Raw genomic sequence first — 56,780 nt, forward strand, 5'->3', positions numbered from 1 at the left:
AGACCAAACACCGACTGCCAGAAATACTTCCAGCGGCTCGGCAGGCCACGGGAGTCCTTCTCGATCACTTTGCGGTAGTCGTCGACCCAGCCGATGGCGCCGAACAGCAGCGTGACGATCAGCACGGTCCATACATAGCGATTGCTCAGGTCAGCCCACAGCAGGGTGCTGACGGCGATGGCCGAGAGAATCAGCGCGCCACCCATGGTCGGCGTGCCCTTCTTGGACAGGTGCGACTGCGGGCCGTCATTGCGCACAGCCTGGCCGATCTGGCGGATCTGCAGGGTGCGAATCATCCACGGGCCGAGGAACAGCGCCAGCGCGAGCGCCGTCAGCACACCGAGAATCCCGCGCAGGGTCAGGTACTGAAAGACCGCGAAGCCCTTATGGAACTGTTGCAGATACTCTGCCAGCAGCAGCAGCATTTAGTGACTCTCCCCACTGTCGCCACACAGCGCCGCCACGACGTTTTCCATCGCGGCACTGCGTGAACCTTTAATTAGAATGGTGCTGTCGCCGGACTCACTGCGGACCTGTTCGATCAACGCAGCCTGGTCGGCGAAGTGCCGGCCTTCGGAACCGAAAGCCAGTACGGCATGTTTCATTTGCGGGCCGACGGCATACAGCACGTCGACCTTGCCGCGCGCATATTCGCCGACTTCACGGTGACCCTGCTCTGACCAGGCGCCCAGTTCACCGATATCGCCCAGCACCAGCACCTTGCGGCCGGAGAAACCGGTGAGGATGTCGATGGCCGCGCAGATCGAAGCGGGGTTGGCGTTGTAGGTATCGTCGATCACCCGGGCGCCGTTCTGAGCGAGCTGCGCAACCGCGCGGCCCTTGACCGGCAGCAGACTCTCCAGGCCGTTCTTGACCGCAACCAGCGGAACCGCCAGGGCATAGGCGGCGGCAGCGGCAGCCAGCGCGTTGGCGACATTGTGCTCGCCCAGCAAGTTAAGCTGCACGCGGGCCTGACCTTCGTGGCAGAACAGCGTGAAGGCCGGGCAACCACGTGGGTCACGGCTCAGCTCACGGGCGTGGAAATCGGCGCTGGCGTCGTTCAGGGCGAAGCTCAGCACCCGGCGACCGGCTGCACGCTTGACCCAGCGCTCGAACGCCACATCATCGCGGTTGAGCACGGCAACGCCGCTATCGCTCAGGCCTTCGATGATCTCGCCCTTGGCCAGCACGATGTTCTCCGGGCCGCCGAACTCGCCCACATGGGCGTTGCCGGCATTGGTGATGATCGCCACCTGCGGCTTGGTCAGGCCCACGGTGTAAGCAATTTCGCCGATGCCCGAAGCCCCAAGCTCGATGACCGCGCCGGTGTGTTCAGGCGCCAGCTCCAGCAGGGTCAGCGGGACACCCAGTTGATTGTTCAGGTTGCCACGGGTCGCCAATACAGCGCCGCCGTCCTGGGCGCACGAGGCGCGCAGGATCGCAGCGAGCATTTCCTTGACGGTGGTCTTGCCGCTGGAGCCAGTCACCGCAGCCAGCAGGCCGCCATAGGCCTGACGGTTAAGTGCACCGAGCTGCCCCAGGGCCAGGGTGGTATCGGCAACCACCAGTTGCGGCAGATCGACATCGGCAACTTCGCGCTCGACCAACGCGGCAACCGCGCCTTTGGCGGCAACTTGCGCAAGGTAATCATGGCCATCAAAGCGCGGGCCGGTGAGCGCAATGAACAGCTGGCCCGGCGCAATGCTACGGCTGTCGGTGCTGACGGCAGTGAATGCACAGTCGCCACCAACCAGACGGCCATTCAGCGCACCAGCCACTTCGCTCAAACGCAGTGATTTAAGCATGTGCCGCCTCCCATGCTGCCAGTGCACGACCGGCTTCCTGCAGATCGGAGAACGGCTGACGCACGCCGTCGATTTCCTGGTAGTCCTCATGGCCCTTGCCAGCCAGCACGACCACGTCGCCAACCTGTGCTTCGCCAATCAGCTGGGCAATGGCAAGGCCGCGACCATGTACGAAGCGCACCTGATCAGCGTTACGGAAGCCTTCGCGAATATCGTCGAAAATCTGCTGTGGCGCTTCGCTACGCGGGTTGTCGTCAGTGACCAACGCGGCATCGGCCAGGCGCTCGACCACTTCGGCCATCAGCGGGCGCTTGCCGCGATCGCGGTCGCCACCGCAGCCGAACAGACAGAGCAAGCGGCCAGTCACGTGCGGGCGCAATGCGCCGAGCACCTGCTCCAGCGCGTCCGGGGTGTGGGCGTAATCGACTACGACCAACGGTGCCTGTTGGCCACCCAGGCGCTGCATGCGGCCAATCGGCCCTTGCAGACGCGGTAGCGCTTTTAGAATTTCGTCGAGCGGGTAATCCATCGCCACAAGCGCACCGACCACAGCCAGCAGGTTGCTCAGGTTGAAGCGGCCCAACAGCGAGCTGCGCAGGCTGCCTTCGCCACGCGGGGTAACCAGTGTGGCGCGCACGCCTTGGTCATCGAAATGAATGTCGCGGCAGAACAGATAAGCGCTCTGGTCTTGCAGGCTGTAACCGATCAGACGCGAGTCACGCTCCTGCACAGCCAGTTGGCGGCCAGTCGCATCGTCCAGGTTGATGACACGAGCGCGCAGGCTCGGCCAGGCGAACAGCGCAGCCTTGGCTGCCTGATAGGCCTCCATCGAACCGTGATAATCGAGGTGATCGCGCGACAGGTTGGTGAACACCGCCACGTCGAAATCCAGGGCAGCCACGCGGCCCTGATGCAGGCCATGGGACGAAACCTCCATGGCGATGGCGCGGGCGCCCTCTTTTTTCAGGCCAGCCAGGGTCGCCTGTACACCAATAGGGTCGGGCGTCGTGTGCAGTCCTTGCGCCAGCGAGCCATAAAAGCCGTTGCCGAGGGTGCCGACGATGCCGCAACGCTCACCCAGCAGATCCAACGCCTGCGCCAATAACTGGCTGACGCTGGTTTTGCCGTTGGTGCCGGTGATGCCGACCATGTGCAGACCGCGGCTAGGCTCGCCATAGAAGCGACCAGCGATGGCCGACAGTTGGCCGGCCAGGCCTTTGATGGCGACCAGCTCGGCGCTTTCGGCAGTCATCGGCAGCGAGCCGTCGACTTCATAAGCAACCGCAGCAGCGCCACGGGAAATTGCATCTGCGATGTGAACGCGCCCGTCCTGGCGAGTACCAGGCACGGCGAGAAACAGGTCGCCCGGGCGCACCTGGCGGCTGTCGAGGGTCAATTCGCGAATCAGCACACCGCTGCTTGCCTGAGGCAGAAGCTGGTTCAATGGCATGGGCATCAGCCGCGCCCTCCATTGTTGTTTGCTACTGGCGCTTCGGCTTTCGCCGCCGCGGTCTCAGGCAGGTTGTCAGGGGTAATGTTCATCAGCCGCAGGCCGCCGGCCATCACGCGGCTGAATACTGGCGCAGAGACCAGACCGCCGTAATAGCCGCTTTTGCTCGGCTCGTCGATCACCACAGCCACCGCAATACGCGGATTGCTGGCTGGTGCGAAACCAGCGAACAGCGAACGATAGGCGTTGGCCTGATAACCCTTGGTGCCGGAAGCCGTCTTGCGTGCCGTGCCGCTCTTGCCGGCTACGTGATAACCCGGCACCTGGGCACGGAATACCCCGCCCGGAGCCTCGGTAACCTGCTGCAGCATGCCTTGCAGGGTGTGAGCCACGTCTTCCGGGATCACCTGCACACTGTCACGAACGCGATCAGTACGGGTCAGCGACATTGGTACGCTGCGGCCGCTGTTGCCAAGCACGGCATAAGCGTGGGCCAGCTGTACTGCAGTCACCGACAGGCCGTAGCCGTAGGACAGCGTGGCGGTTTCCGCCTTACGCCATTCACGGTGGTTCGGCAGGTTGCCGACGCGCTCGCCCGGGAAGCTCAGGCCAGTGTCCTGGCCGAGGCCCACTTGCTGCATGACGTCATAAATAGCTGCGCCGCCAATATCGAAGGCGACCTTGCTCATGCCGACGTTACTGGACTTGATAAGGATGCCGGTCAGGTCGAGAACACCTTCTGGAACGCGCGATACGTCCTTGATGGTGTAACGGCCGATCTGCAGCGTACCGCCCTGCACGTCGACCTTGTCGGTAGGTTTCCAACGGCCGGTTTCCAGGGCAGCGCTCATGGAGAACGGCTTCATGGTGGAGCCTGGCTCGAACACGTCGATCATCGCCCGGTTACGCATGGCAGCCGGTTGCAGGTTGCGACGGTTGTTCGGGTTGTAGGTCGGTTGATTGACCATGGCGAGAATTTCGCCGGTCTTCACGTCGAGCATGACCAGGCTGCCAGCCTTGGCGCCGAACTCAACCAGCGCATTGCGCAGTTCGCGGTGGGCCAGGTACTGCAGACGCAGATCGATCGATAGCGCCAGCGCCTTGCCAGCCTTGGCGTTCTGGGTAACCTGCACGTCGCGAATCAGACGACCACGACGATCCTTGAGCACCTGGCGCTTGCCTGGCACACCGGCCAGCCAATCCTCGAACGCCAACTCAACACCCTCGCGGCCGTGGTCGTCGATATCGGTAAAGCCGACCATGTGCGCAGTGACTTCACCGGCCGGATAGAAGCGGCGGAATTCTTCGATGGAATAAACGCCGGGCACCTTGAGGTCGATCACGCGCTGACCTTGTTCTGGGGTCAGGCCGCGCACCAGATACATGAACTCGCGCTCGGAGTTGGCCTGCAAGCGCTGAGCGAAGGCATTGGGTTCCTGCCCCAGAGCGGCTGCCAGCACTGGCCACTGCGCCTTGCCGGCCTGCAGTTCTTTGCCGTTAGCCCACAAGGTGGTAACCGGAGTACTGACGGCCAGCGGCTCGCCATTGCGGTCGGTGATCAGGCCGCGGTGCGCAGGAATCGGGATGTGCCGCACGCTGCGTGCATCACCATGAGCCTTGAGGAAGTCATGGTCGAACACGTGCAGTTCGAAAATGCGCGCAGCAATCGCCGCGACCATCACCGCCAACAGCAGCATGACCAGACGGAAGCGCCATGGGTACAGAGCCCCCTCGAGCTTCATCATGGCGCCACCATGCGCACTTCGGCGGCGTCAGGAATGCGCATCTTCAGCTGTTCGCTGGCCAAGGTTTCGATACGGTTGTGAGCGGTCCAGGTGCTTTGCTCGAGAATCAGCCGCCCCCACTCTGCCTGCGCCTTGTCGCGCACGCTGAGTTCGGAGTACAGGCCATTGAGCAACTGACGATTCCAGTGCGCGCTGTAGGAAACCGCCAGCGCGGAACCGAGCACAGCTATAAAGAGCACCAGCATCAGCAGGCTGCCCTTTGGGAAACGCTTGGCGAGTACGCCGCTCATCGCAACTTCTCCGCGACGCGCATGACGGCGCTACGCGAACGCGGATTGGCTTTCAATTCAGCATCAGAGGCGAACTGCGGCTTGCCGATCAGCTTGAGACGCGGCTCGAAAGCCTTAGGAATGATCGGCAGGTCACGCGGCAACTTGTCCATCTCGCCCTTGGCGTGCTTGCGCATGAACAGTTTGACGATGCGGTCTTCCAGGGAATGGAAGCTGATCACCACCAGGCGACCGCCGACTTCGAGATTCTCCAGCGCGGCATCCAGACCACGCTCCAGATCACCCAATTCGTTATTGACGTGAATGCGCAGCCCCTGGAACGCTCGAGTCGCTGGATTCTTGCCTTTCTCCCACGCGGGGTTGGCGACGGTCAGCACCTGCGCCAGATCGGCAGTACGCTCGAACGGCTGCTCGGCACGGCGCATTACAACGGCACGGGCCATACGTTTGGCGAAACGCTCTTCGCCGTATTCCTTGAAAACCCGGGCGATTTCTTCTTCCGCGGCAGTGGCGATGAACTGCGCAGCACTGACGCCGCGAGTCGGGTCCATGCGCATATCCAGCGGGCCGTCATTGAGAAAGCTGAAGCCGCGCTCGGCGTCGTCGAGCTGCGGCGATGAGACGCCCAGATCGAGCAGAACGCCGCTGACCTTGCCAGCGAGATGACGGACAGCAAGCTCATCGCCGAGTTCCGCAAAGCTTCTCTGCACAACGACAAAGCGGCCGTCTTCGGCCGCTAGCGTATTTCCAGTCGCGATTGCGAGTGGGTCCTTATCGAACCCCAGCAAGCGACCACCTGGCCCAAGCCGCTCGAGGATCAACCTGCTGTGACCACCACGCCCGAACGTACCGTCCACGTAGCAACCATCGGCCTGCAGCGACAGGCCGTCGACGGCCTCTTCGAGCAGTACGGTGATATGGCGGAAGGTAGGGGTCATGTTCACAGAATCAGATCACGCAAGTCATCGGAAAGAGCACCCGGTTGCTTGATGGCGGCCAGATCGGCATCAGCCACTGCATTCCAGGAATCCTCGTCCCACAGTTGAAATTTATTGAGCTGCCCCACCAACATTGCGCGCTTATCCAGCTTGGCGTACTCACGCAGACGCGGCGGAACCAGGAAACGACCACTACCGTCCAGCTCAAGATCGACGGCATTACCAATCAGCAAACGCTGCAGGCGACGGTTTTCTTCACGAAAGGACGCCAGCTCACGCAGCTTGTTTTCGATGATTTCCCATTCAGGCAGCGGGTAGACACAAAGGCATGGATCGATGGCATCAATGGTAACGATGAGCTGGCCAGCCGAACGCGAAACGAGCTCGTCCCGATACCGACTTGGCATCGCGAGCCGCCCCTTGGCGTCAAGACTTATGGCATTAGCTCCGCGAAACACTGTTGCGTTTCCCCTTAATTAGCCATCTGCATCCAAAAAAACCCACTTCATGCCACTTTTCACCACCGGAGCACACTATAGGAACGCGCATGCCCCACCGTCAAGGCGCGCCAGAACGGAAAATTCCTTATAGAACGGAGATTTAGCGAATAAATGAGAAGTGGAACGAGTGCCCAGAACGGGAAAGATGGCTAAAAAACAAACACCTACTGCAACCTACCCTCCAAACTTAAAGTAGTTTGTTAAGAGTAAGATTTTTTCGGTATTAGAAATCGAGGGATGAAGCAGAAAGGAGGTGGAGAGTCGATCTGTAAGCCGGGTTCTGTCGAGGACAGCCATTCCTCTACGACGTACATCACTGCACGCCTTTAGCAACCTACCCGGTTCCAGCGCGGGCCACGCCAATGGAACCCTATTTGGTCTTGCTCCGAGTGGGGTTTGCCTAGCCACGGACTGTTACCAGCCGCGCGGTGCGCTCTTACCGCACCTTTTCACCCTTACCGGCGCCGAAGCGCTTAGGCGGTTATTTTCTGTGGCACTTTCCGTAGGCTCGCGCCTCCCAGGCGTTACCTGGCACTCTGCCCTATGGAGCCCGGACTTTCCTCCCCCATACTTCGCGAACGAAGCACGGCAGCGACTGTCCGATCGACTCTCCGCCGACAAGGGTAACCGCTGCACCCCGCCGAGAACAAGGTCAACCGTCGTGCTGACGCTCTAACGCGGCCTGATAAAGCAGATTCTTGCGCACACCGGTGATCTGCGCCGCCAGCGCCGCCGCACGCTTGAGCGGCATTTCGGCGAGCAGCAGATCGAGCACACGCAGCGCCTCGACACTTACCGCCGCCTCGTCTTCAGGCGCCTGCCAGCCCGCCACCAACACCACGCACTCACCACGCTGCTGGTTGGCATCGGCCGCCACCCACTCGCACAACTGATCGAGCGGCAGCCCTTGTAGCGTCTCGAAGGTTTTGGTCAGCTCGCGCGCCAGCAGCGCCTGGCGATCACCACCAAAGACCTCGCGCATATCCTGCAAGCATTCGAGAATTCGATGCGGCGCCTCGTAAAAGATCAAGGTACGCGGCTCTTCGCGAACCAGTTCGAGACGCGCACGCCGACCGACCGTCTTGGTGGGCAGAAACCCTTCGAAGACGAAGCGATCGGACGGCAGCCCCGCCGCCGACAAGGCCGCGATCAGCGCGCAGGCGCCTGGCACCGGTACCACCCGCACACCCGCAGCACGCGCCTGGCGCACCAGGTGATAGCCAGGGTCGGAAATCAATGGTGTGCCTGCATCGGAAATCAGCGCCACATCATCACCAGCCAGCAGGCGCTCGATGAAGCGATTGCCCTCGTCACGCTCGTTATGCTCGTGGCAGGCCGCCAACGGGGTACCGATGCCGAAATGCTGCATCAGCCGCGCCGAATGCCGGGTGTCCTCGGCAGCGATCAGCGTGACGGCGCTCAGCACTCTCAATGCGCGAGCACTGAGGTCATCGAGATTGCCGATGGGCGTCGCCACCACGAACAGAGTGCCCGTGGTGGAACGGGGGGCTTCACTAGCAGTCACGGCAACGCCTCTTCTATGTAGAAAGCCGCCATTGTAACGCGAGCGACAGGCGAGGGAGGCATCGCCCATGCAAAGCGCACGGCTGCGCTGTCTGCGTACCGGTTAACACCTTCGAGATCGCGCCGGCGGCGTGCCTTGGGTACACTTGCGCGTTCATTTGCTCAAGAACCGGAATCGCTTACATGATTGCCTGCCTGCGTCCGCTCTCTGCACTCTGCCTAGCCGGCCTGCTCGTTGCCTGCAGCAGCTCGCCTTCCTCCAACCTTGGCGAACTGCCACGCACGCCCCAGGCCAGCGTGGAGCAGATGCTCCAGAAAGCCGGCACCAGCCAGAGTGAAGATGCCCAGCTTCTGCGCCTGTCAGCTGCCGACCTGGCCGCCAAGCAAGGCAACACCGAGCGTGCCGAAAGCATCCTCAAGCAGGTCGACCTGCAACTGCTCAAGCCGGCGCAGCAGATCTACGCCAGCACGCTCAAGGCAGAACTGGCCTTGGCGCGCAATGATGCCAAGGCGGCACTCCAAGCACTCGCTCATCCCAGCCTCGATCGCCTCGGCGAACTGCCGGTCGAGCAGCAAATCCGCACCCAACTGGCCCGCGCCAATGCTCTTGAGAAGGACGGCCAGCTACTTGCCGCTGCCCGCGAGCGCGTATTCATTGCCCCGCTACTGAGCGGCGACGAAGCGCAGCGTAACCAGGAACACATCTGGAGCCTGGTCTCCAACCTGCCCGCTGAACCCGCCCCGGTGGCCGACGATGCCGATCTTGCCGGCTGGCTGTCACTGGCTCAGGTCGCCAAGACCGTTGGCACCCTCAAGCAACAGCAGGACGCCATCGACAACTGGCTGGCCCAGCACCCTAATCACCCTGCTGCCCAACAGCTGCCCAAGGCGCTCGCCGACCTGCGCGCCCTGTCGAGCAAACCGCTGGAAAAGATCGCCCTGCTGCTACCTCAGGAAGGCCAGCTGGCTTCGGTATCGCGCGCGCTGCGCGATGGTTTCCTGGCGGCCCACTACCAGGCGCAGCAGGCTGGCGAGCAGCCGCCGCAGATCCAGCTCTACGACAGTGCTCGCCTTACCTCGCTGGATGACTTCTACCGCCAGGCAAAGGCCGACGGCGTCCAACTGGTAATTGGCCCGTTGGAAAAGAATCTGGTCACCCAACTGGGTAGCCGCGCGGAGCTGCCGATCACCACGCTGGCACTGAACTACGCCGACCCGAGCGCCAAAAGCCCGGCCCAACTGTTCCAGTTCGGCCTGGCAGCTGAAGACGAAGCCCGCGAAGTCGCACGTCGCGCCTGGGCCGATGGCAAGCGCAGCGCCGTGGCACTGGTGCCAAAAGGTGACTGGGGCGACCGCGTGCTCGACGCGTTCCGCCAGAGCTGGCAAGCCGCCGGCGGTAACTTCCTCGGCGCCGAACACATTGACCAGCCGGTGGACATGGCCGGCCAGGTCGCCCTACTGCTGCAGGTCAACGGCACCTCTCGCCGTCAGGACGTCGACTTCATCTTTCTTGCCGCCACACCGCAGCAGGCCCAGCAAATCAAACCGACCCTGGCCTACCAGTACGCTGGTGATGTGCCGGTGTACGCCACTTCGCACCTGTTCAGCGGCAGCATGAGTGCTGCCCAGTATCGCGATCTGGACGGCATCCGCTTCTGTGAAACGCCGTGGCTGCTGAACGCCGACGATCCACTGCGCCAGCAGGTCGACAGCCAGTGGCCGCAGGCTGGTGGCAGCATGGGTCGCCTGTACGCCATGGGCGTCGATGCGTTCCGCCTGGCACCACGCCTCGATCAACTCAAGACCCTGCCGGACAGCCGCGTTGAAGGTCTTTCCGGCAACCTGAGTCTGAATTCCGCGCAGCGCGTCGAGCGCCAACTGCCATGGGCGCAATTCAGCAACGGTCAGGTTCAGCGCCTGCCCGAGACCAACATTGAGTGACGATCCGCGGCACGTAAGTGGGCGAGAGGCCGAGGCCCTCGCCTGTGAACACCTGCAGAGCCACGGCTTGCGGCTTATCTGCCAGAACTGGCGCGGCCAGCGCGGCGAACTCGATCTGGTCATGCTAGATGGCGATACAGTAGTATTCGCCGAGGTGCGCTACCGCAAGCACAGCGCTTGGGGCGGCGCCATCGAAAGTGTCGACCGCCGCAAGCGCGACAAGCTGATAGCCACCGCTACGCAATTTCTGCAACAGGAGAAGCGCTGGGCCAAACATCCCTGCCGTTTCGATGTCATAGCCCTAGGCCATGGCAAACCCGCATCACTGGAATGGATCAGAAACGCCTTCGACAGTTGAAGCCAAGGCTCGCTGCCATAACCTGATTCACCGCCATTTCCAACGACAGCGCAACGAGCCTTCGTGGCCAGCGCCTCGTTACAGTCAAGGTCAAAGCTCTACATGGATATGCAAGCCCGTATTCGCCAGCTGTTCCAAGCCAGCATCGAAACCAAGCACCACGCGATGGAAGTGCTGCCCCCGTTCATTGAGCATGCCAGCCAAGTCATGGTCCAGGCGCTGCTCAGCGAAGGCAAGATTCTCTCCTGCGGCAACGGCGGCTCAGCGGGCGACGCTCAGCACTTCTCCTCGGAATTGCTGAATCGCTTCGAGCGCGAGCGCCCCAGCCTCCCGGCGATTGCGCTGACCACCGACAGCTCGACGATCACCTCGATCGCCAACGATTACAGCTACAACGAAGTTTTCTCCAAGCAGATTCGCGCGCTCGGCCAACCGGGCGACGTACTGCTGGCGATTTCCACCAGCGGCAATTCCGCCAACGTGATCCAGGCTATCCAGGCGGCTCACGACCGCGAGATGACCGTAGTCGCCCTGACCGGTCGTGACGGCGGCGGCATGGCCTCGCTGCTGCTGCCGGAAGACGTCGAAATTCGCGTGCCGTCAAAGGTCACGGCGCGCATCCAGGAAGTCCATTTACTGGCCATCCACTGCTTGTGCGACCTTATCGATAGTCAACTGTTTGGGAGTGAAGAATGACCCGTTCACCACTGATCTTCGCCGCATTGGCACTGAGCCTGCTCCTTGGCGGCTGCGGCAGCCGCAGTATCGGCAACAAGATCGACGACCAGTTCGTCGGCCCTGATGTCGCCAACGCCATCACCCGCGCCCACGCCGATCTGGCCAGCCCTACCTCGCACATCGTGGTGACCAGCTACAACGGCGTGATCCTGATCGCCGGGCAAACGCCACGCGCCGAACTGAAAAGCACCGCCGAACAGGCAGCGCGCCGCGTTCAAGGCGTGCGCAAGGTGCACAACGAGCTTCAGGTGCAACAGCCAAGCTCGCTGCTGGCACGCAGCAACGACTCGTTGCTGACCACCAAGATCAAAACCCAGATGCTCGCCGACAGCGGCGTGCCAGGCAGCCGCATCAAGGTGATTACCGAGAACGGTGTGGTTTATCTGCTTGGTGTGGTCAGCCGTCAGGAGGCCAATGCCGCGAGCAACGTGGTGCAGAGCACTTCGGGCGTACAGAAGATCATCAAACTGTTCCAGTACACCGACTGATCAGTAAATGCCGCAATGAAAAACGCCAGCAGGCCTACCCTGACTGGCGTTTTTTGTGCGTACAGCTTAAGCCGATAGGGCAATGTCGCTTCCCTGCCAGCCATCCGGCTGCCTGGAAACCACCAGCAGACGATTGCCCAGTCCTGCCGTCGAGGCGATGCAACGGCCCTGCTCATCCCACAACGCACTACGCCCTGCTGCAGCCCAGCCGCCCGTAGGGCCACCGTGATTAGCCATCAACACCGCCATGCCATGACGCTGTGCATGGCCCTGCAACAGCGAGCTGTCGTGGGGATAACCGCCCTCGCCGATCAGCACGCCCGACGCATACACTTCAGCACCACGCTCGGCAGCCTGGGCGGGATGCTCGGCATGAGCGAAATCAGCACACACCGACAAGGCCACTGACGTGCCAGCAATCAGCAGCAGCTCGCCACCTTGGCCAGGGCTGAAAAACTGCTCTTCGCCTGCGTGTAGATACTGCTTGGTGTAGATGGCGCGCGAGCCATCAGGATGCAGGATGAAGACGGCGATTTGCGGCTTGTCGTGCCCCGAGACACGTAACGGCAAGCCGACTACCGCCGTCACCCCTGACGCCATGCTCAGGCTGCACAACGGCTCGAGGATCGGACTGTCGGCAGGCTGTGCCAGTGCATCGGCCAGCGCCGGTTCATACCCAGTGAGCGACAGCTCGGGAAAGATGATCAGATCCGCGCCGAGCTCACCGGCACGGCGCATGAAATCCAGATGCAGAGACTGGTTGGCGGCGAGATCGCCAGCCTGCACCGCGCATTGAGCCGCTACCAGAATAGGTGATGCCATTAGCTTCTCCGCGAAAAGCTCCACGTTAACGCAGCGCCTGCAAATGCAAAAACGAGCAGCAATAAAAAAGCCAGTCAGGTCACCCTGACTGGCTTTCGTGTAGCAGCGGCGTTAGCCCGGATCAGACACCCGAAGCTTTGGCAGCGGCAACGTCCTTGATGGACAGCTTGATACGGCCGCGGTTGTCGACGTCCAGTACCAGCACTTCGACTTCCTCGCCTTCTTTCAAGATGTCGGTGACTTTCTCTACGCGCGCATCGCTGAGCATGGAGATGTGCACCAGACCGTCTTTGCCCGGCAGGATGTTGACGAATGCGCCGAAGTCGACGATGCGCTCAACCTTACCGACGTAGATCTTGCCGATCTCGGCTTCCGCGGTGATACCCAGAACGCGCTGACGCGCCGCTTCTGCAGCATCCTTGGTTTCGCCGAATATCTTGATCGAGCCGTCGTCTTCGATATCGATCGACGCTTTGGTCTCTTCACAGATAGCGCGAATGGTGGCTCCGCCTTTACCGATGACGTCGCGAATCTTGTCCTGATCGATCTTCATGGCGATCATGGTCGGAGCATTTTCCGACAGTTCGCTACGCGATTGAGCGATGACCTGATTCATCTGGCCGAGGATATTCAGGCGCGCTTCGAGGGCTTGGCCCAGAGCGATTTCCATGATTTCTTCGGTGATGCCCTGGATCTTGATGTCCATCTGCAGCGCAGTGACGCCATTGGCAGTACCAGCTACTTTGAAGTCCATGTCGCCCAGATGATCTTCGTCGCCGAGGATGTCGGTCAGAACGGCGAACTTCTCGCCTTCTTTAACCAGCCCCATGGCGATACCGGCAACCGGTGCCTTCATCGGTACACCAGCGTCCATCAGGGCCAGGGAAGCGCCGCAAACGGAAGCCATCGAAGACGAACCGTTGGACTCGGTGATTTCCGATACCACACGGATGGTGTACGGGAACACGTCAGCGGCCGGCAACATCGCCTGAACCGAACGACGCGCCAGACGGCCGTGACCGATTTCGCGACGGCCAGTGGCGCCCATGCGACCACACTCGCCGACCGAGTAAGGCGGGAAGTTGTAGTGCAGCATGAAGGGGTCTTTGCGCTCGCCTTCAAGGGTGTCGAGCAGCTGTGCGTCACGAGCGGTACCGAGGGTGGCAACAACCAGCGCCTGGGTTTCGCCACGGGTGAACAGCGCCGAACCGTGGGTCTTGTCCAGAACACCGACTTCGATGTTCAGGCCACGTACGGTACGGGTGTCACGGCCATCGATACGCGGTTTGCCGTTGACGATGTTCTCGCGCACGGTGCGGTATTCGATTTCGCCGAAGGCTTCTTTGACTTCACCAGCGGAAGGCTGACCTTCTTCACCGGAGAACTTGGCAACCACCTGATCTTTCAGCTCGCCAAGGCGCGCGTAACGATCCTGCTTGATGGTGATGGTGTAAGCCTGGGAGATCGCGTCGCCGAACTCGCTACGGATAGCCGACAGCAGAGCGGTATTTTCCGCTTTTGGCTGCCAGTCCCACGTCGGTTTGGCAGCTTCGGCTGCCAGCTCGGTAACAGCCTGGATAACGGCCTGGAATTCGTCATGAGCGAACAGTACGGCGCCCAGCATCTGGTCTTCGGTCAGCTCTTTGGCTTCCGATTCGACCATCAGTACGGCGTCTTTGGTACCGGCCACGACCATGTCCAGGCTGGAAGCTTTGAGCTGTTCGTAAGTCGGGTTCAGCAGGTAGCCGGTTTCCGGGTGGAAGGCTACGCGGGCGGCGCCGATCGGGCCGTTGAACGGGATGCCGGAGATAGCCAGAGCAGCCGAGGTACCGATCATCGCAGCGATGTCCGGATCAGTCTTCTTGCTGGTGGAAACCACGGTGCAGATGACCTGCACTTCGTTCTGGAAACCTTCCGGGAACAGCGGGCGGATCGGGCGATCGATCAGACGCGAGGTCAGGGTTTCTTTCTCGCTCGGGCGCGCTTCACGCTTGAAGAAGCCACCTGGGATCTTGCCCGCTGCGTAGGTTTTTTCCTGGTAGTGGACCGACAGGGGGAAGAAGCCCTTGCTCGGGTCGGCAGTCTTGGCGCCGGTAACGGCAACCAGCACGCTAACATCATTGTCGACGGTGACCAGCACGGCACCGGAGGCTTGACGGGCGATACGACCAGTCTCGAGGGTTACGGTCGACTGACCGAATTGAAATTTCTTGATTACCGGGTTCACGGTGTTTTCCTTCTCTCTGTTGCCTTAGGGGAAACGGTTTCTTGCGAATTCGTGGGCAGTGGCTTCGGGAGTCGGCCCGGCGCTGTCCAAGCGGGTGAAGCGTTAAAACGGGTGAAGCATAAACGCAAAAGCTGGAAGCAGGGCGAGCCCACTTCCAGCTTTTGCAGTCAACGGCGCATAAGCATTGCTTAGCGACGCAGACCCAGGCGACCGATCAGGGCGCTGTAACGGCTGGTGTCTTTACCCTTCAGGTAGTCCAGCAGCTTACGACGCTGGTTAACCATACGGATCAGGCCACGACGCGAGTGGTGGTCTTTGCCGTTGGCCTTGAAGTGGCCTTGCAGCTTGTTGATGTTAGCGGACAGCAGAGCAACCTGAACTTCCGGGCTACCGGTGTCGCCTTCGGCTTGCTTATAGTCGTTAACGATCTGAGCTTTTTCTTCAACGCTGAGTGCCATGTGGGCATCCTCTCATCTGGAGATTGTCGCGTGCGACAGTCTCAATAGGCCGGGAATCGCTTCCCGTGTTTTAAAAGGAGGTATGACCGTGCCTATTGACAGCCACCCTCGATACGAGCCGCCGGAGCGACTCGCCACGGTCATGCAGACCGAATAAGGCGACGCGGCGCAATGCGCCCGTCTTCGCTCACTTCACCGATACCGATGAAGCGACCGTTGTGATCTTGTACTCGCACCATGCCAAACTTCGGCGCATCCGCAGCGCGGACGGGCTGCCCTTGCAACCAATAGAACGAGCTGTGCTCCGAAAAGCTCAGCAGCGGCCAGTGTTCAAGCCCGCTATCTACCGGATGCAGGAAGCGATCTACCGCTTCGTTGCCGCCATCGGCGTGCACTTGCTCCAGCTCTTCCAGGGTAACGGTCTGCAGCAAGCCGAACGGTCCGGCCTTGACCCGACGCAGTTCGGCGACATGCGCGCCACAACCCAGAAGGTGACCAATATCCTCGACCAGCGTACGAATATAGGTGCCTTTGCTGCAATCTACCGCGAGGCTCGCCTTGTCGGCGGCGCAGCTCAGTAGTTCCAGGCGCGCAATAGTAACAGAACGCGCCTCGCGCTCCACTACTTCTCCTGCGCGCGCCAGCTTGTACAGCGGCTGACCGTCGCGTTTGAGAGCAGAGTACATGGGCGGAATCTGGCTGATGTCGCCACGAAAACGCGACAGCAGCGCTTCGATGTCACCAGCCGCAACGTTGACTTCACACCGCTCGAGCACTTCGCCCTCGGCATCGGCCGTGGTGGTGGTGACACCAAGCTGCATGACCGTCTCGTAACCTTTGTCAGCATCGAGCAGGTACTGGGAGAACTTGGTCGCCTCACCGAAGCACAGCGGCAACACGCCAGTTGCCAAGGGGTCGAGGCTGCCGGTGTGCCCAGCCTTTTCAGCATTGAGCAACCAGCGCACCTTCTGCAGTGCGGCGTTGGAGCTGAAGCCCTTGGGCTTATCGAGCAGGATGATGCCGTCGACCTTGCGACGAATACGCTTTACCTGAGCCACGTACTTACTCCTTGGCCTCGGTATCGCTCTCGCCGTGCTTGCTGTCCTCGGTTACCGCACGCTCGATGAGCGCCGACAGCTGAGCACCGCGAATCACGCTCTCATCGTAGTGAAAACGTAGGTTCGGCACGCTGCGCAGCTTCATCGCCTTGCCCAGCTGCATACGCAGAAAACCACTGGCATCGTTGAGCACCTTGAGGCTTTGCACGATAGGATCAACGCCCTCTTCCGGCTCGGCCCCCATGATGGTGACGAACACTTTGGCGTGGCTGGCGTCACGACTGACATCGACCGCCGTAACGGTCACCAGCCCACCCAGGCGCGGGTCTTTGACTTCGGTGCGAATCAGCTGAGCCAACTCGCGTTGAATCTGGTCGCCGATGCGCTGGGCACGGCTATAGTCTTTGGCCATCTTTGCTACCTTCCACTCGTCTCGATGCCAGCAAAAGCACCGGACTCAAAAGCGGCAAACGCCCGGCCGCGCAAAAGCGGGGCCGGGCGTTGCGTGTTGCGACTCGCGATTACAGGCTGCGAGCCACCTGGACTTTCTCGAACACTTCGATCTTGTCGCCGACCTTGACGTCGTTGTAGCTCTTCACCGCGATACCGCACTCCATGCCATTACGCACTTCGGCCATATCGTCCTTGAAGCGACGCAAAGACTCCAGCTCGCCTTCGAAGATCACCACGTCGTCGCGCAGTACGCGGATCGGACGGTTACGGTAAACAGTACCCTCGACCACCATACAACCGGCGACCGCGCCAAACTTCGGCGAACGGAACACGTCGCGGACTTCGGCGATACCAAGGATGTTCTCGCGAACATCGCTGCCGAGCATACCGGTGAGCGCCTTCTTGACGTCCTCGATGATGTCGTAGATGACGTTGTAGTAGCGCATGTCCAGGCCTTCGGCCTCGACGATCTTGCGCGCACCAGCATCGGCACGAACGTTGAAGCCGAACAGCACAGCATTGGAAGCCAGCGCCAGGTTGGCATCGGACTCGGTGATACCACCGACACCGCCACCGACGACGCGCACTTGCACTTCGTCGTTACCCAGGCCACCAAGCGAGCCTTGCAGTGCTTCCAGGGAACCACGGACGTCGGATTTGAGGACGATGTTGAGCGTCTTCTTCTCTTCCTGACCCATGTTCTCGAAGATGTTTTCCAGCTTGCCTGCGTGAGCACGCGCCAGCTTCACTTCGCGGAACTTGCCTTGACGGAACAGCGCAACTTCACGCGCTTTCTTCTCGTCGGCGACGACAGTCATGTCATCACCGGCTTCCGGTGTACCGTCGAGACCGAGGATCTCGACCGGGATCGCCGGACCAGCTTCCTTGATTGGCTTGCCGTTCTCGTCGAGCATGGCGCGGATGCGGCCATAGTTCGAACCGACCAGCACCATGTCGCCCTGACGCAACGTACCGTCCTGAACCAGCACGGTAGCGACCGGACCACGGCCCTTGTCCAGACGGGACTCGACCACCACACCACGGCCTGGGGCCGACGGGGTTGCCTTGAGTTCCAGAACTTCGGCCTGCAGCAGAACGGCTTCGAGCAATTCGTCAACACCGGTACCGACCTTGGCCGAAACAGGTACGAACGGCGTATCACCGCCCCACTCTTCCGACGTCACGCCATGCACCGACAGTTCGCTACGGATGCGATCAAGGTCAGCACCTGGCTTGTCGATCTTGTTCACTGCAACAACCAGCGCCACGCCAGCAGCAACAGCGTGCTGAACCGCTTCGATGGTCTGCGGCATCACGCCGTCGTCCGCCGCAACCACCAGGATCACGATGTCGGTGGCCTTGGCACCACGGGCACGCATAGCGGTAAACGCAGCGTGGCCCGGGGTGTCGAGGAAGGTCACCATGCCGCGTTCGGTTTCCACGTGGTACGCACCGATGTGCTGAGTGATACCACCCGCCTCACCGGAAGCAACCTTGGCACGACGAATGTAGTCGAGCAGCGAGGTCTTACCGTGGTCAACGTGGCCCATGACGGTCACGACCGGCGCACGGGAGAACTCTTCACCTTCGAACTTCAGCGACTCGGCCAGGGAATCTTCCAGGGCAGTGTCACTGACCAGGGTCACCTTGTGGCCCAGCTCTTCAGCGACCAGCTGGGCAGTTTCCTGATCCAGTACCTGGTTGATGGTGGCTGGAGTGCCCAGCTTGAACATGAACTTGATGATCTCAGCAGCCTTGACCGACATCTGCTGAGCGAGATCGCCAACAGTGATGGTCTCGCCGATTTTCACTTCGCGCACGATAGGGCCGGTTGGGCTCTGGAAACCGTGGGCGTTGCGCTTCTTCAGCTTGGCCTTGCCACGACCGCCACGACGGAAGCCATCGCTTTCTTCGTCGGTAGTACGCGGAGCAACACGCGGAGCAGGCGCCTTTTCCTTGACGGTCGGGCGATGCTGAGTCGTCTTGCGGTCACCACCACGGCGATCAGCGTCATCATTACGGGCTTTGTCTGGGCGACGCGGCTCGTCTTTCTTACGATCATCGGCGGCAGGTGCAGCAATAGGAATGCTGACCGGAGCAGGTGCGGCTTCAACCGGAGTAGCTGCAGCAGGCGAAGAAGTCTGGCGCTTGGCCTCTTCTTCGGCCTTACGCTTGGCTTCCTCTTCAGCCTTCAGACGAGCAGCATCCGCAGCGGCGCGCTGCTCTTCGAGCCCACGCTGCTTCTCGGCTTCAATCTCTTCATTGCTGCGCTCGACGAAGGTCTTCTTCTTGCGCACTTCAACGCTGATGGTCTTGCTTCCAGCGACCCGCAGGGTGCTGGTGGTCTTGCGCTGCAAGGTAATCTTGCGCGGCGCTTCGGCTTTCTTCTCGCCGTGGCTGCTTTTCAGATGAGCAAGCAGGGCCTGCTTCTCATTGTCGGTGACAACTTGCTCGGCACTGCTGTGCGGCAAACCCGCCTCTCGCATCTGCTGCAGCAGGCGCTCTACCGGTGTGTCGACCACTTGGGCCAGTTCTTTCACCGTGACTTGCGTCATGCACTTCTCTCCTCAGGCCGTAAAACTTACTCGAACCAATGGGCTCGGGCGGCCATGATCAGCTTGCCGGCACGCTCTTGGTCGATGCCGTCGATGTCGAGCAGGTCGTCAATCGACTGCTCGGCCAGGTCTTCGCGGGTAACCACACCGCGCACTGCCAGTTCCTGCGCCAGGCCTTTGTCCATACCCTCAACTTCGAGGAGGTCTTCGGCCGGCTGGGCGTCTGCCAGCTTTTCTTCTGTGGCGATGGCTTTAGTCAGCAAACGATCCTTCGCTCGCGAGCGCAGCTCATTGACGATTTCTTCGTCGAAACCATCAATGCTGAGCATCTCTTCCATCGGCACGTAAGCGATTTCTTCCAGGCTGGTAAAGCCCTCTTCAACCAGCACCTGCGCCAGCTCTTCGTCGACTTCCAGCTCGTCGATGAAGCCCTGCAGGATGTCGCCAGTCTCAGCTTGCTGCTTGGCCTGGATGTCCGCTTCGGTCATCACGTTCAGCGTCCAGCCAGTCAGCTGGCTCGCCAGGCGAACGTTCTGGCCGCCGCGACCGATCGCCTGGGCCAGGTTGTCCTCGCCAACGGCGATGTCCATGGCGTGGGCGTCTTCGTCAACGATGATCGCCGCGACTTCGGCCGGCGACATGGCGTTGATGACGAACTGGGCCGGGTTGTCGTCCCACAGCACGATGTCCACACGCTCGCCGACCAGTTCGCCGGAAACCGCCTGAACGCGCGAGCCACGCATACCGATGCAGGCACCCTGCGGGTCGATACGCTTGTCCTTGGAACGCACCGCGATCTTGGCCCGCGAGCCAGGATCACGAGAAGCTGCCTTGACCTCGATGAGGCCTTCGGCAATTTCCGGCACTTCGATGCGGAACAGCTCGATCAGCATTTCCGGCGCGGTACGCGACAGGATCAGCTGCGGGCCGCGGTTCTCGGTGCGGATTTCCTTGAGCAGTGCACGCAAGCGCACACCCACACGGAAAGTCTCACGCGGGATAATGTCTTCGCGAGCCAGCAACGCTTCAGCGTTGGCACCCAGATCGACGATTACATTGTCACGGGTAACCTTTTTCACGGTGCCGGCGATGATCTCGCCCAGACGCTCGCGGTAGGCTTCAACGACCTGGGCACGCTCGGCCTCGCGCACTTTCTGCACGATGACCTGCTTGGCGGTCTGCGCGGCGATACGGCCGAACTCGATGGACTCGACCTTTTCTTCGAGCACATCACCGACCTTGGCGTTCGCCTCGACAGCACGCGGCATGTCGGTCGTCACCTGGTGAGCCGGGTCATCGAAGTCTTCTTCTTCGACCACAGTCCAGCAACGGAAAGTCTCATAGCTGCCGGTCTGGCGATTGATCGCCACGCGCAGCTCGACTTCATCTTCAAAACGTTTCTTGGTCGCCGTGGCCAGAGCCAGTTCGAGCGCCTCGAAAATAACAGCGGCCGGCACACCCTTTTCATTGGATACCGACTCAACAACCAGCAGTACTTCTTTGCTCATCGTACGCCTCGCCTTTCGCAATCCATTGGGATCCACGCATTCCGCGAATCCCGCGGGATCCGTGTCTCAATCAAACCGGGGGATAATATTGGCCTTGTCGATCAGATCGATCGGCAAAAGGAACTCGTGGTCATCCACCTGCACCACCACGTCCTCCTCCTCCACACCGCGGAGCAGACCCTGGAAGTTGCGGCGCCCTTCGAACGGCGAGCGCAACTTGATTTTTACCTGCTCGCCGGCGTGACTGGCGAACTGCGTCAATGTGAACAGCGGCCGATCCATACCCGGCGACGACACCTCGAGGGTGTATTCCGCCGCGATGGGGTCCTCAACATCGAGAACACCACTGATCTGGCGGCTGACCTTTTCGCAATCATCGATGAGGATGCCATTGGCATGATCAATGTAGATACGCAGCAAGGAATGCCGCCCCTGAGACAGGAACTCGATACCCCAGCACTCGTAACCAAGCGCCTCGACGACCGGGGCCACCAAGGCCTGCAACTGTTCTAGCTTGCTCGACACCTGAACCCCTCGCGCATGCTGTGCAAATGAAAAATGGGCGAAACGCCCATCCATAAAACCGTCCGTGCGACGGCAAAACTGTCTTCCAGCTAGCAAAAAGCCCCTTGAAAGGGGCTCTATTGCTAACCGATCACGAGAACTGGAGCTAACCAAAAACACTTCGGGCCACAAGCCCGACGAGCTACCGGACTACCCAATCCCGCTTCAAAACTGGGAGCGGATTATACGGCCTAACCCGCTATCGGGTCAACCAACCCCCAGAAACAGAAAAGCTCGCATTCAGCGAGCTCTTCTGTTCAATTGGTACCGAGAAGGGGACTCGAACCCCTACAGCCTATGGCCACTACCACCTCAAGGTAGCGTGTCTACCAATTCCACCACCTCGGCAATTTGACGCTTACTTCTCTTCGGGCGCCTGAGGTACATCTTGCTCGCTCGAAGCTGGCGCTTGTTGTTGCTCAAGCACCGGTACATCTTCTGCAGGCTTGTTACCCTGCGGCACTTCCATTACTGCCGGATCTGGCAGACCAGCCTGACCAAGCTTATCAGACTTTTGATTAGCAAAGTAGCCTAACCCCAAGCTGGTAATGAAAAAAGCGGCAGCCAGTATAGCAGTAAGACGACTCAGAAAGGTAGTGGTTCCTTGACTACCAAAGACGGTATTCGAAGCACCAGCACCAAACGAAGCACCTGCATCGGCGCCTTTACCCTGCTGCAGCAGAACCAGCACAACCACACCGATCGCACCCAGCAGATGAAGAACTACAACGACTGTTTCCAGCATATTCTTAGTTTCCTGCAGCGCGACAAATCGCACCGAACTCATCCGCATTCAGAGAGGCTCCACCCACAAGCCCCCCATCGATATCAGGCATACCGAAAAGCTCGGCAGCATTGACGGCCTTGACGCTGCCGCCATAAAGAATTCTCAAAGCACCTGCTACATTTGCATCTTTGACAGCAACGCGTGCACGGATTGCCGCATGCACATCCTGAGCCTGCCCGGGAGTTGCAGTCAGCCCGGTACCAATGGCCCAGACCGGCTCATACGCCACCACAGCATCAGAAAGCGCCGCAACACCCAACGCCTCGATCACGCTATCAAGCTGACGCGCAACCACCGCAAGCGTCTCGCCCGCCTCCCGCTGCTCGAGGGTTTCCCCAACGCACAACACGGGAACCAGCCCTGCGACCTGAGCAGCCACAAACTTGCGCACGACTTGCTCTTCGCTATCACCCAGAATCAGGCGACGCTCGGAATGGCCAATCAACACAAGCTTGCAACCAACGTCGCGCAATTGCTCGCCCGACACTTCTCCGGTCAACGCACCCTGCCCCGGCTCGACCGCGCAATCTTGCGCACCTACCGAAACAACGCCACCACTCAGCCCTTCAACAACCTGACCGAGATGAACGCTAACAGGGAATACAGCAACATCGACCTCAGCAGGCAGCGCCTGCTGATTCAGACCACCGATCAGCTCTGCGACACTGGCGCGGGTACCGTGCATTTTCCAGTTACCAGCAACCATTGGGCGGCGCATGCTTTACCTCGTTGGTCAAAGAGGGCGCAGATGTTACCCAACAGCTGCTGGGCTGGCAAGCCGAATCAAGCACAGACGCGAGAGACAACTTCAGCCAATTCATTGGCATAAGCACGAACCTGCGCTTCGTCCTCACCTTCAACCATGACACGTACCAGCGGCTCGGTGCCGGACTTGCGCAATAGCACGCGCCCGCGGCCTGCCATACGCTCGGTCACACTATCGCTGGCTGCCTGAACATCTGGATGTTTGAGCGGGTCGACGCCACCAGCGAAGCGCACATTGACCAGCACTTGCGGACATTTGCGCAACCCCTGGCGTGCCTCGGCAAGGCTTTGCCCACGACGGCGAATGGCGAGCAGCACCTGCAACGCGGCAACAATGGCGTCGCCGGTGGTGACATGCTGGAAGCACACCAAATGCCCAGAGTTTTCGCCCCCCACCTGCCAGCCACGCTCAAGCAGCTCGGCAATCACATAGCGGTCACCGACATTGGCACGCACGAAAGGAATGTCCAGCTCCTTGAGGGCAAGCTCGAGACCCAGATTGCTCATCAGCGTGCCGACCACACCACCCTGCAGCTTGCCGCGGGCTTGCAGGTCCCGGGCAATAATGAACAGCAACTCATCACCATCCACTACTGCACCAGTATGGTCGACCATAAGCACCCGATCGGCATCGCCATCGAAGGCGATACCCAGATCGGCGTGGCGCGCCGCTACTTCGGCCTGCAGGTTCTCGATATGGGTCGAACCACAATCGGCATTAATGTTCAGTCCGTTGGGCTGGGCCGACAGCACAGACACCTCAGCACCCAGCTCCTGAAATACCGCCGGAGCGACCTTGTAGGCTGCACCGTGAGCACAGTCGAGCACGATCTTCAGGCCAGAGAAGTCGGTACTAGTCGGTACGCTGCTCTTGCAGAACTCGATATAGCGACCGGCTGCGTCGTTGATCCGAGAGACCTTGCCGAGCTGCTCGGACTCGACCACGGTCATCGGCGCATCAAGCAACTCTTCGATCATCAACTCGACTTCGTCTGGCAGCTTGGTGCCCTGCCCGGAGAAGAACTTAATGCCGTTGTCATGGTGCGGATTGTGTGAGGCACTGATAACAATGCCTGCCTCTGCATGAAAGGTGCGCGTCAGATAGGCGATCGCCGGCGTCGGCATCGGGCCGAGCAACATGACGTCAGCACCAGCAGCGGAAAGGCCAGCCTCCAATGCAGACTCAAACATATAGCCGGAGATGCGCGTGTCCTTGCCGATCAGAATTCGGCATTTACCCTGCTTGCGAAAGGCCATGCCAGCCGCCCAGCCGAGCTTGAGCATGAAATCAGGGGTGATCGGATAATGACCAACGCGCCCACGAATACCGTCGGTGCCAAAATACTTGCGACTCAAAACGACAACTCCCTTTTCTGATTTACTGCGCTGCTTCAACTGCGGCGACCATACGCACCACATCGACGGTTTCCGCCACATCGTGAACACGCAGAATATTCGCGCCTTTGGCGACCGCCAGAGCCGCCAAAGCCAGGCTGCCATACAGGCGCCCGTCGACTTCGCGACCCAACACGGCGCCAATCATACTCTTGCGCGAAACGCCGACCAGCAGCGGCAGACCGAAAGCCTGCAGCGCAGGCATGCGCCGGAACAGACTGAGGTTGTGCTCCAGGGTCTTGGCAAAACCAAAACCCGGATCGAGCACGATGCGCTCTGCAGGAATGCCCGCAGCGGCACAAACCGCCAGGCGCTCACGCAGAAAGTCAGCCACGGCATCGAGCACGTCATTGTATTGCGGGCTCCGCTGCATGGTCGTCGGCTCGCCACGCATATGCATCAGACACACCGGCAATCCGCTCTCTGCGGCTGCCTGAAGCGCACCTTCACGCTGCAGCGAGCGCACATCGTTGATCAGCCCGGCGCCCAGCCTGGCCGACTCGCGCATCACCTCGGGGGTCGAGGTATCCACCGAGATGATCACGTCCAGCTCGGCCGCGACCGCCTCTACCATGGGCGCAACGCGCTCCAGTTCCTGCTCGACAGAAACTGGCGCCGCCCCTGGCCGAGTCGACTCGCCGCCGATATCGATCAGCGTCGCCCCAACACACACCATGCCCTCGGCATGGCGCAGCGCCGCATCGCGCATTGCGAACCGGCCACCATCGGAAAAGGAGTCGGGGGTAACGTTAAGGATACCCATCACTTGCGGATGGCTTAAATCAAGAAACCGGCTGCCACAAGGCAGCCGGTTGTTTGTTTGCACTAGAGACATGTGACGGTTTTATACCTCGGCAGCAGGGCCGCCGATCGGTTTCTCGGGGCGATCTGCCTCATCGGACTTGGCAGACGGCGTGCCAGCATCATTGCCACCGCCAGTCCAGTCCTTCGGCTCACGCGCCGGAAGGCCACTCATGATGTCGTTAATCTGATCGAGATCGATGGTCTCGAACTTCATCAAGGCTTCAGCCATCGCATCGAGCTTGTCGCGGTTGTCGGTCAGAATCTGCTTGGCGGTGTTGTAACAGCCATCGATGATGGCGCGCACTTCGGAGTCGATCAGCTTGGCCGTCTCACCGGAAACGCTGGCACCAGAGGAGCCGCCACCGCCACGCAGGAACGGCTGATCATCATCCTCTGCGTATAGCAGCGGGCCCAGCTTCTCGGACAGGCCCCATTTGGTGACCATGTTACGAGCGATCTGGCTGGCTCGCATGATGTCGTTCGAAGCACCAGTGGTGACGCCATCGAAGCCAAGGGTCATTTCTTCGGCAATACGGCCGCCATACAGCGAGCAGATCTGACTGGTCAACGCACGCTTACTGAGGCTGTAGCGGTCTTCCTCGGGCAGGAACATGGTCACCCCTAGGGCGCGACCGCGCGGGATGATGGTGACCTTGTAAACCGGATCATGCTCGGGAACCAAGCGACCAACGATGGCATGGCCTGCTTCGTGATAAGCGGTGTTTAACTTTTCCTTGTCGGACATGACCATGGTCTTGCGCTCGGCGCCCATCATGATCTTGTCTTTGGCCAGCTCGAATTCCTTCATCTCCACCAGGCGCTTACCGGCACGAGCAGCGAACAGCGATGCTTCGTTGACCAGGTTGGCCAGGTCGGCACCGGAGAAGCCAGGTGTACCACGAGCGATCACCGACGCCTTGACGTCCTCGCCCATCGGAATCTTGCGCATATGCACATTGAGGATCTGCTCGCGACCGCGGATGTCCGGCAAACCAACGACTACCTGACGATCGAAACGGCCAGGACGCAGCAGCGCCTGATCGAGCACATCCGGGCGGTTGGTGGCAGCGATGACGATGATGCCATCGTTCATCTCGAAGCCATCCATCTCGACCAGCAACTGGTTGAGGGTCTGCTCACGCTCGTCATGACCGCCGCCCATGCCGGCACCACGGTGGCGGCCAACGGCGTCGATTTCATCGATGAAGATGATGCACGGTGCATGCTTCTTCGCCTGCTCGAACATGTCGCGCACACGGGAGGCACCGACACCGACGAACATTTCGACGAAGTCGGAACCGGAAATGGTGAAGAACGGCACCTTGGCTTCGCCGGCAACGGCTTTGGCGAGCAGGGTCTTACCGGTACCCGGAGAGCCGACCATCAGCACGCCGCGAGGAATACGGCCGCCGAGGCGCTGGAACTTGCCCGGGTCACGCAGAAACTCGACCAGCTCGCTGACTTCTTCTTTCGCTTCGTCGCAACCGGCAACATCAGCGAAGGTAGTCTTGACCTGATCTTCGGAGAGCAGCCGCGCCTTGGACTTGCCGAAACTCATCGGCCCGCCCTTGCCACCGGCGCCGCCTTGCATCTGCCGCATGAAGAACATGAAGACGGCGATGATCACCAGAATCGGGAAGCTGGCGACCAGCAACTGAGTCCAGATGCTCTGCTGCTCAGGCTGCTTGCCAACGATCTCGACATTGTTGTCCATCAGATCCTTGATCAGGCCGTTGTCCTGGATCGCCGGGCGCACGGTCTCGAACGACGTGCCGTCGGAGCGCAGGCCGCTGATGGTATAGCCATCGACGGTGACGCGTTTAACGCCGCCACTCTGAACCTGCTGGATGAACTCCGAGTAATTGAGCTTGTTGGTCTCACTCGGGCTGGAGAAGTTGTTCATCACCGTAACCAGGACGGCGGCGATGATCAGCCACAGGATCAGATTCTTTGCCATGTCGTTCAATTAGCTACCCTCTGAAGCAGGCCCCTTGCCGAAGCGTGCTTCGCATGACGACCAGTTATAAACCGATCTAACTTACTACAAACGCTCGCTCATGGCTGACACCGTCTGTAACCCTTTATGAGACATCTGCCCGTTACGATGCGCGTCTTGGCTTGGACTGACAACCACGCCATTGGTTTTATTCCACCCGCTGCCCTTTGAAACCTCGAGCCAGCAAATATTGCTCGCGAGAACGACCGCGAGACGACAACGGCTTGCGCATCTGTACCTTTTCGAACAGACCGCGAACCTGCTTGTGGTACTCGTCGAAGCCCTCGCCCTGGAAAATCTTGATCAGGAAATCACCACCCGGCCGCAATACCCGGGTCGCCAGATCCAGCGCCAACTCGCACAGGTACATGGCGCGCGGCTGATCAGACTCCCTGACCCCACTCATATTGGGGGCCATATCGGAAATCACAAGGTCGACCGGATGATTGTCGATGGCGTCGAGAATGCGCGCGAACACCTCATCATCGGTGAAATCGCCCTGAATGAAGGTGACGTCCGGAATACTGTCCATTTCCAGAATGTCCGAGGCGATCAAACGCCCCTTGTCGCCAATCACGCGGCTGGTGACCTGCGACCAGCCGCCGGGCGCAGCGCCCAGGTCGACCACGGTGATGCCGGGACGCAGGATGCGATCCTTTTCCTGCACCTCCAAAAGCTTGTAACTGGCACGTGAACGGTAGCCGTCCCGTTGCGCCATTTTGACGTACGGATCGTCGAAATGCTCTTTCAGCCAACGCTGGCTGGTCTTGGAACGGGCCACACAACACCTCAACAGAACAGAATGAATAACTGGGCGGGTTTCGGGCAGCTCGGTTAAAATAGCCCGCTTTCCCCAGATTAAGACGCAGGGTTCAGATTATGCCGCTCACTCAAGAGCAGAAGAAACAGTTCAAATCTATCGGCCACCACCTGAAACCGGTATTGATCGTTGCCGACAACGGTGTTACCGAGGGCGTACTGGCCGAGCTCGAACGCGCGCTGAACGACCACGAACTGATCAAGATTCAAGTTCGCATCACCGAACGTGAAGACCGCCTGGCGGTTATCGATGAACTGTGCAAGGCCAGCAATGCCGAACTGGCACAGATCATCGGCAAGATGGCGCTGCTGTACCGCAAGAACCCCAAGGCCAACCGCAACCTGTCCAACATCAGCCGCCACCAAGGCTGATTCAGGTGCTCAGCCGACCTGCGGGTCGGCTGCCACGCGCTTGCGAGGCACCGGCTGCAGTGCCAGCAAAAAGCCGAAGAACGCCAACAGCAAGTAGCTGAACAGCTGCCAACGCATTGCGTGCGGCCAAAGGGCGAGCGAAATCAAGAAGGCTAGCGAGACAGCCAGCACAGCGAGCAGCAATTGCCCACTGCGCCGCGTCCATAGCGCCGACCAGGCGCACTGCCTGACCAGCAAAAGGGCCTGCAATAAAGCGGCGACCAACGTCACGCCGACCATCTGCGGCACCAGCGTACGCGCAATCTCTTCTATCAAAAGCGACGCCAGCCCAACTTGCGACAGCCCCGGCAGCACAAGAAAGTGCAATACCCAGATGCCGCCCACCCAAAGGGTTTGCAGCAGCACCCAGGCATTCTCTACGCCATCACGCGTAGCAGCCGGCTCAGATGTGGCGAACTTCGACAATCTCGTACTCGATCAGACCGCTGGGGGTATTGACCGCCACCACGTCACCCTCTTCCTTGCCGATCAGGGCACGGGCGATGGGGGAACCGACGGAAATCTTGCCCTGCTTGATGTCTGCTTCGTCTTCACCAACGATCCGGTAGGAAACGCTTTCATCAGTCTCGACGTTGGCGATTTCTACCGTGGTGCCGAAAATCACCTTGCCGGTATGGGCGATAGTGGTGACATCGATGACCACCGCATTCTGCAGGCGCCCCTCGATATCACGAACACGCGCTTCCACCATACCCTGCTGCTCGCGGGCAGCATGGTATTCGGCGTTCTCTTTCAGGTCACCGAGCTCGCGCGCTTCGCCGATGTCCTGGCTGAGCTTGGGCCGAACCACCTTGGTCAGGTGGGCCAGCTCTTCTTCGAGGGCGCGCGCGCCCTCGACGGTCATGGGGTACTTGTTCATGCCTGAATTCCTGCATGCAGATCCTGCAGACGGCGCACGGTCTTCTCGGGACCAAACTTGAGCGCCTCACAGACCGCCTGCCCCGCCGCGATGGTGGTGGTGCAGTAGATCTTGTGCTGCAGAGCGTTACGACGAATGGAGTAAGAGTCAGCGATGGACTGACGGCCTTCAGTGGTGTTGATGATCAGCGTGACTTCGTCATTCTTGATCATGTCGACCACGTGCGGACGACCCTCGGTTACCTTGTTCACGCGGCGCACTGGCAGGCCAGCAGCCTCGATCACTTTGGCAGTGCCGGCAGTGGCAACCACTTCGAAGCCCAGCACGACCAGATCGCGAGCGACCTGGATGGCTTCCGGCTTGTCGTCTTCGCGCACACTGATGAAGGCAACGCCGGCGTTCGGCAGGATCTCGCTGGCCCCCATCTGCGCCTTGGCGAAGGCTTCGCCGAAAGTGTCGCCCACGCCCATCACTTCACCGGTGGACTTCATCTCTGGGCCGAGGATTGGGTCAACACCGGGGAACTTGTTGAACGGGAACACCGCTTCCTTGACGCTGAAGAACGGCGGAATGATTTCCTTGGTGAAGCCAAGCTCGGTCAACGTCTTGCCAGCCATCACGCGGGCAGCGACTTTGGCCAGCGACTCGCCGATGCACTTGGACACGAACGGCACGGTACGAGAGGCACGCGGGTTGACCTCGATGACGTAGATGTCCTCGCCCTGCACGGCCATCTGCACGTTCATCAGACCGACCACACCGAGCTCCAGAGCCATCTTCTTGACCTGGTCGCGGATCTCGTCCTGGATGTGCGCTGGCAGCGAGTACGGCGGCAGCGAACAGGCGGAGTCACCGGAGTGCACGCCAGCCTGTTCGATGTGCTGCATAATCGCGCCAATCACCACGACTTCGCCGTCGCTCACCGCATCGATATCGACTTCGATGGCGCAATTGAGGAAGCGGTCGAGCAGTACCGGGCTGTCGTTGGAGACCTTCACCGCTTCGCGCATGTAGCGCTTGAGCTCTTCTTCCTGGTAGACGATTTCCATCGCGCGGCCGCCCAGTACATAGGACGGGCGCACTACCATCGGATAACCGATGCTCTTCGATAATGTCAGCGCTTCTTCTTCGCTGCGCGCGGTGGCGTTGGCAGGCTGACGCAGGCCGAGGCGCTGCACCATCTGCTGGAAACGCTCACGGTCTTCGGCGCGATCAATGGCGTCCGGGCTGGTACCGATGATCGGCACGCCAGCCTCTTCCAGGGCGCGGCACAGCTTCAGCGGCGTCTGGCCACCGTACTGGACGATTACGCCCTTGGGCTGCTCGACGCGGACGATTTCCAGCACGTCCTCCAGGGTCACCGGTTCGAAGTACAGGCGATCGGAGGTATCGTAGTCGGTGGAGACGGTTTCCGGGTTGCAGTTGACCATGATGGTCTCGTACCCGTCTTCACGCATGGCCAGTGCGGCGTGTACGCAGCAGTAGTCGAACTCGATGCCCTGTCCGATGCGGTTCGGGCCACCACCAAGAATCATGATCTTGTCACGGCTGCTCGGATTGGCCTCGCACTCTTCCTCGTAGGTCGAGTACATGTAAGCGGTATCGGTGGCGAACTCGGCGGCGCAGGTGTCGACGCGCTTGTAGACTGGCAGCACCTTCAGCTTGTGGCGATGGCTGCGCAGGTTCTTCTCAGTGACACCCAGCAGTGTGGCCAGGCGTGCATCGGAGAAGCCTTTGCGCTTGAGGCTGAACATCAGGTCGCGGTCAATACTGGCAAGACCCAGGGTCTGGACGCGCTGCTCGTCCTTGATCAGATCTTCGATCTGCACCAAGAACCACTCATCAATGTTGGTAAGCGCGAACACTTCCTCGACCGTCTTACCGGCACGGAAAGCATCGCCCACGTACCAGATACGATCAGCGCCCGGCACGATCAGCTCGCGCTTGAGAGTGCTTTCCACTTCAGGGTCGGCCGGATCCAGCTTCGGATCGAAGCCAGCCACGCCAACTTCCAGACCGCGCAGGGCTTTCTGCAGGGATTCCTGAAATGTACGGCCGATGGCCATGACTTCACCGACGGACTTCATCTGGGTGGTCAGGCGAGCATCGGCCTTAGGGAATTTCTCGAAGGCGAAACGCGGGATCTTGGTCACCACGTAGTCGATCGCCGGCTCGAACGAGGCCGGGGTGCGACCACCGGTGATGTCGTTGCTCAGTTCGTCGAGGGTGTAACCAACGGCCAGCTTGGCGGCAATCTTGGCGATCGGGAAGCCGGTGGCTTTGGAAGCCAGCGCCGAGGAACGCGATACGCGCGGGTTCATCTCGATGACGACCATGCGACCGGTATTCGGGCAGATGCCGAACTGCACGTTAGAACCGCCGGTTTCCACGCCGATCTCACGCAGCACCGCCAGGGAGGCGTTACGCAGGATCTGGTATTCCTTGTCGGTCAGGGTCTGAGCCGGTGCGACGGTGATCGAGTCACCGGTGTGCACGCCCATCGGGTCGAAATTTTCGATGGCGCAAACGATGATGCAGTTGTCCTTCTTGTCGCGGACCACCTCCATCTCGTATTCCTTCCAGCCGATCAGCGATTCGTCGATCAGCAGCTCGCTGGTCGGCGACAAATCCAGACCACGGGTGCAGATTTCTTCGAACTCTTCACGGTTGTAGGCGATGCCACCACCGGTGCCACCCATAGTGAAGCTCGGACGGATGATGCACGGGAAGCCAACCTTCTCGAGCACGCCGTAGGCTTCTTCCATGCTGTGGGCGATACCCGATACCGGGCAGGCCAGGCCGATATCTTTCATCGCCTTGTCGAAGCGCGAGCGGTCTTCGGCCTTGTCGATGGTGTCGGCATTGGCACCGATCATTTCGACTCCGAATTTCTCCAGAATGCCGTGGCGCTCCAGATCCAGCGCACAGTTCAGCGCAGTCTGGCCACCCATGGTCGGCAGCAGCGCGTCCGGGCGCTCCTTCTCGATGATCTTGGCCACGGTGGCCCACTTGATCGGCTCGATGTAGGTAGCGTCGGCCATGGCCGGGTCGGTCATGATGGTCGCTGGGTTGGAGTTCACCAGGATGACGCGGAAACCTTCCTCACGCAGGGCCTTGCAGGCCTGGGCACCGGAATAGTCGAACTCGCACGCCTGGCCGATGACGATGGGGCCGGCGCCGAGGATCAGGATACTTTTGATGTCTGTACGTTTTGGCATTTTATCTCTCTCGAATCCGTAGGTCAGTCAGCGGGCTTAGCGGCGCTTGGCCATGGCTTCGATGAAGCGGTCGAACAGCGGGGCGACATCATTCGGGCCCGGGCTGGCTTCGGGGTGGCCCTGGAAGCTGAAGGCGTCCTTGTCGGTACGCTCGATGCCCTGCAGGGTGCCGTCGAACAGCGACTTGTGGATCGGCCGCAGATTGCTCGGCAGGCTGTTCTCGTCCACGGCAAAACCGTGGTTCTGGCTGGTGATCATCACCACGCCGGTATCCAGGTCCTGCACCGGGTGGTTGGCACCGTGGTGGCCATGGCCCATTTTCAGGGTCTTGGCGCCGGAGGCCAGAGCCAGCAGTTGGTGACCAAGGCAGATGCCAAATACCGGGATGTCGGTCTCCAGAACGTCCTTGATCGCGGCAATGGCGTAATCGCACGGTTCGGGGTCGCCAGGGCCGTTGGACAGGAACACGCCGTCGGGGTTGAGCGCCAGCACGTCGCTGGCCGGGGTTTGCGCCGGAACTACGGTCAGGCGGCAGCCACGCTCGACCAGCATGCGCAGGATGTTCAGCTTGACGCCATAGTCGTAGGCAACGACGTGATAAGGCAGCTCGCTAGCGGCGATTTCCGGGTGGCTGTCGTCTTTCAGATTCCACACACTGGAGCGCCACTCGTAAGGCTCGGAGCAGCTCACCACTTTGGCCAGATCCATGCCCTTCAGGCCTGGGAAGCCGCGCGCCAACTCGAGGGCTTTTTCCTCGGTGGCGTCGGCGCCAACCAGGATGCAGCCGTTCTGCGAGCCTTTCTCGCGCAGAATGCGCGTCAGGCGACGAGTATCGATACCGGCGATGGCGACGGTGCCGTTTTCCTTGAGGTAATCAGGCAGCGACTGCTTGTTACGCCAGTTGCTGGCAATCAGCGGCAGATCACGAATGATCAGGCCCGCAGCCCAAACGCGATCCGACTCGGCATCTTCCGGCGTGGTACCGGTGTTGCCGATATGTGGATAGGTCAGGGTAACGATCTGCTGGGCATAAGACGGATCGGTAAGAATTTCCTGATAGCCGGTCATGGCGGTGTTGAACACCACCTCCCCGACAGTTTGGCCGTCGGCCCCGATGGCCTCGCCGCGAAAAATGCTGCCGTCAGCAAGGGCGAGTATGGCTGGCTTACTCAAGAAGACCTCCCGTAGATCGTGGAGCAAACGCAGATTGTAAAAAAGCGGGATGACGTGTGAAGGTCATCCCGCTTTTTTGATTGATTCATTCTGCGCAACTTTTAGTGGACACACTAAAGCGAAAAGCTTACAGGAAAAGCCTGTTTTTCGAAAGGCATGTGAGGGCAAAAATCTGAAATTGAAGCGACATTGATCGATCAAAGCCCATCAGCGCGCCTTACAAGACAGCCCGACGCATCGAAAATAGCGCATGGAAGCAGTCAGGCACGTACCGAAAAATGCCGGGAGCGCCAGCGAACGCCCCGGCCTCAGCTTTACTTCAGACCCAACACATCCTGCATGTCATACAGACCGGCCGGGCGCTCGCGCAGCCAGGAAGCAGCCCGAACGGCGCCTTTGGCAAAGGTCATGCGGCTGGACGCCTTGTGGGTGATTTCCACGCGCTCACCATCGGCGGCGAACAGCACGGTGTGATCGCCTACAACATCGCCTGCGCGCACAGTGGCGAAGCCAATGGTTTCCCGAGCACGCGCACCGGTTTGGCCTTCGCGGCCGTAGACCGCGACCTTTTCCAGATCACGCCCCAGCGCATTGGCCACCACTTCGCCCATGCGTAGCGCAGTGCCCGACGGCGCATCGACCTTGTGCCGGTGATGAGCTTCGAGCACTTCGATATCCACATCGTCACCCAATACGCGCGCGGCGGTATCGAGCAGCTTCAAGCACAGATTGACACCCACACTGAAGTTGGCGGCGAAGACGATCGGAATTTCTTTGCCAGCCTCGACCAGCAGCTGCTTCTCGGCAGCACTGAAGCCGGTGGTGCCGATCACCATGGCCTTGCCGGCGCGACGGCATATCTGCAGGTTTTCGAGCGTCACCGATGGATGGGTGAAGTCGATCAGCACGTCGAATTGATCGAGCGCGCTTTCGATATTGCCGCCCAGCGCTACGCCCAGCTTGCCAACCCCAGCGAGCTCACCGGCGTCGGCGCCGATCAGCGTGCTTTCCGGGCGCGCCAGCGCGGCACCGAGAGTCGTGCCGTCAGCCTGATGAATCGCTTCGATCAGATTCTTGCCCATGCGCCCCGCGGCGCCCGTGACTGCAATACGCATATGCATAACTCCAAAGCAAAAACGGCAGGCAGCCGGCGGATGCCAGCTGCCTGCCGTGGATTATCGCGTTAAAGGTCGCCGAAGAAGCGCTTCACGCCCTCGAACCAGCCATTGGCCTTGGGCGAGTTGGAGCTGTTGCCCGCCAGGGACTGACGAAATTCCTCGAGCAGCTCGCGCTGACGACGATCCAGGTTGACCGGAGTTTCCACCGCCACCTTGCACATCAGGTCGCCCGCACCACCGCCACGCACAGGGGCAACGCCCTTGCCGCGCAGACGGAACAGCTTGCCGGTCTGGGTGCCCTCCGGAATCTTCAGTTTCACCCGACCGTCGAGGGTCGGCACTTCCAACTCGCCGCCCAGCGCTGCATCGGCGAAGCTGATCGGTACCTCGCAGTACAGATGCTTGCCATCGCGCTGGAAGATCGCGTGCTCACGCACATTGACCACCACATACAGATCGCCAGCCGGGCCGCCCATGGAGCCCGCCTCGCCTTCGCCGGACAGACGAATGCGGTCACCGGTGTCGACGCCAGCCGGCACTTTCACGGACAGCGTCTTGTGCTCTTCGACACGGCCGTGGCCGTGGCAGGAGCCGCAAGGGTCGGTGATCATCTTGCCGCTGCCGTGGCAGCGCGGGCAGGTCTGCTGCACCGAGAAGAAGCCCTGCTGCATGCGCACCTGACCGATACCACCACAGGTGGTACAGGTGACGGGGCTGGTACCTTTCTTGGCGCCGGAACCTTCGCAGGTCTTGCAGTTGACCAGAGTCGGTACGCGAATGGTCACCGTAGTGCCACGCACCGCCTCTTCGAGGTCCAGCTCGAGGGTGTAGCGCAGGTCGCTGCCGCGCTGTGCACCGCCGCGCTGGCCGCCACGTTGGCCACCGAAGAAATCGCTGAACACATCCCCAAAGATGTCGGAGAAGTTCGCACCGCCACCGCCAAAACCGCCACCGCCGCCCATTTGCGGGTCAACGCCGGCATGACCGTACTGATCGTAGGCGCTGCGCTTGCCCGCATCGGACAGCACTTCGTAGGCCTCGTTGGCTTCCTTGAAGGCGTCTTCAGCGGCTTTGTCGCCAGGATTGCGATCGGGGTGGTGCTTCATCGCCAGGCGACGATAAGCCTTTTTCAGCTCCGCCTCGCTGGCACCGCGCTCGACCCCGAGCACTTCGTAGTAGTCACGTTTAGACATGGGTTTCTAACACTCTCAAAATTCGTACCGTCCAGACACGCCAACGCGGGAGCAAGCCCCCGCGCGGCGGATCGCCCTATCGCACAGCAGTGCGGCAGGGCGTAAACACAGGCAAGCTGGGGCTTACTTGTTGTCCTTGACTTCCTCGAACTCGGCGTCGACCACATCGTCGGCAGAGCCCTTGGTATCGCCAGCATCCGCCGCACCAGCGCCAGCAGCACCTGGCTGCGGCTGTTCGGCGTACATTTTCTGCGCCAGCGGAGTGGTAGCCTCGGACAACGCATTCATCTTCGCTTCGATGGCAGCCTTGTCGTCGCCTTTAACAGCAACTTCCAGCTCGCCCAACGCAGCTTCGATGGCGGTTTTCTCTTCCGCGGTGGCCTTATCGCCAGCCTCGGTGAGCATCTTGCGAGTTGCGTGCACCAGTTGGTCACCCTGGTTGCGAGCAGTGGCGAGTTCTTCGAACTTGCGATCTTCCTCGGCGTTGGCCTCGGCATCACGCACCATGCGCTCGATTTCGTCATCGGACAGACCGGAGTTGGCCTTGATCACGATGGACTGAGTCTTACCGGTGGCTTTGTCTTTCGCACTGACGTGCAGGATGCCGTTGGCGTCGATATCGAAGGTCACTTCGATCTGCGGCACGCCACGCGGAGCCGGCGGAATCTCGGCCAGGTCGAACTTACCCAGAGACTTGTTCTGGCCTGCCTGCTTACGCTCACCCTGCAGCACGTGAATGGTCACCGCGCCCTGGTTGTCGTCCGCGGTCGAGAACACCTGCGACTTCTTGGTCGGGATGGTGGTGTTCTTCTCGATCAGCGGAGTCATCACGCCGCCCATGGTTTCAATACCCAGGGTCAGCGGAGAAACGTCGAGCAGCAGTACGTCCTTGACGTCGCCAGCCAGTACCGCGCCCTGAATGGCAGCGCCCATGGCAACGGCTTCGTCCGGGTTGACGTCTTTGCGAGCTTCTTTACCGAAGAACTCAGTAACCAGCTTCTGCACCAACGGCATACGAGTCTGACCACCGACCAGGATCACGTCGTTGATCGAACCGACGTCGATGCCGGCGTCTTTCAATGCGATGCGGCATGGCTCGATGGTGCGCTGAACCAGGTCTTCAACCAGCGATTCCAGCTTGGCGCGGGAGATCTTCACATTCAGGTGCTTAGGACCGGTGGCGTCTGCAGTGATGTACGGCAGGTTGACGTCGGTCTGCTGGCTCGAGGACAGCTCAATCTTGGCCTTCTCAGCAGCTTCCTTCAGGCGCTGCATGGCCAGCGGGTCACCCTTGAGGTTCATGCCGCTTTCTTTCTTGAATTCGTCGACGAGGTAGTCGATCAGACGGATGTCGAAGTCTTCACCACCGAGGAAGGTGTCGCCGTTGGTGGCCAGTACTTCGAACTGGTGCTCGCCGTCAACCTCGGCAATTTCGATTACCGAAACGTCGAAAGTACCGCCGCCCAGGTCATAAACGATCACGGTGTGATCGCCCTTGGCCTTGTCCATACCGTAAGCCAGTGCAGCTGCGGTCGGCTCGTTGATGATGCGCTTGACGTCCAGACCGGCGATGCGGCCGGCGTCTTTGGTGGCCTGACGCTGGCTGTCGTTGAAGTAGGCCGGCACGGTGATGACCGCTTCGGTAACCGCTTCGCCGAGGTAGTCTTCAGCGGTCTTCTTCATCTTCTTGAGGATTTCAGCCGAGATCTGCGGCGGTGCCATCTTTTGGCCGTTCACTTCAACCCAGGCGTCACCATTATCAGCCTTGGCGATTTTGTACGGGACCATCTGGATGTCTTTCTGCACGACTTCTTCGTCGAAACGACGGCCGATCAGACGCTTAACCGCGTACAGGGTGTTGTGCGGGTTGGTCACGGCCTGACGCTTGGCGGACTGGCCAACCAGAATCTCACCATCGTTGGCGTAAGCGATGATCGACGGTGTAGTACGCGCGCCTTCGGCGTTTTCGATGACTTTAACGTTGCCGTTTTCAAGAATGGAGACGCAGGAGTTGGTGGTCCCCAGGTCGATACCGATAATTTTGCCCATTTCACTCTCCCGAAACTTTGATGTATCCGCAGCGTTGTCGTGACCGCTGCGGTAGCACTAATACGCTTGACTTAATAAATGGGGGCTCGCCCGCCGATTTCAAGCCTGCTCGTCGATGGACGGCGGCGTTTCGGCTGGCGCCTTGCTGACCACGACCATAGCCGGGCGCAGCAGACGACCGTTGAGCATGTAGCCCTTCTGGAACACCTTGAGCACGCTGTTCGGCTCGACGTTGGTGCTCTCTTGTAGAGCCATGGCCTGATGGTGCTCAGGGTTGAACGGCGCACCATGCGGATCGATGGCTTCCAGCTGGTGGCGCTTGAGGGTGTCGAGCAGCAACTTGAGCGTCAGCTCCATACCCTCACGCACCGCCTTGATTGCGTCGTCATCAGCGCTCGACAGCTCGAGCCCACGCTCCAGGCTGTCGACCACTGGCAGCAGGTCGTTGGCAAACTTCTCGAGAGCGAACTTGTGCGCCTTCTCGACATCCTGCTCAGCGCGACGGCGCACGTTCTGCAGATCGGCAGCCATGCGCAGCGACTGATCCTGCGCAGCCGCCAGTTGCTCTTCCAGCGTTTGCACGCGAGCAGCCATGTCTTCGTTCAGCGCAGCATCGTTTTCTTGCGCGTCGGAAGTCTGCGGGTCCAGGTTCTGTTCGTCAGCCATGCATTTCTCCTCTAAATGAATCGACGAGCCTCAACTCGCGCGTCTGCCGGCTATATAAGGACGATTTGTAGGGTTTCAAGGGGCGAGCACACTTTCGCAGTCACTCGCGCAGCAGTATTGCCAGCGGAGCAAATACCACTGTATAAATAACCAGACAAACCTTGAGAGGCCTCGCCATGCTGGTGCACCTGTCCGTCCACAATTACGCCATCGTCGAACATCTGGATCTGGAACTGGATCGAGGCATGAGCGTTATCAGCGGCGAGACCGGCGCCGGCAAATCGATCATGCTCGACGCACTGGGCCTTACCTTGGGCGACCGAGCCGACAGCGGCGTGGTGCGCCCCGGCGCCGACAAGGCCGATATCCTTGCCAGCTTCGACCTGGGCGATATCCCGGAGGCCCACAACTGGCTCGCCGAGCGCGACCTGGATAACGACGGCCCTTGCATCTTGCGCCGCGTGATTACCGCTGAAGGTCGCTCGCGCGGCTACATCAATGGCACGCCCTGCCCGCTTGGCGACCTCAAGGCGCTGGGCGAGCTGCTGATCGACATTCACAGCCAGCATGAACACCAGTCGCTGCTCAAAACCGACACTCACCGCCGCCTGCTTGACGAATACGCAGGCGTTCAGGAACTGGCTCGTCAGGTACAACTGGCTGCGCAGCGCTGGAAACAGACCCGTAGCGAACTGGAGCGCGTGACCTCCCAGGGCGACGAGCAACGCGCCCGCCACCAGTTGCTTAGCTACCAGCTGGAAGAGCTCGAGAATCTCGGTCTGGGCGATAACGAGCTGGAGCAGCTGGAGCAGGACCACAAGGCCCTGACCAACGCCGAAAGCCTGGTGAGCGCCTGCCGCCAGGTGATCGACCAGTGCAGCGAAAGCGACGCTGGTAACGTGCTGTCGGTGCTGACTGCCAGCCTCAATCGCCTCAGCGCCCTGCAGGGCCAGCCCGGCGCACTCAACGAAGCGACCAACCTGCTGGCCAGCGCCCAGATTCAGATCGAAGAAGCGGTCGGCGAGCTCAATCGTTTTCTCGACCACTTCGATGCCGACCCGCAGCGCCAGCAACAACTCGAAGAGCGCCTCGACACCATCTACACCCTGGCGCGTAAACACCGCATCCATCCCAGCGAACTGCCCGCCATGCAGCAACAGCTGTTCGACGAACTCGAAAGCCTCAATGCTGATGACCAGGCCGCCGAACGCCTGGGCCAAGAGCTGGCCGCTTATGGTCGCCACTATCAGGAAAAAGCGACCGAGCTCAGCACCAAACGGCAGAAAGCCGCGGGCAAGCTGGGCAAGGCGGTAGAAAAGGAAATGCAGACGCTGGGCATGCCTGGCGGGCGTTTCAGCATTCAACTGCAGAACTACGAAGGCAGTGAGCCGAATACCACTGGCCTGGAGCAGGTCGAGTTTCTGGTCAGCGCCAACCCTGGTCAGCCAATCAAAGCGCTAGCCAAGGTCGCTTCGGGCGGCGAGCTGTCGCGTATCAGCCTGGCGATACAGGTCATCACCGCACAGACCTCACGCGTACCGACGCTGGTGTTCGACGAAGTGGATGTCGGCATTGGCGGCCCCACGGCGGAAGTGGTCGGCCAACTACTGCGCCGCCTTGGTGACCGTGGGCAGGTGCTTACTGTGACTCACCTACCCCAGGTTGCCGCACAAGGTCACCAGCACCTGTTCGTGCACAAGGTGCGCGGCAGCAACGCCACGCGTACAGCCGTCAGCAAGCTCGACGAAACGCAGCGCGTCGAGGAAGTGGCTCGCATGCTCGGCGGCATCGACTTGACCGACGAATCACTGGCTCACGCGCGCAAACTGGTCAGCAATGCGCAGAGCTGAGCAGACGAATCGAAGCCTGCAAAAACTGCAGGCATGAAAAAGGCGACCTAGGTCGCCTTTTTCAATCAAACGATGCGCTTATTGCTTGGCAGCATTGCGGCGCACGTAGAGCACCAGATTGTGATCCACCAGCTCGAAACCGTGCTCGCGAACGATTTCTTTCTGGCGCTTTTCAATTTCGGCGTCGAAGAATTCGATCACGTCGCCGGTGTCAACACACACCATATGATCGTGATGGCCACCGTCCGCCAATTCGAACACGGCATGGCCGCCATCGAAGTTGTGACGCACCACCAGGCCAGCCGCCTCGAACTGGGTAAGAACCCGGTAAACAGTGGCCAGACCGACATCTTCACCCGCATCCATCAGCGACTTGTAGACATCTTCTGCACTCATGTGACGCTGCTCGGCAGAGTCCAGCATCTGCAGGATTTTGACCCGTGGCAGGGTTACTTTCAGGCCAGCTTTTCGCAGTTCGCTATTTTCAACCATGGTCTGCTTTCTCGCGGAAGCGCTTCGCAGCTTCCCTTATTGCGGGTATGATCGGGGTTTACGTTGCCCAGCCAAGATAGTGGAAGACGCCCACCGATGCAAAAAACCAGACTCCTGCTGACCAGCCTCACCTTCATGGGGCTCATCGCACTCGCCGGTTGCTCATTCCCCGGGGTTTATAAAATCGACATCCAACAGGGCAATGTCGTCACGCAGGACATGATAGACCAGTTGAGGCCTGGAATGACCCGACGCCAAGTGCGGTTTATCATGGGCAACCCACTGCTGACCGACACCTTCCACGCCAATCGCTGGGATTACCTGTACAGCATGCAGGCTGGCGGCAGCCCGCGTCAGCAGGAGCGGGTCAGCCTGATCTTCAGCGGCGACGACCAACTCGTCAGCCTGTCTGGCGACTTCATGCCGGGCACCAGCCGTGATGATGCGATCCTAGGTCGTGACGGCGCCCCGCAAAGCGCTCCGAGCCAGAAACAGGAAGAGCCAGCCGCTCCAGGCTCGCTGCTTGAGCAGATCCAGCGCGACGTCGACAACGTCGAAGCCGTACCGGTACCGACTCCGGAACCGCTGGAAACCTCGCCTCAGTAATGAGTGAAGCGCAATAAAAAGCCCCGGCCAATGTCGGGGCTTTTTATTGCGTTTAATCCTAAACGATGTCCCCACTGACTAAGCGCCAGATAGCGCCGCCTTTCTCGCCCGCTCGGCTGCCTGCGCGGCACGCCGCTTGCGTACCTCCTTGGGGTCGGCGAGCAATGGCCGATAGATCTCCACACGATCACCATTCTCGAGCGCTTGCAGATCCGGCTCGGCCACGACCTTTCCAAACAATCCCAGCGGCGCGGCGGCCAGATCTAACCCGGCAAAATGCGCCTGCAACCCTGACTGCAGAGCAGCCTGACGCACTGTTGTTCCAGCGGGTAGTTGCAGCGTTACCAGCATCTGCCTGTCGGGCGCGGCAAACACCACCTCAACGGATAGCTCGTTATTGGCCATGGAGCTCTTTGGCCCGCTGGCAAAACGCATCGACCATGGTATTGGCCGCCTGATTGAACAGAGGACCCAGGGTCGCGCGCACGATCGACCCAGCGTAATCGAAGGTCAGATCCAGACTGATCTTGCAGGCCTTATCGCCTAGCGCCTTGAACGTCCATTGACCGTGCAGATGCTCGAACGGACCATCTTGCAGATTCAGCTCGATCGACTGCCCGGGCACCAGTCCATTGCGGGTGGTAAAGCGCTGGCTCAACCCGGCCTTGGCCACCTCCAGGCTGGCGATCATATGCGTGTTGCTGACCTCGAGGATCTCACTCGACGCACACCAGGGCAGAAACTCAGGGTAACGCTCAACGTCGTTGACCAGCTCGTAAAGAGCCTGCGCGGGGTACGGCAGCAAGGCCGAGCGTTGAATGTGAGTGCTCATAACGATTGGGTTTCCACGGTTGGCGACATCGCAGCAGCGCGATGTCACGGGGCGACGCCCTTTAACAACAGACATCAACCAGAAGACAGGTATCCCGATATTGTCAGGGATTCGACTTGAGGGCTCAAGCGCACCGCTGCCGCAGCGCTTTTAGCGTGCGCATGCATGGCGCACCGCCAACAGACTCCCTATAATGCCGCGCCTATGGCTAAACAAAAGAAACATCCGCAAGGCACCATCGCCCAGAACAAGAAGGCGATGCACGACTATTTCGTGGAGTCGCGCTTCGAGGCCGGCCTGGCCCTGGCCGGCTGGGAAGTGAAGAGTCTGCGCGCCGGCAAAGCCCAACTGGTCGACAGCTACGTTCTACTCAAGGACGACGAAGCCTGGTTGATGGGCTGCCACATCACGCCGCTGAAAACCGCCAGCACCCACGTCATCGCCGACCCGACGCGCACGCGCAAGCTGCTGCTCAACAAACGCGAGCTGGAAAAGCTGTTTGGTTCTGTACAACAGAAAGGCTATACCTGCGTGGCGCTTTCGCTGTACTGGAAGCAGCACCTGGTGAAGTGCGAAATCGCCCTGGCCAAGGGCAAGAAGGATTTCGACAAGCGCCATACCGAGAAAGAGCGCGACGCTGATCGCGAAGTGCAGCGCGCCATGCGCAGCAAGGGTAAGGACGAGTAACTGCAGTTCAATCTCGATCTGCAGTACCTCCGCCGCCCTTCCCCTCAGCAATTCCATCTGCAAGCACGCAAACCGGCAAAAGCTTATTTAAAGTCCTTGCCGACGCTGTGCCCGTTGTTCGCGCATTTCCTGCTGCACTACATCGGCCAAGACTTCCTGCACGTAGTCGATGTGCTGATTCGACAGCCTTCGCGCATCCTCGGCACGCCCCTCCATGATCGCCTCGAACAGCGCGCGATGCTGTGCATTGAGCATGCTGCGGGTTTCACCGCGCAGGGCGTACATGCCGCCGATATTGGTGACCACGTTGCGTTTGAGCAGGTCGAACAGCCCGCGAATGGTGTGCAGCAGCACCGCATTGTGGCTGGCCTCGGCAATAGCCAGGTGGAAGCTGGCGTCCGCAACGCCCTCTTCGGCTCGGGTCACCTCGGCGGCGCGCCCGTAACAATCCTGCAAACGCTCGAAAGCTTCGCTCAGGCGCTGCCGATCCACATCGGTTGCCCGCAACGCGGCGTAATAGGCGCAGGAGCCTTCCAGAGTATGGCGAAACTCAAGCAGGTCGCGCTGAGCGTCGGCGCTGCTTTCCAGCAACTGCATCAGCGGGTCGCTGAATGTCGACCCAAGGTTCTCACAGACATAAGTACCGCCGCCCTGGCGACTGCTCAGCAACCCCTTGGCAGCAAGCTTCTGGATGGCTTCACGCAGCGAAGGTCGCGAGACGCCGAACTGCTCGGCCAGCTGCCGCTCGGCAGGCAGCCGCTCACCCGCCTTCAGAGTGCCTTCGAGGATCATCGCCTCCAGGCGAGCGACGATATCGTCTGACAAGCGCCTTTGTCGCAGCGGACCAAAATTCATTACCTCAACACCCCAACTCACCACGAAAACGAGGCTGGATCGCCTGTTCGCCGCAAATCCGTGCAGCCTACCCAGTGACCTCTACCGCCACAAGCACGACGCAGCACAGAACAACGTGCGACCAAAGTCGCAACGGCACAAATTGACGCACCCACCGAAAAGAAATTATTCTTGCTCTCGCCACCTGTAAATTGGTCTTACCAATAATAACAACCCGTTCGCACATTGCTCCTGCCTTCGGTACAGCACCAGCAACTTGCGGTCAGGCGATACCAACAACAATCAGCGAGCCTCCCCCATGCAAACTTGGCAACAGCTCTACACACCGCTCGGCAGCCTCGGACTGTCCGCATTTGCAGCAGTGATTCCAATCGTCTTCTTCTTTCTCGCCCTGGCGGTGTTTCGCCTCAAGGGTCATGTCGCTGGCAGCATTACCCTGGCGCTGTCGGTGATCATCGCCATTGCCGCCTTCGGCATGCCGGTGGACATGGCGCTGGCTGCAGCCGGTTACGGCTTCGCCTATGGCCTGTGGCCGATTGCCTGGATCATCGTCGCGGCGGTGTTCCTGTACAAACTGACGGTCAAGAGCGGTCAGTTCGAAGTCATCCGCAGTTCGGTGCTGTCGATCACCGATGACCAGCGCCTGCAGGTACTGCTGATCGGCTTCTCGTTCGGCGCCTTTCTCGAAGGTGCCGCGGGCTTCGGCGCTCCAGTCGCCATCACCGCCGCGCTGCTGGTTGGGCTGGGTTTCAATCCGCTTTATGCCGCAGGCCTGTGCCTGATCGCCAACACCGCCCCCGTTGCCTTCGGCGCCCTGGGCATCCCAATCATCGTCGCAGGCCAGGTCACCGGCATCGACGCTTTCAAGATCGGCGCCATGACTGGCCGCCAACTGCCGCTGCTGTCGGTGATCGTGCCGTTCTGGCTGGTTGCGATGATGGACGGCTGGAGAGGCATCAAGGAAACCTGGCCGGCTGCCCTGGTCGCTGGCGTGAGCTTCGCCATAACCCAGTATTACACCTCCAACTACATCGGCCCGGAACTGCCGGACATCACCTCAGCCCTGGTCAGCCTGGTGTGCCTGACGCTGTTCCTCAAGGCCTGGCAGCCCAAGCGGGCCGCAGCAAGCCAGGTCGCGGGTGTTTCCGGCGGCACAGCGGTAGCCGGCAGCTTCGGCGGCGTACGCAGCACCACGCCTTCGCCTTACAGCCTCGGGCAGATCCTCAAGGCCTGGTCGCCGTTCCTGATTCTCACTGCCATGGTCACCATCTGGACGCTGAAACCCTTCAAGGCCCTGTTCGCGCAAGGCGGCGTGCTGGATAGCCTGGTGTTCATGCTGCCGATTCCGCATCTGGACCAATTGGTGGTAAAGGTCGCGCCCATCGTCGCCAACCCCACGCCGATTGCAGCGGTATTCAAACTCGACCCGATCTCGGCGACCGGTACCGCGATTTTCCTGTCGGCCGTCCTGTCGATGTTGGTATTGAAGATCAATTTCATAACTGGTCTTACCACTCTAAGAGAGACATTCTACGAATTGCGCTGGCCGATTCTGTCCATCGGCATGGTGCTGGCGTTCGCCTTCGTCACCAACTACTCGGGCATGTCGACCACCATGGCACTGGTACTGGCCGGCACTGGCGCAGCCTTCCCGTTCTTCTCGCCGTTCCTCGGCTGGCTGGGCGTGTTTCTGACTGGCTCGGATACCTCGTCCAACGCCCTGTTCGGCTCGCTGCAGGCGACCACGGCGCACCAGATCGGCGTCAGCGACACCCTGCTGGTAGCGGCCAACACTAGCGGCGGCGTGACCGGCAAGATGATCTCGCCGCAATCGATCGCTGTGGCGTGCGCCGCCACCGGCATGGTCGGCAAGGAGTCCGACCTGTTCCGCTTCACCCTCAAGCACAGCCTGATCTTCGCCACCTTCGTCGGTGTGATCACGCTGGTTCAAGCTTACTGGCTGACCGGCATGCTGGTGCATTAATTATCGAGCAGCTGCGCGTCGGCCCTGCCAGCTCGCAAGAACGCTGCAGGTTAATTGCGAACGCAGCGCCCTGACCCGAGGCGTGCTACACACCCAAAGCCCGCGACACTGTCCGGGCTTTGTCGCTGCCGCGCTGTGAAGCGCGTTAGACCAGACACGGAATAGAGCCCATGATCATTTCTGCCTCCACCGATTACCGCGCCGCCGCCCAGCGTCGCCTGCCGCCGTTCCTGTTTCACTACATCGATGGCGGCGCTTATGCCGAGTACACCCTCAAGCGCAACGTCGAAGACCTGGCCAGCATCGCCCTGCGCCAGCGCGTGCTGAAGAATATGGCCGAGCTGAGTCTGGAAACCCAGCTGTTCGGTGAAACCCTTTCGATGCCGGTGGCCTTGGCGCCGGTCGGCCTGACCGGCATGTACGCGCGCCGCGGCGAAGTGCAGGCGGCCAGGGCGGCGGCAGACAAGGGCATCCCCTTCACGCTGTCGACCGTTTCGGTCTGCCCGATCGAGGAGGTTGCGCCGGCGATCAGCCGCCCCATGTGGTTCCAGCTGTATGTACTCAAAGACCGCGGCTTCATGAAGAACGCTTTGGAGCGTGCCAAGGCTGCGGGGGTGACCACGCTAGTGTTCACCGTCGACATGCCGACACCCGGCGCCCGCTACCGTGACGCCCACTCCGGCATGAGTGGCCCCAACGCCGCTATGCGTCGCATGCTGCAGGCCTTTACGCATCCGGCATGGGCCTGGGACGTAGGCCTGATGGGCAAACCTCACGACCTAGGCAACATCTCCACTTACCGCGGTAATCCGACCGGGCTGGCTGACTACATCGGCTGGCTGGGCGCCAACTTCGACCCGTCGATTTCCTGGAAGGATCTGGAGTGGATTCGCGAATACTGGGACGGCCCGATGGTGATCAAGGGCATTCTCGACCCTGAGGACGCACGTGATGCGGTCAAGTTCGGTGCCGACGGTATCGTTGTCTCCAACCACGGCGGTCGTCAGCTCGACGGCGTGCTGTCCAGCGCCCGCGCGCTGCCGGCCATCGCTGATGCGGTAAAAGGCGACCTGAAGATTCTCGCCGACTCGGGCATCCGCAACGGACTCGACGTGGTACGCATGATAGCCCTGGGCGCCGACACGGTGATGCTCGGCCGCGCTTTCGTCTATGCCCTGGCCGCGGCCGGCGGCGCGGGCGTGAGCAATCTGCTGAGTCTGATCGAGAAGGAAATGCGCGTCGCCATGGTGCTTACCGGCGCCCGCTCCATCGCCGAGATCAGTACCGACTCACTCGTTCGGGAGCTCTGAGATGATCAGCCGCGACACCTTGCTCAAACAACTGCGCGATGCCGTGGGCCGTGACCATGTGCTCACCGACGGGCAAAGCACCCGGCGCTTTCGCAAGGGCCACCGCACCGGCGAAGGCAACGTGCTGGCCGTGGTACGCCCCGGCACGCTACTGGAACAATGGCGTGTGCTCGAAGCAGCCGTGGCCGCCGACCGCATCGTCATCATGCAGGCAGCCAACACCGGTCTGACCGGCGGCTCGACGCCGGACGGCAAAGACTACGACCGCGAGATCGTGCTGATCAACACCCTGCGCATCACCGGTGTGCAGCTGATCAACGATGGCGAACAAGTGGTCTGCCTGCCCGGCGCCACACTCGACCGCCTTGAGCAAGACCTGGCACCACTGGGCCGCGAGCCGCACTCGGTGATTGGCTCATCCTGCATCGGCGCCTCGGTGCTCGGTGGCGTGTGCAACAACTCCGGCGGATCGCTGGTACGCCGCGGGCCGGCTTACACCGAACTGGCACTCTACGCACAGGTAACGGAAGACGGCTCCCTGGAGCTAGTCAACCACCTGGGTATCGACCTGGGCAACAGCCCGGAAGAAATCCTCACCCGCCTGCAACGCGGCGACTACAGTCCGTACCAGGTCAGCAATGAGGCGGGCGGTAAGGCTTCGGACCAGCGCTATGGCGAGCACGTGCGTGATGTCGACGCAGACACCCCAGCGCGCTTCAACGCCGACCCATCCCGGCTGTTCGAAGCCTCCGGCTCGGCCGGCAAGCTGTGCCTGTTCGCCGTGCGCCTGGACACCTTCCCAAAGGAACCGAGTACCGTCTTCTACGTAGGTACCAACGCGGCCGACGACCTCACCGAAGTGCGCCGCCACCTGCTTAATCACCTGCCAAGCCTGCCGATTGCCGGTGAGTACATTCACCGCACCGCGTTCGATATCGGCGAGAAGTATGGCAAGGATACCTTTTTGCTGATCGACCGCTTCGGCACCGCGAGGGTGCCTGGCGCCTTCGCCATGAAGAGCCGTGTCGATGGCTTCTTCGAGCGTTTTGGCCTGCGCGGAATCAGCGATCGCATCATTCAGTTGGCCATGAACCTGCTGCCCAGCCACTTGCCGCCACGCATGCGCGAGTATCGCGAGCGCTTCGAACATCACCTGATGATTCGCGTGGCCAATGACAGCCTGGAAGAAACCCGGCGCTTTCTGAGTGAATACTTCGCGGCTGGTAGCGGTGGCGCGTTTTTCGAATGCGATGCCGACGAAGGTCGCAAGGCTTTCCTGCATCGCTTCGCCATTGCTGGTGCGGCGATTCGCTACCGCGAGGCGCACCGCAGCAGCGTGGAAGATATTCTTGCTCTGGATATCGCCCTGCGCCGCAACGACCGCGACTGGGTGGAAACGCTGCCGGCAGAAATGGAAGAGCAGATCATCCACAAGCTCTATTACGGGCACTTTTTCTGCCACGTATTCCACCAAGACTACATCGTCAAAAAGGGCACCGACCCCATCGCCATGGAACACGCCATGTGGAAGCTGCTCGACGAACGCCGCGCCGAGTACCCGGCTGAGCACAACGTCGGTCACCTTTATGTAGCCAAGCCGGCGCTGGCAGGCTTCTACCGCGAGCTGGACCCGACCAATGCCTTCAACCCGGGCATTGGCCACACCTCGAAGAAAAAACACTGGGAAGAGTGCTGCGGCGGGCACTGAGGTGTCGGCCATCATGCTGCGGCCGCATCGTGCTTTCTGCCACGCAAAGAAGAAAGGGGAAACCTCTCGGCCTCCCCTTTCGTAGATGTCCTGTGCTGGCAATTCTGTCGCCGCTTTCGTCGCCCGCCTGGTTGGGCAGTGCGGACCCGGGTGCCGTGACGACCTGGTAAGGTCGGTGGCGCCAGCTCTCCTGATTGGGCGAGCCGGGTGGACGTATCGTCCGGGCCGTGAAACTGAGGTAAAGATTACGCCCGCAGCCACGACAAAAGATTGCTAAGATTGCTAACCCACAACTCAATTGCGCAATTATTCATTAATAAATAAAAATTCACAGCAATCAGACAACCAAACCAATCAATCATGAACAAACTCGATCGCTATGACCTGAACATTCTCGCCGAATTACAGCGCGATGCGACCCTGTCCAATCAGGAGCTGGCAGAGCGCATCGGCCTGTCGCCCTCGCCCTGCTCGCGCCGCGTCAAGCAGCTCGAAGATGATGGCTATATCACCGGTCAGGTCGCGCTGCTCGACCGCCGCCAGCTCGGCCTCACCCTGACCGCCTATGTGCTGATCGGCATGGACCGACACACGCCAGAGCGCTTCGAGCATTTCCAGGAAGAGATTCGCAAATGCCCTGAGGTGCTGGAATGCTGCCTGGTCACCGGGATGGACGCCGATTACCAGCTCAAGGTCGTGGTGCCGGACATGGACCATTACCAGAAGCTGCTGCTCGGCACCCTGACCCGCATAGACGGCGTTTCCAGCGTGCGCTCGAGCTTCGTGCTGCAGCAGATTCTCTCCAGCACACAGCTGCCCTTGCAGCACCTGCGCGGCTGAAACCATACGACCATTAGGCGGCTACGCATGCCAGCCAACAAACCTGTAATATCCACACGTTTGCTGTGCCTTGCCGCCCTTATTTTCAGGCGGCAACTGATGGATCGCCGTTGAGGTCAGGATGGAACCTGAGGTTTTCGAAGAGCTGATGATGACCCTGCTGGTCGGCGGCCTAGTGCTGTTCATGGCCTTCATCGTCTGGGATCTGGCGAAAAAATCACGCGCCGGCCGTTTCGGCACCTTCATCCTGTTTTTCGCGCTGGGCCTCGGCGTACTCGGTTTCCTTATCAAGAGCCTGGTCATCGCCGGCCTCGAAGGCGCTTGAACTCAATAACTAGAATCGCGGCACCTGCCGTACTGCCCTGTCTGCTGCCCCATGGAGAAACACATGAACGCCACCGATCGCGTCATGCAGAGTTACGGACGCTGCTGTGCCAGCCCTGCCTTTTTCGATGATTTCTACCGGCATTTCCTCGCCAGCTCGCCGGCCGTGCGCGAGAAATTCGTCAATACCGATATGGCTGCGCAAAAGCTGCTGCTGCGCCAGGGCATTCTCAACCTGGTGATGCACGCACGCGGCATGCCGGACACCAAGCTACGTGCGTTGGGCTGTACCCATGCACGCACAGCCATGGACATCCGCCCCGAGCTGTATGACCTGTGGCTGGAAGCGCTGCTCAAGACCATCGTAGAGCACGACAAGCAGGCCGACGCAGCCACCCTGCAAGGCTGGCGCGAAGTACTGGTCAAGGGCATCAGCGTGATCAAGGCGGGCTACAACGCCTGAAACGGATGGGGCCAGGCCTGCTTACTTGAGGCTCGGCGGCAGGTCGCGCCACTCCCCCGGCTGCAAGCCATCCAGGGACCAAGGACCGATGCGCACCCGCACCAGACGCAGCGTCGGCAAGCCGACTGCCGCCGTCATGCGCCGCACCTGGCGGTTGCGGCCTTCGCGAATCACCAATTCCAGCCAACTGGTGGGCACGCTCTTGCGAAAGCGCACCGGCGGGTTGCGTGGCCACAGTTCGGGCTCGCTCAGTTGCCGCACCTCGGCGGGCAGCGTCGGCCCATCGTTGAGCTGCAAGCCATCACGCAGCTGCTGCAACTGCTCCGCACTCGGCTCCCCCTCCACCTGCACCCAATAGGTCTTGGCCAGCTTGTGCTTGGGGTCGGCGATCTTCGCCTGCAGTTGCCCGTCATTGGTGAGCAGCAGCAAGCCTTCGCTGTCGCGATCGAGGCGCCCGGCAGGATATACGCCTGGCACCGCGACGAAATCCTTGAGCGTGGCGCGACCCTGATCATCATTGAACTGGGTCAGCACATCGAACGGCTTGTTCAGCACGATCAGACGCGGCTCGGCAGGCGGAGCCTTGGCCACACGATAGGGATGCGGTGCGGGGCGTTTGGGTCGGGACATGCAGCGAGCGGCCATTGCAGAACGGCTGCGCAGTTTAGCGCAAAGCCGGCGGATCAGCGGCCGCTGCGGTCGATCATCGGCGCATGTACCGCCATCAACTCGACGATCCACTCGATGAACACCCGCAGCTTGGTACTAACGTGGCGGTTCGGCGGATAGGCGAGGTACATCGGCATCGACTCGAACTGCCAGTCCGCGAACACCGCGACCAGCTCGCCGCGCTGCACATGGGCATCGGCCATATAGGTGGGCAGCCAGAGCACTCCGAGCCCGGCCAGGCCGGCGGCCAGGTAGGCGTTGCCGTCATCCACTGCCACCACGTAGCGACCTTCGACCTCCAGGTGCTCGGCGCCGCGCCGCATGCGGTAGGAAAACAGCTTGCCGGACCGCGCCCGCTTGAAGCCGACGATGCGGTGATGACCATCGACCAGCTCCTGTGGGTGCAGCGGCGTGCCACAGCGTTGCAGGTAGGCTGGCGCCGCGTAGACACCGGAACGCAGGTCGCCGACGCGCCGTGCCATAAGCGACTGATCGGTGATCTCGCCGCCGCGGATCACGCAATCGACGTTCTCGCCAAGCAGGTCGACGAGCCGATCACTGGCGCCCAGGTCGAGCTGAATCTCCGGGTAGCGGGCATGAAAGGCCGGCAGTGACGGCACCAGTATCATCCGCGCGAACGGGCTGGGCACGTCGACGCGCAGGCGCCCGCGTGGCTGGCTGCTGGCATCGGACAGGCTGGTCTCGGCGTCATCCATATCAGCCAGCAAACGCACCACACGCTCGTAATAAGCCGCGCCATCGGCGGTCACCGCCACCTTGCGGGTGGTGCGGTTAAGCAGGCGCACGCGCAAACGCGCCTCGAGCTGCTGCACCAGTTGAGTCACGGTGGTCTTGCTCATGCGCAGCGTATCGGCGGCCTTGGTGAAGCTGCCGGTCTCCACCACCCGGGCGAAGGCGCGCATCGCGTCGAATCGGTCCATCTGCTCAAACCGTGATTGTTTGGGATTCGCAAACAGTGTTGATCGAAGTGGCCGGTTTATCCAGCCCGCCGACGTTCCTAAAGTGAACCCATCACTTGCACGGGTCGCGTGACCCAAAGGAGACGACATGACAACGCGTGACGTGGTTTTCCCCGCTGGCCGCCAGGCCCTTTATGAGCGCAACCGCTATTCACCGGCGGTACGCTCCAACGGCCTGCTGTTCGTATCCGGCCAGGTGGGCAGCCGGCCCGACGGCTCACCCGAACCGGACCTCAAGGCCCAGGTTCGCCTGGCCTTCGAGAACCTCAATGCGGTACTCAAGGCTGCCGACTGCACCTTCGACGACGTGGTCGACGTGACGGTGTTCATCGTCAACCCCGAAGAGCGCTTCGAGACCATCTGGGAGGTGGTGCCCGAGTACTGGGGCGAGGCGCCATTCCCGAACATCACCTGCGTCGGAGTGACCTGGCTGTATGGTTTCCAGTTCGAGATCAAGGTGATCGCCAAGCTGCCCACCAGCTGATCGGCGGCGCGCCAGGATGCGCACTGACAGGGCGGCAGGCTGGGCGTCTGCGATAAAGGGGTGTGATACACTTCGCGGCGGCCAAAAGCTGCCCACCCGCCACCGCAGCCCCTACCGGAGCCGAGATTTTCGATGTCCGATACTGCCCCGCCAAAACCCGTCGCCAGCGGTGAAAAATTCCGTACCGCACAGGGTATTACCGCCATCAAGGACGGCCAGAAACGCCGCGCCTCGACCGAAGCCAAGGTTTACGAGCCCAAGCCAAGCTGGTTGCGGGTCAAGGCACCGGGCGGCAGCCGTTTCGAAGCGGTCAAACGCAACGTCGGTGAACACCGCCTGAGCACCGTTTGCCAGGAATCCCACTGCCCGAACATGGGCGAATGCTGGTCCAACGGCACGGCCACCATCATGCTGATGGGCTCGGTGTGCACCCGTGCCTGCCGCTTCTGCGCGGTAGACACCGGCAACCCGAATGGCTGGCTGGACAAGGATGAGCCGCAGAACACCGCCAAGTCGGTGGAGCTGATGGCGCTGCGCTACATCGTGCTGACCTCGGTGGACCGCGATGACTTGCCAGACGGCGGCGCCGCGCATTACGCGGCCTGCGTCCAGGCGATCAAGGCCAATACCCCGCAGGTGGTGGTCGAAGCCCTGACCCCGGATTTCGACGGCGACTTGGCGTGCATCGAGCGCGTGGTGGATTCCGGCCTCGAAGTATTCGCCCAGAACGTCGAGACAGTTGATCGCCTGACCCGCAAAGTGCGCGACCCGCGTGCCGGCTACCGCAAAACTCTGGATGTACTGGCACACGCCAAACGCCATCGTCCGGACGTACTTACCAAGACCAGCCTGATGCTCGGCCTGGGCGAGACCGACGACGAAGTGTTCGAGGCTATGCAGGACATGCGCGCCGTGGGTGTTGATATTCTGACCCTCGGCCAGTACCTGCAGCCGACCCGCAACCACCTACCGGTCAAGCGCTGGGTCAGCCCGGACGAGTTCAACCGTTTCCGCGACATTGGCCTGCAGATGGGCTTCATGGAAGTGGCGGCTGGCCCGCTGGTACGCTCCAGCTACCGCGCTGACAAGGTGTTCGAGAAGAACAACCTGGGCCTTGCTGCACCGGTTCCGGTACCTGGCCAGCAAGTCGACAACAGCCTGATCCCGGCGTTGAACGTCAATTGAGGGCACCCTGGGTTACCCCAGACACATGTAAAAGGGACGCCTCGGCGTCCCTTTTACATTGCTCCACATACCCCCCAGCCCTAGGCGTAGCCCAATCGTTGGCGTAGCACCTGCTCCAGACCCCGGGCGACCTCGTCAAAGGCCGGCGGCGTGGCCACCAGATCCTTCAACTGAGTCATCTTCAAACCGGCATAGCCGCACGGATTGATGCGCCCAAAGGGCGTCATATCCATATCGACATTCAGCGCCAGACCGTGAAACGAACAGCCACGGCGCACCCGCAGGCCCAGCGAGGCAATCTTGTCGCCCTTGACGTAGACGCCCGGCGCATCGGCCTTTGGCGCAGCTTCGACCCCGTAGCTGGCGAGCACTTCGACCAGCGCCTGCTCCATGAGGGTGACCAGCTCGCGCACGCCGAGATCGAGGCGGCGCAGATCCAGCAGCAGGTACGCAACAAGCTGGCCAGGGCCGTGGTAGGTCACCTGACCGCCGCGCTCCACCTGCACCACGGGAATGTCACCGGGAGCCAGCAAGTGCTCGGGCTTACCCGCCTGGCCCTGGGTGAACACCTGCGGGTGCTGCAGCAGCCAGATCTCGTCAGGCGTGGTCTCGCCACGCTCGGCAGTCAGCGTGCGCATGGCTTCGAGGGTCGGCAGATAATCCACCACCCCTAGATGCCGCACGATCAGGTCAGCTGCGGCCACTACAGCACCATGTGCACGCGGCCAGTGGCACGCAGGTCGACATGAATGGCTTCCAGCTGCTCCACGCCGGTGGCAGTGATCAGCACCTGCACGGAGAGAAAGCGGCCCTTGCTGCTGTCGCGGGTCACCAGAGTGCCGGCGTCGAAGTCAGGCGCGTGGCGCTGCATCACTTCGATCACCATGTCAGCGAAGCCTTCACCGGCTTCACCGATCACCTTGATCGGATAATTCTTGCAGGGAAATTCGATTTTCGGAGCTTGTACGTCGGTATCGGTCATGATGTTCACTGATCCAAAATGAAACGCCCTCGGTTCGAGGGCGTTCATCACAACATGGGGGCGAGCTGTCAGTTAAACAACCCGTAGAAGAACAAGCGGATGCTATCCCACAGCTGACGGAAGAAACCACCCTCCTCAACCGCTTCCAGCGCAACCAGATCGGCGCTGTGCACCACCTGGTCACCCATCTTCACTTCTACCTTGCCGATCACGTCACCCTGGGCGATAGGTGCGGTGATCTGCTGGTTGAGGGTCATGCTCGCCTGCAGCTTCTCCAACTGGCCTTTCGGCAGCGTAAGAGTCAGGTCCTGAGCCAGGCCAGCCTTGACCTGGTTGGTCTGACCTTTCCAGACCGGTGCCTGAGCCAACTCGGTGCCCTTCTGATAGAAGGTGCGGGTTTCGAAGAAACGGAAGCCGTAGGTCAGCAGCTTCTGGGTTTCTGCAGCACGGGCGCTCTCGCTGTCGGTACCGAATACCGAGGTGATCATCCGCGCGCCGTCACGTACCGCCGAAGCCACCAGGCAGAAACCGGCTTCGTTGGTGTGGCCGGTTTTCAGGCCATCAACGGTACGGTCGCGCCACAGCAGCAGGTTGCGGTTGGGCTGCTTGATGTTGTTCCAGAGGAACTCTTTCTGCGAGTAGATGGCGTAGTGCTCGGCATCTTCATTGATGATCGCGCGGGCCAGAATCGCCATGTCGTGGGCACTGGAATAGTGCTCAGGATTCGGCAGACCAGTGGCGTTCATGAAGTGGCTGTTCTTCATGCCAAGACGCTGGGCAGTGGCGTTCATCATGTCGGCGAAGGCGTCTTCACTACCGGCGATGTGCTCGGCGATGGCGATGCTGGCGTCGTTGCCGGACTGGATGATCACACCGTGCAGCAGCTCGTCGACGGTCGCCTGGCTGTTCACCGGCAGGAACATGGTGGAACCGCCCGAAGCAGCGCCACCGGTACGCCAGGCATGCTCACTGATGGTGACCTTGTCCTGCTCACCGATCTTGCCGTTACGGATTTCCAGGGTGGCGATGTAGGCAGTCATCAGCTTGGTCAGGCTGGCGGGCGGCAGGCGCTCGTCACCATTGTTCTCGACCAGGATGTTGCCACTGGCGCCGTCCATCAGCACATAGGACTTGGCTGCCAATTGCGGCGGAGCCGGCAGCGGCGCCTGGTTTGCCCAGGCACTGGAAGCGCCGAGCAAAGTAAGTGACAGGAAGATGCGTTGCGCGAAGCTGGTGATTTTCATCCGTCTCTCTAGATCGCTGGAAGGTGGAACAGGCCCTTGCGGGCAAATGTGAAAACGTGGGCGCCGCACGCGACGATCCACTGCTTAGTCAGGCGGCGAGCCATTTAGTTGCTCGCTAGAAACTGGCCTAGAACCTTTTAACGATCTCGCGAGCTAGAGCTTGCTTTTAACGCAGTAGCGCCCACGCGCAGCAGATCGTGAACAGGTTCTTAGTCCGCCTTGACCAGGGTTGCCTGCCCGAGGTTGGCAACACGGATGCTGTCACGCACCCGGTCAGCCTCGCCCTGGCTGCTGATCGGGCCCAGGCGCACGCGGTGCAGTATCTGCTGGTTGCGCGCCACTGAGTTGATGAATACCGGAGCACTCACCGCCTGACTCAGCTTGTCCTTCAGGAGCTCCGCAGCGTCGGGATTGGCGAAGGCTCCAACTTGGAGATACAGGCCAGACGCTGCGGCTGAACCGTTTTTTTTTGAGTCGACCTGCACCGGTACCGTGGCGGCTGCATGCTGCTGCGGTGGCGGCGAGTACTGCTCGACCGGTGCACTGGCGGCTTGCAACTGTGCAAGCTGAGCCGGCTGAACCTTGGCCA

56 protein-coding genes, 1 tRNA gene and 1 other RNA gene (2 of these 58 only partly in view) are annotated in these 56,780 nt (G+C 60.7%); 16 read left to right on the forward strand and 42 right to left on the reverse strand.

From position 1 onward, the window contains the following. From mraY to rsmI, 9 genes are all read right to left on the reverse strand, one after another. On the reverse strand, positions 1–425 hold the start of the coding sequence (gene mraY, locus BUC40_RS01550; protein ID WP_073261945.1) for a phospho-N-acetylmuramoyl-pentapeptide-transferase. The gene continues 658 nt to the left of window position 1, outside the view; 425 of the gene's 1,083 nt are visible here — the first part of the coding sequence; the start codon lies at positions 423–425; its stop codon lies off the left edge, out of view. Further along, positions 426–1,805, reverse strand: a complete 1,380-nt coding sequence (locus BUC40_RS01555; protein WP_073261947.1) for a UDP-N-acetylmuramoyl-tripeptide--D-alanyl-D-alanine ligase — start codon at positions 1,803–1,805, stop codon at positions 426–428. Next, positions 1,798–3,261, reverse strand: coding sequence for a UDP-N-acetylmuramoyl-L-alanyl-D-glutamate--2,6-diaminopimelate ligase (locus tag BUC40_RS01560; protein ID WP_073261949.1), 1,464 nt, complete (start codon positions 3,259–3,261; stop codon positions 1,798–1,800). Before BUC40_RS01560 ends, BUC40_RS01555 begins: the two co-directional genes overlap by 8 nt. Continuing rightward, positions 3,261–5,000, reverse strand: coding sequence for a peptidoglycan D,D-transpeptidase FtsI family protein (locus BUC40_RS01565; RefSeq protein ID WP_073261951.1), 1,740 nt, complete (start codon positions 4,998–5,000; stop codon positions 3,261–3,263). Before BUC40_RS01565 ends, BUC40_RS01560 begins: the two co-directional genes overlap by 1 nt. After that, positions 4,997–5,290 (reverse strand): cell division protein FtsL, encoded by a 294-nt coding sequence (ftsL, locus tag BUC40_RS01570; RefSeq protein ID WP_073261953.1) that lies wholly within the window; start codon positions 5,288–5,290, stop codon positions 4,997–4,999. The genes BUC40_RS01565 and ftsL overlap by 4 nt, the downstream gene beginning before the upstream one ends. Next, complete coding sequence (gene rsmH / locus BUC40_RS01575) at positions 5,287–6,228, reverse strand: 16S rRNA (cytosine(1402)-N(4))-methyltransferase RsmH (RefSeq protein ID WP_139272096.1); 942 nt, start codon at positions 6,226–6,228, stop codon at positions 5,287–5,289. The genes ftsL and rsmH overlap by 4 nt, the downstream gene beginning before the upstream one ends. Positions 6,229–6,230: 2 nt before the next feature. After that, positions 6,231–6,686 carry a division/cell wall cluster transcriptional repressor MraZ gene (gene mraZ, locus BUC40_RS01580; protein WP_013792660.1) on the reverse strand — a complete coding sequence of 152 codons (456 nt, stop codon included), beginning with the start codon at positions 6,684–6,686 and terminating at the stop codon, positions 6,231–6,233. A 295-nt stretch (positions 6,687–6,981) separates the two neighbouring features. After that, an RNA gene (rnpB, locus tag BUC40_RS01585) (RNase P RNA component class A) lies at positions 6,982–7,339 on the reverse strand. A gap of 41 nt (positions 7,340–7,380) precedes the next feature. Then, positions 7,381–8,253, reverse strand: a complete 873-nt coding sequence (rsmI, locus tag BUC40_RS01590) for a 16S rRNA (cytidine(1402)-2'-O)-methyltransferase (RefSeq protein ID WP_073261957.1) — start codon at positions 8,251–8,253, stop codon at positions 7,381–7,383. 182 nt (positions 8,254–8,435) lie between these two features. Between rsmI and BUC40_RS01595 the strand changes: the two genes are divergently transcribed. From BUC40_RS01595 to BUC40_RS01610, 4 genes are all read left to right on the forward strand, one after another. Beyond that, positions 8,436–10,193 (forward strand): penicillin-binding protein activator, encoded by a 1,758-nt coding sequence (locus BUC40_RS01595; RefSeq protein WP_073261959.1) that lies wholly within the window; start codon positions 8,436–8,438, stop codon positions 10,191–10,193. After that, complete coding sequence (locus tag BUC40_RS01600; RefSeq protein WP_073261961.1) at positions 10,186–10,551, forward strand: YraN family protein; 366 nt, start codon at positions 10,186–10,188, stop codon at positions 10,549–10,551. The genes BUC40_RS01595 and BUC40_RS01600 overlap by 8 nt, the downstream gene beginning before the upstream one ends. A gap of 102 nt (positions 10,552–10,653) precedes the next feature. Further along, the gene (locus BUC40_RS01605) at positions 10,654–11,247 is read left to right on the forward strand and encodes a phosphoheptose isomerase (protein WP_013792664.1); all 594 of its coding nucleotides are present in this window, start codon (positions 10,654–10,656) and stop codon (positions 11,245–11,247) included. Beyond that, a complete protein-coding gene (locus BUC40_RS01610; protein ID WP_073261963.1) occupies positions 11,244–11,777 on the forward strand; it encodes a BON domain-containing protein in 534 nt (177 codons plus the stop codon). The genes BUC40_RS01605 and BUC40_RS01610 overlap by 4 nt, the downstream gene beginning before the upstream one ends. A gap of 66 nt (positions 11,778–11,843) precedes the next feature. Here BUC40_RS01610 and BUC40_RS01615 read toward each other — a convergent pair whose 3' ends face one another. The 15 genes from BUC40_RS01615 to rlmE all read right to left on the reverse strand — a co-directional run bounded on the left by BUC40_RS01615 (position 11,844) and on the right by rlmE (position 27,950). Then, positions 11,844–12,599: a carbon-nitrogen hydrolase family protein gene (locus BUC40_RS01615; protein ID WP_073261965.1), complete on the reverse strand. Its 756-nt coding sequence runs from the start codon at positions 12,597–12,599 to the stop codon at positions 11,844–11,846. Positions 12,600–12,720: 121 nt separating this feature from the next. Beyond that, entirely contained in the window at positions 12,721–14,826 is a 2,106-nt protein-coding gene (pnp, locus tag BUC40_RS01620; RefSeq protein ID WP_073261967.1) for a polyribonucleotide nucleotidyltransferase, read from the reverse strand. A gap of 188 nt (positions 14,827–15,014) precedes the next feature. Continuing rightward, complete coding sequence (rpsO, locus tag BUC40_RS01625) at positions 15,015–15,284, reverse strand: 30S ribosomal protein S15 (RefSeq protein WP_042554902.1); 270 nt, start codon at positions 15,282–15,284, stop codon at positions 15,015–15,017. 140 nt (positions 15,285–15,424) lie between these two features. Continuing rightward, the gene (truB, locus tag BUC40_RS01630; protein ID WP_073261969.1) at positions 15,425–16,342 is read right to left on the reverse strand and encodes a tRNA pseudouridine(55) synthase TruB; all 918 of its coding nucleotides are present in this window, start codon (positions 16,340–16,342) and stop codon (positions 15,425–15,427) included. Positions 16,343–16,346: 4 nt separating this feature from the next. Further along, positions 16,347–16,754: a 30S ribosome-binding factor RbfA gene (rbfA, locus tag BUC40_RS01635; RefSeq protein WP_073261971.1), complete on the reverse strand. Its 408-nt coding sequence runs from the start codon at positions 16,752–16,754 to the stop codon at positions 16,347–16,349. A gap of 109 nt (positions 16,755–16,863) precedes the next feature. Next, positions 16,864–19,350 carry a translation initiation factor IF-2 gene (gene infB, locus BUC40_RS01640; protein ID WP_073261973.1) on the reverse strand — a complete coding sequence of 829 codons (2,487 nt, stop codon included), beginning with the start codon at positions 19,348–19,350 and terminating at the stop codon, positions 16,864–16,866. 26 nt (positions 19,351–19,376) lie between these two features. Next, entirely contained in the window at positions 19,377–20,858 is a 1,482-nt protein-coding gene (gene nusA / locus BUC40_RS01645) for a transcription termination factor NusA (RefSeq protein ID WP_073261975.1), read from the reverse strand. Positions 20,859–20,924: 66 nt separating this feature from the next. Further along, positions 20,925–21,383 (reverse strand): ribosome maturation factor RimP, encoded by a 459-nt coding sequence (gene rimP / locus BUC40_RS01650; protein ID WP_073263824.1) that lies wholly within the window; start codon positions 21,381–21,383, stop codon positions 20,925–20,927. Between the two features lie 301 nt (positions 21,384–21,684). After that, a tRNA-Leu gene (locus tag BUC40_RS01655) sits at positions 21,685–21,770 on the reverse strand. Between the two features lie 10 nt (positions 21,771–21,780). Continuing rightward, entirely contained in the window at positions 21,781–22,209 is a 429-nt protein-coding gene (gene secG / locus BUC40_RS01660) for a preprotein translocase subunit SecG (protein ID WP_208605736.1), read from the reverse strand. Next, positions 22,172–22,927, reverse strand: coding sequence for a triose-phosphate isomerase (gene tpiA / locus BUC40_RS01665; protein ID WP_073261979.1), 756 nt, complete (start codon positions 22,925–22,927; stop codon positions 22,172–22,174). Before tpiA ends, secG begins: the two co-directional genes overlap by 38 nt. A 65-nt stretch (positions 22,928–22,992) precedes the next feature. Beyond that, positions 22,993–24,330: a phosphoglucosamine mutase gene (glmM, locus tag BUC40_RS01670; protein WP_073261981.1), complete on the reverse strand. Its 1,338-nt coding sequence runs from the start codon at positions 24,328–24,330 to the stop codon at positions 22,993–22,995. Between the two features lie 22 nt (positions 24,331–24,352). Further along, the gene (gene folP, locus BUC40_RS01675) at positions 24,353–25,204 is read right to left on the reverse strand and encodes a dihydropteroate synthase (protein ID WP_073261983.1); all 852 of its coding nucleotides are present in this window, start codon (positions 25,202–25,204) and stop codon (positions 24,353–24,355) included. 9 nt (positions 25,205–25,213) lie between these two features. Beyond that, positions 25,214–27,139 (reverse strand): ATP-dependent zinc metalloprotease FtsH, encoded by a 1,926-nt coding sequence (gene ftsH, locus BUC40_RS01680; protein ID WP_073261985.1) that lies wholly within the window; start codon positions 27,137–27,139, stop codon positions 25,214–25,216. A 178-nt stretch (positions 27,140–27,317) separates the two neighbouring features. Beyond that, the gene (rlmE, locus tag BUC40_RS01685) at positions 27,318–27,950 is read right to left on the reverse strand and encodes a 23S rRNA (uridine(2552)-2'-O)-methyltransferase RlmE (RefSeq protein ID WP_073261987.1); all 633 of its coding nucleotides are present in this window, start codon (positions 27,948–27,950) and stop codon (positions 27,318–27,320) included. 98 nt (positions 27,951–28,048) lie between these two features. Here rlmE and yhbY point away from each other — a divergent pair, with 98 nt between their 5' ends. Continuing rightward, entirely contained in the window at positions 28,049–28,360 is a 312-nt protein-coding gene (yhbY, locus tag BUC40_RS01690) for a ribosome assembly RNA-binding protein YhbY (RefSeq protein ID WP_073261989.1), read from the forward strand. A 9-nt stretch (positions 28,361–28,369) separates the two neighbouring features. On the opposite strand, the gene BUC40_RS01695 is transcribed toward yhbY, so the two are convergent. The 8 genes from BUC40_RS01695 to grpE all read right to left on the reverse strand — a co-directional run bounded on the left by BUC40_RS01695 (position 28,370) and on the right by grpE (position 38,696). Beyond that, the gene (locus BUC40_RS01695; RefSeq protein WP_073261991.1) at positions 28,370–28,825 is read right to left on the reverse strand and encodes a DUF4149 domain-containing protein; all 456 of its coding nucleotides are present in this window, start codon (positions 28,823–28,825) and stop codon (positions 28,370–28,372) included. Next, the gene (gene greA / locus BUC40_RS01700) at positions 28,803–29,279 is read right to left on the reverse strand and encodes a transcription elongation factor GreA (protein ID WP_073261993.1); all 477 of its coding nucleotides are present in this window, start codon (positions 29,277–29,279) and stop codon (positions 28,803–28,805) included. Before greA ends, BUC40_RS01695 begins: the two co-directional genes overlap by 23 nt. Further along, positions 29,276–32,497: a carbamoyl-phosphate synthase large subunit gene (gene carB, locus BUC40_RS01705; protein ID WP_073261995.1), complete on the reverse strand. Its 3,222-nt coding sequence runs from the start codon at positions 32,495–32,497 to the stop codon at positions 29,276–29,278. The genes greA and carB overlap by 4 nt, the downstream gene beginning before the upstream one ends. Positions 32,498–32,533: 36 nt before the next feature. Further along, a complete protein-coding gene (carA, locus tag BUC40_RS01710) occupies positions 32,534–33,670 on the reverse strand; it encodes a glutamine-hydrolyzing carbamoyl-phosphate synthase small subunit (RefSeq protein ID WP_073261997.1) in 1,137 nt (378 codons plus the stop codon). Between the two features lie 314 nt (positions 33,671–33,984). Beyond that, entirely contained in the window at positions 33,985–34,785 is an 801-nt protein-coding gene (gene dapB / locus BUC40_RS01715; RefSeq protein WP_073262000.1) for a 4-hydroxy-tetrahydrodipicolinate reductase, read from the reverse strand. 68 nt (positions 34,786–34,853) lie between these two features. Further along, entirely contained in the window at positions 34,854–35,981 is a 1,128-nt protein-coding gene (gene dnaJ, locus BUC40_RS01720) for a molecular chaperone DnaJ (protein ID WP_073262002.1), read from the reverse strand. Between the two features lie 123 nt (positions 35,982–36,104). Next, positions 36,105–38,030: a molecular chaperone DnaK gene (gene dnaK, locus BUC40_RS01725; protein WP_073262004.1), complete on the reverse strand. Its 1,926-nt coding sequence runs from the start codon at positions 38,028–38,030 to the stop codon at positions 36,105–36,107. A 99-nt stretch (positions 38,031–38,129) separates the two neighbouring features. Next, the gene (gene grpE / locus BUC40_RS01730) at positions 38,130–38,696 is read right to left on the reverse strand and encodes a nucleotide exchange factor GrpE (protein ID WP_073262006.1); all 567 of its coding nucleotides are present in this window, start codon (positions 38,694–38,696) and stop codon (positions 38,130–38,132) included. 176 nt (positions 38,697–38,872) lie between these two features. On the opposite strand from grpE, the gene recN reads away from it, so the two are divergent. Further along, positions 38,873–40,546: a DNA repair protein RecN gene (recN, locus tag BUC40_RS01735; RefSeq protein WP_073262008.1), complete on the forward strand. Its 1,674-nt coding sequence runs from the start codon at positions 38,873–38,875 to the stop codon at positions 40,544–40,546. 78 nt (positions 40,547–40,624) lie between these two features. Here the strand turns inward: recN and fur are convergent, their stop codons facing one another. After that, entirely contained in the window at positions 40,625–41,038 is a 414-nt protein-coding gene (gene fur, locus BUC40_RS01740) for a ferric iron uptake transcriptional regulator (protein ID WP_073262010.1), read from the reverse strand. Between the two features lie 96 nt (positions 41,039–41,134). On the opposite strand from fur, the gene BUC40_RS01745 reads away from it, so the two are divergent. Next, positions 41,135–41,644, forward strand: coding sequence for an outer membrane protein assembly factor BamE (locus BUC40_RS01745; RefSeq protein WP_073262012.1), 510 nt, complete (start codon positions 41,135–41,137; stop codon positions 41,642–41,644). A 78-nt stretch (positions 41,645–41,722) separates the two neighbouring features. On the opposite strand, the gene BUC40_RS01750 is transcribed toward BUC40_RS01745, so the two are convergent. Together BUC40_RS01750 and BUC40_RS01755 are read right to left on the reverse strand one after the other, a co-directional pair. Continuing rightward, positions 41,723–42,049 carry an RnfH family protein gene (locus BUC40_RS01750; RefSeq protein ID WP_073262014.1) on the reverse strand — a complete coding sequence of 109 codons (327 nt, stop codon included), beginning with the start codon at positions 42,047–42,049 and terminating at the stop codon, positions 41,723–41,725. Then, complete coding sequence (locus BUC40_RS01755; protein WP_073262016.1) at positions 42,039–42,476, reverse strand: type II toxin-antitoxin system RatA family toxin; 438 nt, start codon at positions 42,474–42,476, stop codon at positions 42,039–42,041. The genes BUC40_RS01750 and BUC40_RS01755 overlap by 11 nt, the downstream gene beginning before the upstream one ends. 204 nt (positions 42,477–42,680) lie before the next feature. Here BUC40_RS01755 and smpB point away from each other — a divergent pair, with 204 nt between their 5' ends. After that, positions 42,681–43,163 (forward strand): SsrA-binding protein SmpB, encoded by a 483-nt coding sequence (gene smpB / locus BUC40_RS01760; RefSeq protein WP_073262018.1) that lies wholly within the window; start codon positions 42,681–42,683, stop codon positions 43,161–43,163. Positions 43,164–43,250: 87 nt separating this feature from the next. Here smpB and BUC40_RS01765 read toward each other — a convergent pair whose 3' ends face one another. Next, the gene (locus tag BUC40_RS01765) at positions 43,251–44,018 is read right to left on the reverse strand and encodes a GntR family transcriptional regulator (protein ID WP_073262020.1); all 768 of its coding nucleotides are present in this window, start codon (positions 44,016–44,018) and stop codon (positions 43,251–43,253) included. A 298-nt stretch (positions 44,019–44,316) separates the two neighbouring features. Between BUC40_RS01765 and BUC40_RS01770 the strand changes: the two genes are divergently transcribed. The 6 genes from BUC40_RS01770 to BUC40_RS01795 all read left to right on the forward strand — a co-directional run bounded on the left by BUC40_RS01770 (position 44,317) and on the right by BUC40_RS01795 (position 50,647). Then, positions 44,317–46,002 (forward strand): lactate permease LctP family transporter, encoded by a 1,686-nt coding sequence (locus BUC40_RS01770; RefSeq protein ID WP_073262022.1) that lies wholly within the window; start codon positions 44,317–44,319, stop codon positions 46,000–46,002. A gap of 170 nt (positions 46,003–46,172) precedes the next feature. Then, positions 46,173–47,312 (forward strand): FMN-dependent L-lactate dehydrogenase LldD, encoded by a 1,140-nt coding sequence (lldD, locus tag BUC40_RS01775; protein ID WP_073262024.1) that lies wholly within the window; start codon positions 46,173–46,175, stop codon positions 47,310–47,312. 1 nt (position 47,313) lies between these two features. Further along, positions 47,314–49,020 (forward strand): D-lactate dehydrogenase, encoded by a 1,707-nt coding sequence (gene dld / locus BUC40_RS01780; protein ID WP_073262026.1) that lies wholly within the window; start codon positions 47,314–47,316, stop codon positions 49,018–49,020. A 360-nt stretch (positions 49,021–49,380) separates the two neighbouring features. Further along, positions 49,381–49,860, forward strand: coding sequence for an Lrp/AsnC family transcriptional regulator (locus tag BUC40_RS01785; protein ID WP_073262028.1), 480 nt, complete (start codon positions 49,381–49,383; stop codon positions 49,858–49,860). A gap of 121 nt (positions 49,861–49,981) precedes the next feature. Then, the gene (locus BUC40_RS01790) at positions 49,982–50,185 is read left to right on the forward strand and encodes a DUF2788 domain-containing protein (protein ID WP_073262030.1); all 204 of its coding nucleotides are present in this window, start codon (positions 49,982–49,984) and stop codon (positions 50,183–50,185) included. 63 nt (positions 50,186–50,248) lie between these two features. Beyond that, the gene (locus BUC40_RS01795) at positions 50,249–50,647 is read left to right on the forward strand and encodes a globin (RefSeq protein ID WP_073262032.1); all 399 of its coding nucleotides are present in this window, start codon (positions 50,249–50,251) and stop codon (positions 50,645–50,647) included. Positions 50,648–50,668: 21 nt separating this feature from the next. On the opposite strand, the gene BUC40_RS01800 is transcribed toward BUC40_RS01795, so the two are convergent. Beyond that, a complete protein-coding gene (locus BUC40_RS01800; RefSeq protein WP_073263826.1) occupies positions 50,669–51,277 on the reverse strand; it encodes a pseudouridine synthase in 609 nt (202 codons plus the stop codon). A gap of 53 nt (positions 51,278–51,330) precedes the next feature. Continuing rightward, the gene (locus tag BUC40_RS01805; protein WP_073262034.1) at positions 51,331–52,257 is read right to left on the reverse strand and encodes a LysR family transcriptional regulator; all 927 of its coding nucleotides are present in this window, start codon (positions 52,255–52,257) and stop codon (positions 51,331–51,333) included. A gap of 127 nt (positions 52,258–52,384) precedes the next feature. Here BUC40_RS01805 and BUC40_RS01810 point away from each other — a divergent pair, with 127 nt between their 5' ends. Both BUC40_RS01810 and lipA read left to right on the forward strand, forming a co-directional pair. Next, positions 52,385–52,780: a RidA family protein gene (locus BUC40_RS01810; protein ID WP_073262036.1), complete on the forward strand. Its 396-nt coding sequence runs from the start codon at positions 52,385–52,387 to the stop codon at positions 52,778–52,780. Positions 52,781–52,912: 132 nt separating this feature from the next. Then, positions 52,913–53,965: a lipoyl synthase gene (gene lipA / locus BUC40_RS01815; RefSeq protein WP_073262038.1), complete on the forward strand. Its 1,053-nt coding sequence runs from the start codon at positions 52,913–52,915 to the stop codon at positions 53,963–53,965. Between the two features lie 80 nt (positions 53,966–54,045). Here lipA and lipB read toward each other — a convergent pair whose 3' ends face one another. The 4 genes from lipB to BUC40_RS01835 form a co-directional block, all read right to left on the reverse strand. Further along, positions 54,046–54,669, reverse strand: a complete 624-nt coding sequence (gene lipB, locus BUC40_RS01820) for a lipoyl(octanoyl) transferase LipB (RefSeq protein ID WP_073262040.1) — start codon at positions 54,667–54,669, stop codon at positions 54,046–54,048. Then, the gene (locus BUC40_RS01825; protein ID WP_073262042.1) at positions 54,669–54,947 is read right to left on the reverse strand and encodes a DUF493 domain-containing protein; all 279 of its coding nucleotides are present in this window, start codon (positions 54,945–54,947) and stop codon (positions 54,669–54,671) included. The genes lipB and BUC40_RS01825 overlap by 1 nt, the downstream gene beginning before the upstream one ends. 68 nt (positions 54,948–55,015) lie before the next feature. Then, positions 55,016–56,191, reverse strand: coding sequence for a D-alanyl-D-alanine carboxypeptidase family protein (locus BUC40_RS01830; protein WP_073262044.1), 1,176 nt, complete (start codon positions 56,189–56,191; stop codon positions 55,016–55,018). Positions 56,192–56,400: 209 nt separating this feature from the next. Further along, positions 56,401–56,780, reverse strand: the 3' end of a protein-coding gene (locus tag BUC40_RS01835) for a septal ring lytic transglycosylase RlpA family protein (protein ID WP_073262046.1). Its footprint extends 631 nt past the window's final position; the window shows 380 of its 1,011 coding nt (coding positions 632–1,011); its start codon lies beyond the right edge, outside the window; the stop codon is at positions 56,401–56,403.

The organism is Phytopseudomonas punonensis (genome assembly GCF_900142655.1).
In the GTDB taxonomy this organism is placed as follows: Bacteria; Pseudomonadota; Gammaproteobacteria; order Pseudomonadales; family Pseudomonadaceae; genus Aquipseudomonas; species Aquipseudomonas punonensis.

Excerpts from the sequence above, each read along its gene's own strand:
- BUC40_RS01555 (WP_073261947.1), bottom strand. The coding sequence starts at position 1,805 with ATGCTTAAATCACTGCGTTTGAGCGAAGTGGCTGGTGCGCTGAATGGC.
- BUC40_RS01560 (WP_073261949.1), bottom strand. The coding sequence starts at position 3,261 with ATGCCCATGCCATTGAACCAGCTTCTGCCTCAGGCAAGCAGCGGTGTG.
- BUC40_RS01565 (WP_073261951.1), bottom strand. The coding sequence starts at position 5,000 with ATGATGAAGCTCGAGGGGGCTCTGTACCCATGGCGCTTCCGTCTGGTC.
- ftsL (WP_073261953.1), bottom strand. The coding sequence starts at position 5,290 with ATGAGCGGCGTACTCGCCAAGCGTTTCCCAAAGGGCAGCCTGCTGATG.
- rsmH (WP_139272096.1), bottom strand. The coding sequence starts at position 6,228 with ATGACCCCTACCTTCCGCCATATCACCGTACTGCTCGAAGAGGCCGTC.
- BUC40_RS01595 (WP_073261959.1), top strand. The coding sequence starts at position 8,436 with ATGATTGCCTGCCTGCGTCCGCTCTCTGCACTCTGCCTAGCCGGCCTG.
- BUC40_RS01605 (WP_013792664.1), top strand. The coding sequence starts at position 10,654 with ATGGATATGCAAGCCCGTATTCGCCAGCTGTTCCAAGCCAGCATCGAA.
- BUC40_RS01610 (WP_073261963.1), top strand. The coding sequence starts at position 11,244 with ATGACCCGTTCACCACTGATCTTCGCCGCATTGGCACTGAGCCTGCTC.
- BUC40_RS01615 (WP_073261965.1), bottom strand. The coding sequence starts at position 12,599 with ATGGCATCACCTATTCTGGTAGCGGCTCAATGCGCGGTGCAGGCTGGC.
- rpsO (WP_042554902.1), bottom strand. The coding sequence starts at position 15,284 with ATGGCACTCAGCGTTGAAGAAAAAGCTCAGATCGTTAACGACTATAAG.
- rbfA (WP_073261971.1), bottom strand. The coding sequence starts at position 16,754 with ATGGCCAAAGACTATAGCCGTGCCCAGCGCATCGGCGACCAGATTCAA.
- infB (WP_073261973.1), bottom strand. The coding sequence starts at position 19,350 with ATGACGCAAGTCACGGTGAAAGAACTGGCCCAAGTGGTCGACACACCG.
- nusA (WP_073261975.1), bottom strand. The coding sequence starts at position 20,858 with ATGAGCAAAGAAGTACTGCTGGTTGTTGAGTCGGTATCCAATGAAAAG.
- secG (WP_208605736.1), bottom strand. The coding sequence starts at position 22,209 with ATGAGTTCGGTGCGATTTGTCGCGCTGCAGGAAACTAAGAATATGCTG.
- tpiA (WP_073261979.1), bottom strand. The coding sequence starts at position 22,927 with ATGCGCCGCCCAATGGTTGCTGGTAACTGGAAAATGCACGGTACCCGC.
- folP (WP_073261983.1), bottom strand. The coding sequence starts at position 25,204 with ATGTCTCTAGTGCAAACAAACAACCGGCTGCCTTGTGGCAGCCGGTTT.
- yhbY (WP_073261989.1), top strand. The coding sequence starts at position 28,049 with ATGCCGCTCACTCAAGAGCAGAAGAAACAGTTCAAATCTATCGGCCAC.
- greA (WP_073261993.1), bottom strand. The coding sequence starts at position 29,279 with ATGAACAAGTACCCCATGACCGTCGAGGGCGCGCGCGCCCTCGAAGAA.
- carB (WP_073261995.1), bottom strand. The coding sequence starts at position 32,497 with ATGCCAAAACGTACAGACATCAAAAGTATCCTGATCCTCGGCGCCGGC.
- dapB (WP_073262000.1), bottom strand. The coding sequence starts at position 34,785 with ATGCGTATTGCAGTCACGGGCGCCGCGGGGCGCATGGGCAAGAATCTG.
- dnaJ (WP_073262002.1), bottom strand. The coding sequence starts at position 35,981 with ATGTCTAAACGTGACTACTACGAAGTGCTCGGGGTCGAGCGCGGTGCC.
- dnaK (WP_073262004.1), bottom strand. The coding sequence starts at position 38,030 with ATGGGCAAAATTATCGGTATCGACCTGGGGACCACCAACTCCTGCGTC.
- grpE (WP_073262006.1), bottom strand. The coding sequence starts at position 38,696 with ATGGCTGACGAACAGAACCTGGACCCGCAGACTTCCGACGCGCAAGAA.
- recN (WP_073262008.1), top strand. The coding sequence starts at position 38,873 with ATGCTGGTGCACCTGTCCGTCCACAATTACGCCATCGTCGAACATCTG.
- fur (WP_073262010.1), bottom strand. The coding sequence starts at position 41,038 with ATGGTTGAAAATAGCGAACTGCGAAAAGCTGGCCTGAAAGTAACCCTG.
- BUC40_RS01745 (WP_073262012.1), top strand. The coding sequence starts at position 41,135 with ATGCAAAAAACCAGACTCCTGCTGACCAGCCTCACCTTCATGGGGCTC.
- BUC40_RS01750 (WP_073262014.1), bottom strand. The coding sequence starts at position 42,049 with ATGGCCAATAACGAGCTATCCGTTGAGGTGGTGTTTGCCGCGCCCGAC.
- BUC40_RS01755 (WP_073262016.1), bottom strand. The coding sequence starts at position 42,476 with ATGAGCACTCACATTCAACGCTCGGCCTTGCTGCCGTACCCCGCGCAG.
- smpB (WP_073262018.1), top strand. The coding sequence starts at position 42,681 with ATGGCTAAACAAAAGAAACATCCGCAAGGCACCATCGCCCAGAACAAG.
- BUC40_RS01765 (WP_073262020.1), bottom strand. The coding sequence starts at position 44,018 with ATGAATTTTGGTCCGCTGCGACAAAGGCGCTTGTCAGACGATATCGTC.
- BUC40_RS01770 (WP_073262022.1), top strand. The coding sequence starts at position 44,317 with ATGCAAACTTGGCAACAGCTCTACACACCGCTCGGCAGCCTCGGACTG.
- lldD (WP_073262024.1), top strand. The coding sequence starts at position 46,173 with ATGATCATTTCTGCCTCCACCGATTACCGCGCCGCCGCCCAGCGTCGC.
- dld (WP_073262026.1), top strand. The coding sequence starts at position 47,314 with ATGATCAGCCGCGACACCTTGCTCAAACAACTGCGCGATGCCGTGGGC.
- BUC40_RS01785 (WP_073262028.1), top strand. The coding sequence starts at position 49,381 with ATGAACAAACTCGATCGCTATGACCTGAACATTCTCGCCGAATTACAG.
- BUC40_RS01790 (WP_073262030.1), top strand. The coding sequence starts at position 49,982 with ATGGAACCTGAGGTTTTCGAAGAGCTGATGATGACCCTGCTGGTCGGC.
- BUC40_RS01795 (WP_073262032.1), top strand. The coding sequence starts at position 50,249 with ATGAACGCCACCGATCGCGTCATGCAGAGTTACGGACGCTGCTGTGCC.
- BUC40_RS01800 (WP_073263826.1), bottom strand. The coding sequence starts at position 51,277 with ATGTCCCGACCCAAACGCCCCGCACCGCATCCCTATCGTGTGGCCAAG.
- BUC40_RS01805 (WP_073262034.1), bottom strand. The coding sequence starts at position 52,257 with ATGGACCGATTCGACGCGATGCGCGCCTTCGCCCGGGTGGTGGAGACC.
- BUC40_RS01810 (WP_073262036.1), top strand. The coding sequence starts at position 52,385 with ATGACAACGCGTGACGTGGTTTTCCCCGCTGGCCGCCAGGCCCTTTAT.
- lipA (WP_073262038.1), top strand. The coding sequence starts at position 52,913 with ATGTCCGATACTGCCCCGCCAAAACCCGTCGCCAGCGGTGAAAAATTC.
- BUC40_RS01825 (WP_073262042.1), bottom strand. The coding sequence starts at position 54,947 with ATGACCGATACCGACGTACAAGCTCCGAAAATCGAATTTCCCTGCAAG.
- BUC40_RS01830 (WP_073262044.1), bottom strand. The coding sequence starts at position 56,191 with ATGAAAATCACCAGCTTCGCGCAACGCATCTTCCTGTCACTTACTTTG.